The following is a 53,389-nucleotide window of genomic DNA, read 5'->3' as shown; positions in this document are numbered from 1 at the left end:
CTGCTGGTGACGGCCTGCGGCATCGCGCAGATCTTCGGCACGGTGCTGCTCATCGCCTCCTTCGCCGCGCGCGGCTTCGCGGTGGGCACCGCCTATTCCAAGACGGAGGCCATCCAGGCCAGCCTGATCACCGTGCTGGTGCTGGGCGAGGCGCTGTCGCCGCTGGCGTGGCAGGGGGTGCTGCTCAGCGCGGGCGGGGTGATGTTCCTTTCCCTGGCCTGGCGCGGGCTGTCGGGGCGGGAGCTGCTGCGCGCCTCCGTCCAGCCGGCGGCGCTGCGCGGCATGGGGGCGGGGTTCTGCTTCGCCCTGGCCGCCATCTGCGGGCGGGCGGCGAACGGGGCGCTGCCGGGGCCGGACCCGGTGCTGAAGGCGCTGTTCACCGTGGTGCTGATGAACGCCATCCAGACCCTGCTGCAAGGCGGCTGGCTGGCCTGGCGCGAGCCGCGCTCGGTGCCGCAGGTCTTCGCCACCTGGCGCTCCTCGGCGCAGGTGGGGGCGCTGTCGGCCTGCGGCTCGGCCTGCTGGTTCATCGGCTTCGCGCTCGCCCCCGTCGCGCTGGTGCGCGCGGTGGGGCAGGTGGAGATCCTGTTCACCCTGGCGTTCAGCCGCTTCTTCCTGCGCGAGCGCCTGCACGGCAAGGACGTGGCGGGCGCGCTGGCGGTGGCGGCGGGGGTGGTGCTGGTGCTGCTGGCCTCAGCCGGCTGACAGGGCGAAGCCCTCGTCCAGCCAGCCGGTGACGCCGCCCAGCATCAGCTTCACCGGCCGGCCGAGCCGCGCCAGCGCCAGCGCGGCACGGTCCGCCCCGTTGCAGTGCGGCCCGGCGCAATAGACCACGAACAGCGTGTCCTCCGGCCAGGCCGCCATGCGCGCGGCGGTGATGTCGCGGTGCGGCAGGCTCAGCGCGCCCGGCACGTGGCCGCGGGCGAAGGCGCCCGGACCGCGCACGTCCAGCAGCACGAAGCCGGGCGCGGCCTCCTGCATGGCCTGGTGGACGTCGGCGCAGTCGGTCTCCAGCGCCAGGCGGCGGGCGAAATGCGCCGCGGCCTCGGCGGAGGGGGCGGGGGGGATCAGGGTGACGGGCATGCGGAAAGTCTTGCCATGGCCGGGCCGGGCGTGGTGATGGGCAGGAATGCCACGCACCGCCGGAATCCTGCCAAACCCGGTCGTCGCGGTGCTGGCCTATGACGGGCTGTGCACCTTCGAGTTCGGCTGCGCGGTCGAGGTGTTCGGCCTGCCGCGGCCCGAGATGGGGCCCGGCTGGTACCGCATGGCCGTGGTGGCGGCCGAGGACGGGCCCCTGCGCGGCTTGGGCGGGCTGCGCGTGCAGGCCGATGCGGGGCTGGAGGTGCTGGCCCAGGCCGGCACGGTGGTGGTGCCCGGCTGGCGTGGCCTGGACGCGCCGGTGCCCGCTGCCCTCTGCGCCGCGCTGCGTGAAGCGGCGTCGCGCGGCGCGCGCATGGTCAGCCTTTGTTCGGGCGCCTTCGTCCTGGCGGCGGCCGGGCTGCTGGACGGCCGCCGCGCTACCACCCACTGGCGCTACGCCGAGGCTCTGCGCGACCGCCACCCGACGGTGCGGCTGGAGGCGGGCGCGCTCTACGTCGAGGACGGGCCGGTGCTGACCGCCGCCGGCAGCGCGGCGGCGCTGGATACGCTGCTGCACCTGGTGCGGCGGGATTTCGGCGCCCGGGCGGCCAATGCCGTGGCGCGCCGCCTGGTGGTGCCGCCGCACCGCGCCGGCGGGCAGGCGCAGTTCGTGGAGGGGCCGGTGCCGCCGGCGCCCGGCCGGCTGGCCGCCCTGCTGGACCGCGTGCGCGCCGAGCCGGCCCGCGACTGGACGGTGGAGGCGATGGCACGCGAGGCCGCGGCGAGCCCGCGCAGCCTGCACCGCCGCTTCCGCGCGGCGACCGGGATGACCCCCGCCGCCTGGGTCGAGGCCGCCCGGCTGGACCATGCCCGCGCCCTGCTGGAGGAGGCGCGGCTGCCGGTGCAGGCAGTGGCCGCTGCCGCCGGCTTCGGCGAGGCCGCACGGATGCGCGCCGCCTTCCGCGCCCGGCTGGGCACCAGCCCGGCCGCGTACCGTGAGCGCTTCAGGGTCACCTGAACAGCGCCTGCACCGCGGCGGGGTCCACTTCCTCCAGCGTGGCGGGGGTCCAGCGCGGGGCGCCGTCCTTGTCCACCAGCACGGAGCGCACGCCCTCGCGGAAATCCGGGTGGCCGTGCACCACGCCTTCCGTCAGGTGCAGCTCCTCCGCCAGGGCGCCGGGCAGGTCCAGCTTGGCTGCGCGCCGCAGCAGCTCCAGCGAGACGCAGAGCGAGGTGGGCGACATGCGGCGCAGGATGGCCAGCTGCGCCAGCGCCCATTCGCTGCCATCGGCCTCCAGCGCGTGCACGATGCCCAGCACGGTGGGCTGGCCGAAGCAGCGGTCAATGGCGCCGCGGTGCGGGGCGAAGCTGGCCTCGGGCGGGGTCTCGGCGAAGCGCTCCACCACCGCGGCGTCGCCCGTCTCCAACAGCGCGGCGCGCAGGGCGGGAAGCTTGTCGCGCGTGACGTAGTGGGTGGCGAAGCCGCAATGGACGTTGTCCGCCCCGCGCATCCGCGCCCCGGTCAGCGCCAGCCAGGTGCCGATGGCGCCGGGCAGCCGCGGCAGGATGTAGGAGGTGCCGACATCGGGGAACAGGGCGATGGCGGTCTCGGGCATCGCCAGCAGCGCGTGCTCGGTCACCACGCGCGGGCCGTTGTGGATGGCCAGCCCGATGCCGCCGCCCATGCACACGCCGTCGATCAGCGACACCCAGGGCTTGGGGAAGTCGGCGATGCCCTGGTTGACCGCGTATTCCTCCGAGAAGAAGGCGCGCACCGGGGCGCGGTCGCCGGCGATGGCGGCGTCGCGCACCGCGCGCACGTCGCCCCCGGCGCAGAAGGCCTTGCCGCCGGCGCCTTCCAGGATAGCCAGCTTCACCGCCGGGTCGCCGCTCCAGGCATCCAGCGCGGCCTGGAAGCCGCGGATCATCGCCAGGTCGAGCGCGTTCAGCGCCTTGGGGCGGTTCATCAGCAAGGTGCCGGCCTGTCCCTCGCGGGCCACGACCAGGGATTCATCCGACATGGGCAACGCTTCCTCGGTTGTCGGCTTTGTTTAACGGGCTTGCAGAGGGCGGCAAGCGTCGCACCTTTCACCAAGATTCCAAGGAGGAACCGCCATGTCGTTCATCTCGCGCCGCGCCGCCCTGCTGGCTGCGCCCGCCTTGCTGCTCTCGGCCCGCGCCTTCGCGCAGGGCTCGCCCGGCCAGCCGGCGCCCACGGCGCCCGCCGCCGCGCCGGCCCCCGCCGCGCCGCCCACCGGGCCGCATTCCGTCCCTGCCCTGCCCTATGCGCTGGACGCCAACGAGGCGGCGATCGACGCCCGCACCATGGAGCTGCACCACCGCTTCCACCACACGGCGCTGGTGAACACGCTCAACACCGCCCTGCGCGACCAGGCCGAGCTGTCCCGCCTGCCGCTGGACGAGCTGCTGATGAACCTGTCCCGCGTGCCGGAGAACATCCGCACCCCCATCCGCAACGGCGGCGGCGGCCACGCCAACCACGCCATGTTCTGGGAGATCCTGGGCGGGCGCGGCGGCGAGCCCGCGGGCCCGCTGATGGCGGCGATCAACCGCGACCTCGGCGGCAATTTCGGCGAGTTCCGCAACCGCTTCAACGCCGCCAGCATGGGCATCTTCGGCTCCGGCTGGGCCTTCGTGACGGTGGCGCCCTCCGGCCAGCTGGCCATCACCACGCGGCCCAACCAGGACAACCCGCTGATGCAGGGCGAGCGCGTGCTGTTCGGCAACGACCTGTGGGAGCACGCCTACTACCTGCGCTACCAGAATCGCCGCGCCGAATACGTGAACAACATCTGGAACGTGCTGAACTGGGAGAAGATCGCCGAGCGCTACACCATGGCGACCGAGGGCCGCCTGCGGGTCTGACTCGCCTCAGCGCGGGGTGGTGCGGCGGGACAGCGCCTCGGCATAGGGCGCGGCCCGCCCCTGCAGCACGGGGTCGTCGCTGAAGGCGACCCCGGGCTCCTGGTCGAGCTGCAGGAAGGAGATGGGGTCGCAGGCGCCGCCGGGCCCGGGCTCCACCGCCGTCACCACCAGCCGGCCCACCGTGGCGCGCGGCCGGTCGGCCGGCCAGGCCACCGTGGGGTCGGTCACGTCGTCGCCGGCCGCGGGGAATTGCAGCACCATGTCGAAGGCGACGGGGGCCTGCGCCACGCGGGCGCGCAGCTCGGCGGCCAGGAAGTCGGGCCCCAGGCGGGCGGCGTCGGCTTCCGTCAGCCGCTGCTCGCCGGCCGCCGGCTCGAACACCCAGCGGGCGTGGCGCACCTCGCCGTCGCGGCCCTGGAAGCGGAAGGCGTTGACCCCCCAGTAGGGCGTGGTGGCGAAGGAGGCCGGGGGCATGCGCTGGCCCAGCCAGGCCGCCTGCCGGGTGCTTTGGGGGTTGGCCGCCACGAAGGCCGCCACCGCTGCCGGGTCGGCCGGCTGGCCGTTCGGCCCGGCGCGGCGGGCGCGCAGCCCGGCCACCAGCATCTCCGGCGTCCTCGCCCCGAAGATGGGGGCGGAGATGTTGGCCATGTCCCACTGGTCGCCCGCCGCCGTCTCGAACCGGATGGCGAGCGAGCGGGTGGTGCGCGCGACGTCCGAGGCGCGGGGCGTGGCGCCCGCCACGCCGAAGCGGATCGTCGCCGGCACCGGCGCGCCGGCGAAGGTGGGGGCCACGGACAGCCGCGTGCCCTCGGCGGTCGGGGTGAACTCCCCGGCGGCGCAGACGCCCTTGGCGTGGGAGGGGCGGAAGGTGGTGATGCGCCCGCCCGCCCCCTCGAAGGCGTCCACCACCTCGGCCGGTTCCAGCGCCGCGGCGGGGGTGGCGAGCAGCAGCAGCAGGGGCAGCACGGCGGCACCGGGGCGGGTCATGGCGGCGTCCTCAGGGGGCGGAGGGCGCAGCGTGGCGCAGGAGGCGGCGGCTTGCCCAATGCTTTCTGCGTCCGGCAATCTTTCGCGGTTTGTTCTTGAGAATCCGCGCCCCAGGGGCCACATCCCGACCATGCCCGCCGATGCCGATTCCCTGCGCCGCAAGCTGGAGATCCTGGCCGACGCGGCGAAATACGACGCCTCCTGCGCCTCCTCCTCCGCGCCGAAGCGCGACAGCCGCAAGGGCGGGCTGGGCTCCACCGAGGGCATGGGCATCTGCCACGCCTACACGCCGGACGGGCGCTGCGTCTCGCTGCTGAAGATCCTGCTGACCAACGCCTGCATCTTCGACTGCGCCTACTGCATCAACCGCGCCTCCTCCAACGTCCCGCGCGCGCGCTTCACGGTGGAGGAGGTGGTCGGGCTGACGCTGGACTTCTACCGGCGCAACTACATCGAGGGGCTGTTCCTGTCCTCGGGCATCATCCGCTCGCCGGACTACACGATGGAGCAGCTGGTGCGGGTGGCGAAGTCGCTGCGGCTGGACCACGGCTTCAAGGGCTACATCCACCTCAAGACCATCCCCGACGCCGACCCGCTGCTGCTGGCCGAGGCCGGGCGCCACGCCGACCGCCTGAGCATCAACATCGAGCTGCCGCAGGAGGCCAGCCTGAAGGCCCTGGCGCCGGAAAAGGACTTCGCCGACATCCGCAAGGCGATGGCCGGGCTGCGGGTGCGCATCGAGGAAGCCAAGGCCGAGCGCAAGGCGCCGCGCTTCTCGCCCGCCGGGCAGAGCACGCAGATGATGGTGGGCGCGGACGGCGCCGACGACCGCACCATCCTGGGCACCGCCACCAACCTGTACGGCAACTACGGGCTGCGCCGCGTCTACTACAGCGCCTACTCGCCCATCCCCGACGCCTCGCGCGCGCTGCCGCCGGTGGCGCCGCCGCTGATCCGCGAGCACCGCCTGTACCAGTCGGACTGGCTGCTGCGCTTCTACGGCTTCTCGCTGGACGAGATCGTGCCGGCCGGGCCGGAGGCGATGCTGGACCTGGAGGCCGACCCCAAGCTGGCCTGGGCGCTGCGCAACCGCCACCTGTTCCCGGTGGACGTCAACGCCGCCGGCCGCGAGGCGCTGCTGCGGGTGCCCGGCCTGGGGGTGAAGACGGTGGAGCGCATCCTGTCCTCGCGCCGGCATGCCGCGCTGCGCTGGGACGATCTGGGCCGGCTGCGCCTGCCGCTGAAGAAGCTGCGCCCCTTCCTGGTGACGGCGGACGCCACCCCCGGCGCCTTGCTCGACCGCGCCGACCTGCGCCGGCTGGTGCTGCCGGCGGGCGGCATGGCGGCCCAGGCCAGGCCCCGGCAGATGGCGCTGTTGTGATCGGCGCCGCCCCCGCCCACCCCACCCGGCTGGACGCGTGGCGGGAAGCCGCGCGCCCCCTGCTGGCCGCCCGCGTGCCGCCCGAGGCGGTGGCCTGGGGCGCCGGCGCGCTGCTGGCCACCGACCCGGTGCCGCCGCCCACCGCCCCGCCGCCGCGCGTGCCCCCGGCCTTCCTGGCCCTGGCCGACACCGTGCTGCACCACCGCGACGGGGAGCGCCACGCCCTGCTCTACGCCGCGCTGTGGCGCGTGGCCCAGGGCGAGCGCGACCTGCTGGAGCGCGCGACCGACCCGCTGGTGGCACGGCTGGCCGCCATGGCCAAGGCGGTGCGGCGCGACGCCCACAAGATGCACGCCTTCGTGCGCTTCCGCTGCGTGGAGGATGGCGGGCGGGAGCACTACCTGGCCTGGTTCGAGCCGGAGCACCTGATCCTGGAGCGCGAGGCCGGCTTCTTCACCCGCCGCTTCGCCCAGCTGCGCTGGAGCATCCTGACCCCCGACGGCTCGGCGCACTGGGACGGCGCGGAGGTCGCCTTCGGCCCGCCTGGCCGCCGCGCCGACGTGCCGCCGGAGGACGCGCGCGAGGAGCTGTGGCGCGCCTACTACCGCTCCATTTTCAACCCCGCGCGGCTGAAGCCCGCCGCCATGCGCGCCGAGATGCCGGTGCGCTACTGGAAGAACTTGCCCGAGGCGCGCGACATCCCCCGACTGATGGCCGAGGCGCCGCGCCGGGTGGAGGAGATGGTGGCCCGCGGCGCCACCGCGCCCGCCCCCCGCCGCCAGCGCCTCATCCATTGGGCGCCGCCCGGCGTTGGGGAGGGCATGGACCTGTTCGACCATGCCCCCGCCGCCACCGACCGCGCCGCCGCCTGGGAGGCGCTGCGCCGCGAGGTGCTGGAGGATCGCGCCTCGCCCCTGGCTGCCCACGCCACCCAGGCGGTGTTCGGCGAGGGTCCGCTGGGCGCGCCGCTGATGTTCATCGGCGAGCAGCCGGGCGACGAGGAGGATCTGCAGGGCCGCCCCTTCGTCGGCCCCGCCGGCCGGCTGTTCAACGGCGCGCTGGAGAAGGCCGGCGTGCCGCGCGGCGAGGCCTACGTCACCAATGCGGTGAAGCACTTCAAGTTCACCCCCACCGGCCGCCGGCGCATCCACCAGAGCCCGGACGCGGGGGACATCGCCCACTACCGGCCCTTCCTGCAACGGGAGGTCGCCCTCGTGGACCCGCGGCTGGTGGTGACGCTGGGCGCCACCGCGCTGCGCGCGGTGATGGGCAAGGCGATGCCGGTGACCAAGGTTCGGGGCGAGGTGATGCAGGCCCCCGACGGGCGGCTGGTGTTCCCCACCGTCCACCCCTCCTACCTGCTGCGCCTGCCCGACCCCCAAAGCAAGGAGCGCGAGTACGACCGCTTCCTGCACGACCTGAAGGCGGCGCACCGCGAGGTGCTGTAGGGGCGCGGCCCCCGGCCGGGTCAGGAGCCCGGCCGGGGGCCCTTCGCAGCCGGGCCGGCGGGCTGCCCCGCCGCCCCGGCCCGGAGCCTCGCCTCAGAACCGGTAGCGGACGGAGGCGCCGATCACGAACGGGTTGATGTCGGCCCGCGCGCGGATGAGGTTGGAGTTCACGCTCACCTCCGGCTGCATCAGGATCCACTTCAGGTCGAAGTTCAGCAGCCAGTTGGGCGCCAGTTCGTAGTCGAAGCCGATGTTGGGGGCGACGCCGACGCTGTTCTCCACCCGCACGCGGGTCACCGGCGGGGTCCGGCTGCCGGAGTAGCCGTAGAAGAAGGTGGCGTTCAGGCCCAGGCCGACATAGGGGCTGAAGCGCGCCTGCGGCATCGGGTGGTACTGCACGGTCAGGGTCGGCGGCAGCGCCCAGACGCGGCCCAGCCGCACGTCGCCCAGCGCCGAGCCGTTGACGCGGATGTCGTGCTGGGTGGTGGCGGCGATCAGGTTCGCCGCCAGGTTCGGCGTGAAGAAATAGGAGAAGTCCAGCTGCGGCGAGGCGCTGTTGGACGCGTGCGGCGTGCCGCCGATCAGCGGGGTGTTGCCGCCGTTGGTCGGCAGCACGCCGATGGCGCCCAGGCCCACCACGATGTCCCCGGCGCGCTTGCCGCGCGGCGCGGCCTCCTGCGCGGCCGCCGCCACTGAACCCAGGGCCAGCAGGCCAGCCGCCAGCAGTACCAACTTCCTCATCTCTCTCGCGCCTTTCCGTTGATGTTCGTTGCGCGAGGCGATTCCTAGTCCGGGAGGGCGCGCGCCGCCTTGCGGGGGCGCAAGCGCCGGTTTGCGGCGGATCAAATGCCTGGGAATGTCACTCGGCGCGGATCTCGGCGGCGCGCACCACCTCCCGCCAGCGCGCCAGCTCCGCCACCTGGAAGCGGCGGTACTCGGCGGCGCTGGAGGCGACCACGTCGAAGCCGATGCCGGACAGGCGCTGCACGCTTTCCGGGTGGCGCAGGGATTCGATGCAGGCGGCCTCCAGCCGGGCCAGGATGGGCGCGGGGGTGGCGGCCGGCGCCATCACCGCCTGCCAGGAGGTGACGACGAAGTCTTCGATGCCGCATTCGGCCGCCGTCGGCACCTCGGGGATGGTGGGGTTGCGCGCGGCGCTGGTGACCATCAGCGCCCGCAGCCGCCCGGCGGCGATGTGCGGCGCCACGGTGCCGAGGTTCTGGAAGGTCATCTGCACGTCGCCGGCGATCAGCGCCGTCGCCGCCGCCGCGCCGCCCTGGTAGGGGATATGCTGGGCGTCGGCCCGCAGGCGCAGCTTCAGCAGCTCCATCGTCAGGTGCTCGGACGAGCCGACGCCGGAGGTGGAGTAGGAGGCGCGGGCGCCGTTGGCGGCCAGCCAGCCGCGGAAGCCGGCGAAGTCGCGCGCCGGCATGGCGGCGGGGTTGGCCACCAGCACGTTGGGCGTCGTCACCGCCAGGGTCACCGGGGCGAAGTCGCGCACCGGGTCGTAGGGCAGGTTGGGGCGCAGCGCGGCGTTGATGGCGAAGACGCCGATGGAGCCGGTCAGCAGCGTGTGCCCGTCCGGCTGGGCGCGGGCCAGCGCCTGGGCGGCCACCGCGCCGTTGGCGCCCGGCCGGTTCTCCGCCACCACCGGCTGGCCCAGCAGCCCAGCGGCGCGGGCGGCGACCACGCGGGCCACGATGTCCGACGGGCCGCCGGCCACGAAGGGCACCAGCATGGTGACGGGCCGCGAGGGGAAGTCCTGTGCCGGCGCCGGGCGCGCAAGGAGCAGGGCGGGCGCGGCCAGGACGGCGCGGCGGGTGAAGTTCATGCGGTTTCCTCCGGTCTTGCCGGGCATCCTGGCGCGGCGCCGGGCCGCTTGTCCAATGATGGCGGCGCGTTCATACCGGGCCGGTCCAGGGGGGTTCTCGCGCCGCATGTCCACCGACCTCGCCATCGCCCGCGCCGCCACGCTGCGCCCCATCGCCGAGGTCGCGGAGCGCGCCGGCATCCCGCCCGAGGTGCTGGAGCCCTACGGCAAGCACAAGGCCAAGGTCGGGCTGGACTTCGTGGCCCAGGCCCGCGCCGGACGCCCGCGCGGCAAGCTGGTGCTGGTGACGGGCATCAACCCCACCCCGGCCGGCGAGGGCAAGACCACCACCACCGTCGGCCTGGGCGACGCGCTGAACCGGCTGGGCCGGCGCGCCGTCATCTGCCTGCGCGAGCCCAGCCTGGGCCCCTGCTTCGGCGTGAAGGGCGGCGCGGCGGGCGGCGGCCACGCGCAGGTGGTGCCGATGGAGGACATCAACCTCCACTTCACCGGCGACTTCCACGCCATCACCGCGGCCAACAACCTGCTGGCGGCGATGCTGGACAACCACATCCACTGGGGCAACGCGCTGGGCATCGACCCGCGCCGCGTCTCCTGGCGCCGCGCGCTGGACATGAACGACCGCGCGCTGCGGCAGGTGGTGCAGTCGCTCGGCGGGCCGGGCAACGGTTTCCCGCGCGAGGACGGCTTCGACATCGTGGTGGCCAGCGAGGTGATGGCCGCCTTCTGCCTCGCCGCCGACCTCGACGACCTGCAAGCCCGCCTGGGCCGCATCATCGTGGCCGAGACGCGGGAGCGGAAGCCGGTGACGGCCGCCGACCTCAAGGCCGATGGCGCCATGGCGGTGCTGCTGCGCGACGCCTTCGCCCCCAACTTGGTGCAGACGCTGGAGGGCAGCCCGGCCCTGGTGCATGGCGGGCCCTTCGCCAACATCGCCCATGGCTGCAACTCGGTGGTGGCGACCACGCTGGGCCTGCACCTGAGCGACATCGTGGTGACGGAGGCCGGCTTCGGCGCCGACCTCGGCGCGGAGAAGTTCCTGGACATCAAGTGCCGCCTCGCCGGGCTGGCGCCGGAGGCCTGCGTCATCGTGGCCACCGTGCGCGCGCTGAAGATGCATGGCGGCGTGGCCAAGTCCGCCCTGGGCACGGAGGACGTGGCGGCGGTGCGGCGCGGCATCGCCAACCTGGCCCGCCACGCCGAGAACATCCGCAAGTTCGGCATCCCGCCCGTGGTGGCGCTGAACCGCTTCGACTCCGACACCCCCGCCGAAATCGCGGCGGTGACCGAGGCGATGGCGGCGATGGGCGTCGAGGCGCACCTGTGCACCCACTGGTGCGACGGCGGCGCGGGGGCCGAGGCGCTGGCCCAGGCCGTGCTGCGCCGGCTGGCGGCGGGTGAGGCGCATTTCCACCCGCTCTACCCCGATGCGCTGCCGCTGGCCGACAAGATCCGCACCGTGGCGCGCGAGGTGTACCGCGCCGCCGACATCGCCCTGCCCGCCGCGGTCGCGGCGAAGCTGGCGCGCTTCGAGGCGCTGGGCTTCGGCCATGTCCCGGTGTGCATCGCCAAGACGCAGTACTCCTTCTCCGCCGACCCCACGCTGCTGGGCGCCCCCACCGGCCACGTGCTGCCGGTGCGCGAGGTGCGGCTCTCGGCCGGCGCCGGCTTCGTGGTGGCGATCTGCGGCGAGGTGATGACCATGCCCGGCCTGCCGCGCCAGCCTGCCGCCGAATCCATCCGGCTGGACGCCCAGGGCCGCATCGAGGGGCTGTTCTGACGCCGGCCCGGCTTGCAAACCCGCCCCCCCTTCCCCGATTGTCTGTCCCGAGAGGAAGGCCGCCCGCCCCGGATTCGGCGGCCGAAGGTCATGCCGTGGAGCCTGCCCCGTTGAACCTGACCCGCCGCCGCGCCCTGCTGGCCGGGCTGCTGCTGCCCCCGGCCCTGGCCGGCTGCGGCGGGCCGGCCGTCGCGCAGCGCGGCGCGCTGTCCGCCTTCCCCGACCTCGCGGACCTCGCCGAGCGCGTGCTGCCCGCCGTGGTCGCCATCTCCGTGCAGTCCGAAGGGCCGCAACCGGTGCCGCCGGAGTTCCGCGGCACCCCGCTGGAGCGCTACTTCCGCGGCCGGCGCGAGCGCAGCCAGGGCGCCGGAAGTGGTTTCGTCATCGACCCGGCTGGATTCATCGTCACCAACAATCACGTCGTGGGCAATGCCAGCCGTGTGACGGTGTCGCTGCCGAACGGGCAGGAGATGCAGGCGCGCGTGGTGGGCTCGGACGAGCTGATGGACCTGGCGCTGCTGCGCGTGGAGCCGCGCGGCCCGATGGCGGCGGTGGGCTGGGGCAGCAGCGCGGCCATGCGCATCGGCTCCTGGGTGCTGGCGGCGGGCAATCCCTTCGGGCTGGGCGGCTCGGTCACCGCGGGCATCGTCTCGGCGCGCGGGCGCGACATCGGGGCGGGCCCGTTCGACGACTTCATCCAGACCGACGCCGCCATCAACCCGGGCAACAGCGGCGGGCCGCTGTTCAACCTCCAGGGCGAGGTGATCGGCATCAACACCGCCATCTACTCCCCCTCCGGCGCCAATGCCGGCATCGGCTTCGCCACCCCCTCCGACCTCGCGCGGCCGGTGGTCGAGGGGCTGCGGCGCGAGGGGCGGGTGGAGCGCGGCTGGCTGGGCGTGCAGGTGCAGGACCTGGTGGCCGACGACCCGCGCGCCGGCCGCCGCGCCGTGCTCATCGCCGGGGTCGAGCGCAACGGGCCGGCGGCGCGCGCCGGGCTGCGCGCGGGCGACGTGGTGCTGTCCATCAACGGGGAGCGCACGGAGACCTCGCGCATCCTCGTGCGCTCCATCGCCGCGGTGCCGCCGGGGCAGACCGTGCGGCTGGGCGTGCTGCGCGAGGGGCGGACCCAGGAATTGCCGGTGCAGGTGGGGCGCCGCCCCCCTGGCCCGGCCTGAGGCAAGGAAGAACACCCAATGATGCGCATCCTGCTCGTCGAGGACGACGTGGAGGTGGCCCGCTTCGTGAAGAAGGGCCTCCAGGAGGCCGGGCACACGGTCGAGCACGCCGCCAACGGCCGCGACGGCCTGTTCCTGGCCGCGAGCGAGTCCTTCGACATGCTGGTGCTGGACCGCATGCTGCCCGGCGGCGTGGACGGCGTGCGGCTGGTCGAGACGCTGCGCGGCCAGGGCAACCGCACGCCGGTGCTGTTCCTTTCCGCGCTTTCCGCCGTGGACGAGCGCGTGAAGGGGCTGAAGGCCGGCGGCGACGACTACCTGTCCAAGCCCTTCGCCTTCGCCGAGCTGCTGGCGCGCGTCGAGGCGCTGGGCCGCCGCCCCTCCTCCGAGGCGCCGGTCACCAAGCTCAAGGTCGCCGACCTGGAGCTGGACCTCTTGAGCCGCACCGTCACGCGCTCGGGCAAGAAGATCGACGTGCAGCCGCGCGAGTTCCGCCTGCTGGAGCACCTGATGCGCCACGCCGGCCAGGTGGTGACGCGCACCATGCTGCTGGAGAAGGTGTGGGACTACCACTTCGACCCGCAGACCAACGTCATCGACGTGCATGTGAGCCGGCTGCGGCAGAAGCTGGACAAGGGCTTCGACAAGCCGCTGATCCACACCGTGCGCAACGCCGGCTACATGATCCGGGCGGAGGGCTGAATCCAGCCCCCCCGCCCCGCCCCGCCGCGGCTGCTGCAATCGGCGGGCTTCCGCTTCGCCCTGCTGTTCATGGGCATCTTCTCCATCGCCGCCGCCTTCCTGGTGGCGGTGCTGTGGTGGGCCACGGCCGGCGCGCTGGACCGGCAGACCGTGGCCGCCATCCGCGCCGACGCCACCGCCCTGTCCGACCGCCACCGCGACGCCGGGGTGGCCGGGCTGATCGAATCCATCGAGGACCGGCTGGCGCAGGACGTGGAGGCGGAGACCATCTACCTGCTGCTGGCCCCCGACGGCGCCAAGCTGGCCGGCAACCTGGACCGCTTCCCGCCCTCGCTGGGCGGCGACGGCGCGTGGTTCCGCACCCGCATCGCCCATGACGGCGCCACGGCGGAAGCCCGGGTGCACCGCCGCGACCTGCCCGGCGGCCTGCGCCTGCTGGTGGGCCGCGACGAGAGCGAGCGCGTGCAGCTTCGCCTGCTGCTGACGGAAGGCGTGGTGTGGTCGCTGGGCGCCATCATCGTGTTCGGGGTGCTGGGGGCGGCGCTGATCCGCAAGGCGCTGCGCGCGCGCATGGGCCCGGCGATGCGCACCGCGCAGGACATCGCCGGCGGCGACCTGTCGCGCCGCGTGCCCCTCTCGCCCCGCGACGACGAGTTCGACCGGCTGGGCGCCAGCATGAACGAGATGCTGGAGCGCATCTCGGCCCTGATGGCCGGCGTGCGCTCGGCCGGGGACGCCATCGCGCATGACCTGCGCACGCCCATCGCGCGCGCCCGCGGCAAGCTGGAGGAATCCCTGGCCACCGCCCGCACGGAGGAAGGGCTGCGCGCCGCCATCGAGGGCGGCATCGCCGACCTCGACAACATCTCGCGCATCTTCCAGGCCCTGCTGCGCATCGCCGAGGCCGAGGCCGGGGCGCGGCGCGCCGCCTTCGCCCCCTTCGACCTGCCCGAGGTGCTGCGCGACGCCGCCGAGTTCTACGAGGCGATGGCCGAGGACGCCGGCCAGACCCTGGTGACCGACCTGCCGGAGCGGCTGACCCTGGTGGGCGACCGCGACCTGCTGCTGCAGGCGGTGGCCAACCTGCTGGACAACGCCATGAAGTTCACCCCCGCGGGCGGCGCCATCACCCTGTCCGCCCGCGCCGGCCCGGCCTGGGCCGAGGTGGCGGTGGCCGACAGCGGGCCGGGCATGGCCGCCGCCGACCGCGACAAGGCGATGGAGCGCTTCTTCCGCGCCGATTCCTCGCGCAACACCCCCGGCTCGGGGCTGGGGCTGTCCCTGGTGCGGGCGGTGGCGCAGCTGCACCGGGGCGAGGTGGCGCTGGAGGACGCGATGCCCGGGGCCGACCCGCCGGGGCTGAAGGTGGCGCTTCGCATCCCCTTGTCCTGACTGAAAAATCCTTCACGCCCGGCCCACCGGAACACAGCCCCCCGCCTGCCATGCTGCGCCGCATGAGGCTCCTGCATGCCCTGCCGGTGGCGGCCCTGCTGACCATCCATGCCGGCCACGCCGAGCCGGCGGAAGCCAGCCTGCGCGTCACCACCGACAGCGCCGAATACTGCGAGACGCTGGCAACGCGGCTGGCCGGCATGCCCACCGCCGCCGCCCCGCTGCCGCAGGCCCTGGGCCAGGAAGGCCGGCGCCTGTGCGCCACCGGGCACCTGCGCACCGGCATCGCCAAGCTGCGCCGCGCCATCCGCCTGGCCAACGAGGCGCGGGCGGGCGCCTGACGGGCGGCGGCCGCCCGCCCTATCCTTCCGCGTGATGCCGCCCTTCCTGTCCCTCGCGCTGTCCGGCACCGCGGCCACCGCCGCGGGCGTCGGGCTGGCGCGCTTCGCCTTCGTGCCGCTGTTCCCCGCCCTGGTGAAGGAGGGCTGGGTGTCGGGCGGCGAGGCGGGGCTGCTGGGGGCGGCGGCGCTGGCGGGCTACCTGCTGGGCGTGGCGGCGGCGCCGCGCCTGGCGGGGGCGCTGGGCACGCGCGCGGCGCTGCGGCTGGGCATGGCGCTGGTCGCGCTGTCCCTGGCGCTGTGCGCCTGGCGCGGCGGGGTGGGGTGGCTGCTGCCCTGGCGGCTGCTGGCGGGGCTGGCCGGCGGGGTGCTGATGTCGCTGGCCGGGCCGGCGGTGCAGCGGGCGGTGCCGGCCGGGCGCTCCGGTGCCGCCTCGGGGCTGGTGATCGCCGGGGTGGGCGGCGGCATCGCCCTGGGGGCGCTCGCGCTGCCGCCGCTGCTGGCCGGCGGGGCGGCGCTGGGCTGGGCCGGGCTGGCCGCCCTGGCCGCCGCCCTGGCCGCCTTCGCCTGGGGGCGCTTCCCGGCCGAGGCGGTGGCCCCGCCGCGCGGCGGGGCGCCGCCCGCGCCGCGGCTGCTGCTGGCCTACGCGCTGTCGGGTGCGGGGATGGTGGCGCCGATGGTCTACCTGAGCGACCTGGCGGCGCGCGGCGCCGGGGGCGGGGTGGGCTGGGGCGCGCTGGTCTGGGCGCTGTTCGGCCTGGGAGCGCTGGCCGGCACCGTGCTGGGCGGCCGCGCCACCGACCGATGGGGCGGGCGACGCTGCGTGCTGCTGTGGCTGGGCGTGCAGGGGCTGGCGCTGGGCGCGGCGCTGCTGCCGGGCGCGGCGCCGCTGGCGGCGCTGCTGGGCGGCTTCGCCGGGGTGGGGATTTCCGCCGTCACCCTGGCCTGGGCGCGGGAGGCGGCGGGGCCGGCGGCCGGCGCGCTGTGGGTGCGCGCCACCCTGGCCTACGCCGCGGCGCAGGCCGCCACCGGCTTCGCCCTGGCTTGGCTGTTCGAGGCGGCGGGCGAGCGCCACGCGCCGGTGTTCCTGGCCGGGCTGGCGCTGTCCCTGCTGGCGCTCATTCCGGCCATGTCCCGTCGGCCTTGAGCACCTCGCCCGCCAGGTAGAGGCTGCCGCAGACCAGGATGCGCCCCGGCGCTTCCTCCTGGCGCAGCCGCGCCAGGGCGGAGGCGACGTCCGGCCCCGGCCGCGCCCGGCCACCGGAGGCGGCGACGATGTCCTCCACCTCCATCGCCAGGTGCTGGCCGGGCTCGCGCACCGCGGTCACGCTGGCGGCCAGGGGCAGCAGCGGGCGCAGGAAGCCGGCGGCGGTCTTGCCCTTCTTCATGCCGACCACGAGGTGGAGGGGCGCGTCGCGCCAGCCGGCCAGCGCCTCGGCCAGGGCCAGGCCGGCGCCCTCGTTGTGGCCGCCATCCAGCCACAGCTCCCACGGGGCGGGCGGGGCCAGATGGCCACGGAGGCGTTGCAGGCGCGCCGGCCAGCGGGCGGCGGCCACGCCGGCGGCGATGGCGGCGTCGGTCAGCCAGGGGGGGTTCCAGGCGCGCAGGGCGGCGATGGCGATGCCGGCATTGTCGCGCTGGTGCGGCCCCGGCAGGCCGTAGGCGGGCAGCGCCACCGCGCCGCGGGCGTCGCGGAAGCCGGCCCCGTCCACCTGCCACGCCTCGCCGCGCGCCAGCAGCGGCGCGCCCTGCGCGGCGGCGACCTCGCGCAGCACCGCCAGCGCCTGCGGGTGCTGCGCCCCGGTGGCGCAGGGCACGCCGGGCTTGATGATGCCCGCTTTCTCGAAGGCGATCTTCGCCAGCGTGTCGCCCAGGAACTCCATGTGGTCCATGGAGATGGAGGTGATGGCGGTCGCCGCCGGCCGCGCCACCACGTTGGTGGCGTCGAAGCGGCCGCCCAGCCCGACCTCCAGCACCAGCAGGTCGGCCGGGGTGCGGGCGAACAGCAGCAGCGCGACGGCGGTGGTGACCTCGAACACGGTGATGGCGGCGCCGGCGTTCACCGCCTCCACCTCCTCCAGCGCCGCGGCCAGCGCGTCCTCGGGCACCAGCGTGCCGGCGAGGCGGATGCGCTCGTGGAAGCGCACCAGGTGGGGCGAGGAATAGACGTGGACGCGCCGCCCCGCGGCCTCGGCGATGGCGCGGAGCGTGGCGCAGGTGGAGCCCTTGCCGTTGGTGCCGGCCACGTGGACCACCGGCGGCAAGGCGCGCTCCGGGTGGCCCAGCCTGGCCAGCAGCGCCTCCAGCCGGCCCAGCGAGAGGTCGATCAGCACCGGGTGCAGCGCGTGCAGCCGCGCGATGATGGCCTCCGACCGACCGGACATCAGGCGGCGGCCGGCTCCTGCCGCAGCAGGCGGATCAGGCGGGCCAGCGTCGCCTTCATCTCGCCGCGCGGCACCACCATGTCGAGGATGCCGTGCTCCAGCAGGTATTCGGCGCGCTGGAAGCCCTCGGGCAGCTTCTCGCGCACCGTCTGCTCGATGACGCGCGCCCCGGCGAAGCCGATCAGCGCGCCGGGCTCGGCCACCTGCACGTCGCCCAGCATGGCGAAGGAGGCGGTGACGCCGCCGGTGGTGGGGTCGGTCAGCACCACGATGAAGGGCAGTCCGGCATCCTTCACCATCTGCGTGGCGATCACGGTGCGCGGCATCTGCATCAGGCTCAGCGCGCCTTCCTGCATGCGCGCGCCGCCGCTGCTGGCGAAGACCACCAGCGGCGCGTCCTGCAGCACGGCCAGGCGCGCGGCGGCCACCAGCGCCTCGCCCACGCCCACGCCCATGGAGCCGCCCATGAAGGCGAACTCGAAGGCCGCGGCGACGGCGCGCTGGCCGCCGACGGCGCCGTGGCCGACCAGCACCGCATCGTCCATGCCGGACTTGGCCTGGGCATCCTTCAGGCGCTCGCTGTAGCGGCGCTGGTCGCGGAATTTCAGCGGGTCCGCGGGTGCCTTGGGCAGCTCGATGCGCTGCCAGCCCTCATCCAGCGTGGCGTCCAGCCGCGCCTTGGCGCCGATGCGCATGTGGTGGCCGCAATGGGTGCACACGCGCAGGTTCCGCTCCAGGTCGGTGTGGAAGATCATCTGCTCGCAGGCGGGGCACTTGTGCCACAGGTTCTCCGGCACCTCGCGCGTGCCGCCGAACAGCGTCTTGATCTTGGGCAGCGCCCACTCGGAAATCCAATTCATCGTGGCCTCAGGCGCCGGGCGCCGCCGCCGCCGGCCTGGCTCGCGCGGGGCCGGCGGGGTGCTGGTGAACGAGCTGCCCCGGGGAGCCGGGGCCAGGGGGCGGAATGGCGCGGCGGGTCGCCAGGGTCAAGCCGGGCCGGGTCAGCCGCGCTCGATCAGCAGCAGGCCATCCAGCGCGGGCGAGGCGCCCCAGTCCACCGTCTGGCTGGCGAGGATGGTGAAGTTCAGCCGGTGCGCGAAGTGCCGGAACACGTCGAGGTCGCCGAAGTTCCGCCAGTGCTCGTTGTCCTGGCAGGCGCCCAGCGGGTTGGCGCGGTTGTTGGACAGGTGCAGCAGCGCCCGCCCGCCCGGCCGCAGCACCCGCCGGAACTCCCGCAGGTAGTCCAGCACGTCCAGCATCTCGAAATGGACCATGGCGTCGTAGCAGAAGATGGCGGAATAGGCGCCATCCGGGCATTCCGGCAGCGCGTTGCCGGGGGTCAGCACGAAGCGCACCTTGTCCTGCCCGGCGAAGCGCGCCCGGCAGGCGGCGATGTTGGTGGCGTTGACGTCCACCAGGGTCAGCGTGCCGCAGGCCTCCAGGCATTGCGCGGCGTGGCGGCCGCGCCCGCAGGCCAGCTCGATGGTGTCGGACAGGTCGAGCTGGTCGAACAGCGGGCGGAAGGGCCAGTCGGGCCGCCAGAACCAGTCGGTGATGCTCTCGACGTCGTCGTAGTAGGCGCTTTCGGTCCAGTTGCCCGCGATCGCGTCCCGGAACTCCACGCGGCGTTCGCTCATGTGCTGATGCCTCCGGCGCGGGCGGAGCCCCCGTGCCGCGCAGGGCGGCACGCTAGCGCCGGGCGCACCCCCTGTCATCCGGGCGCCTCCGCGCTTCGCCCGGCCCGCCATCCCGTGTTAGGCTGGGCGCACGATGCCACGCGCCGCGCTCGCCGAGCGTCCCCGCGCGGCCGCTGCGCGGCGGGTGCCCCCCACCCCGCCGCCCCCCCCGAGCGGGCCTGCGCCCCGCCCCGCCCGCCGCACGCCCGGCCGGCGGCTCGCGGTGCTGGCCGTGCTGCTGGCCATCTGGGGCGCGCTGGGGCTGGGCGCCCTGCTGCTGTTCCTCACCTGGGACCTGCCGCGGGCCGACGCCGCGCTGGCCGCCCAGCGCCGCCCCTCGGTGACGCTGCAGATGGCCGATGGCGGGCTGCTGGCCACCCAGGGCGACCTGTATGGCGAGACGCTGCGCCTGCGCGACCTGCCCGCCCACCTGCCCGCCGCCCTGCTGGCCATCGAGGACCGCCGCTTCCGCGAGCACCGGGGCGTGGACCCGCTGGGCATCGCCCGCGCCCTGTGGCGCAACCTCAGCGAGGGCGAGGTGGTGCAGGGCGGCTCCACCCTGACGCAGCAGCTGGCGAAGAACCTGTTCCTGTCCCGCGAGCGCTCGTTCCGCCGCAAGGTGCAGGAGGCCATCCTGGCGCTGTGGCTGGAAGGGCGCTTCACCAAGGACCAGCTGCTGGAGATCTACCTCAACCGCGCCTACCTGGGCGCCGGCGCCTGGGGGGTGGACGCGGCGGCGCGGGTGTATTTCGGCACCTCCGCCCGACGGCTGAACCTGTGGCAGAGCGCGGTGATCGCCGGGCTGCCGCAGGCGCCGTCCCGCCACAACCCGCGCTCCAACCCCGAGGGCGCGATGGCGCGCGCCCGCGACGTGCTGCGCGCCATGGCCGAGACCGGCGCCATCACCCCCGCCCAGCGCGACGCCGCCATCGCCGAGATGGCCATCCCGCCGCGCCCCTCCCGCCAGGGCGGCTGGTTCGCCGACTGGATCTTCGAGGACGTGCCGACCAAGTTCCCCGACTCGCGCGACCTGGTCATCCGCACCACGCTGGACCGCCGCTGGCAGGAGGCGGTGGAATCCCGCCTCGCCGCGCTGCTGGACCGCGAGGGGGCGGGGGCGCGCGTCGGCCAGGGCGCGGTGCTGGTGCTGGACGCCCAGACCGGGGCGGTGCGCGCCATGGCCGGCGGGCGGGACTTCCGGCGCTCGCCCTTCAACCGCGCCACCGACGCGCGGCGCCAGCCGGGCTCCACCTTCAAGGCCTTCGCCTACCTGGCGGCGCTGGAGCACGGGCTGGGGCCGGGCGACGCGGTGGCGGACACGCCGGTCACGCTGGGGCGGTGGTCGCCCTCCAACGGGGGCTGGCGGGCGCGCGGCTCCATCACGCTGGAGGACGCCTTCGCCCATTCGGTGAACACTGCGGCGGTGCGGGTGATGCAGGCCGGCGGCGGGCCGCGCGCGGTGGCCGAGGCCGCCGGGCGGCTGGGGGTGGAGGGGCGCTTCGGCCGCGACGCCTCCGTGGTGCTGGGCACCGGCGAGGCGACGCTGCTGGACATGACGGCCGCCTACGCCGCCCTGGCCAATGGCGGCCGGCGGGTGACGCCCTTCGGCATGGCGCGCATCGAGGGGGTGAACCTGGCGATGCCCGACATGCCCCAGGTGGTGCAGCCCGCCCACGCGGCGGCGATGCGCCAGATGATGCTGGCCGCGGTGCAGCGCGGCTCCGGCCGGGCCGCCGCGGTGCCGGGGCTGGTGGTGGGCGGCAAGACCGGCACCACGCAGGACTACCGCGACGCGTGGTTCCTGGGCTTCGTGCAGACCGGCGGGCAGACCCTGGCCATCGGCGTCTGGCTGGGCAACGACGACAACGCCGGCATGGAGGAGGTGAAGGGCGGCACCCTGCCCGCCCGGCTGTTCCGCGAGGTGGTCGAAGCGGCGCGAGCGGGGGGATGATGGCGGCGCGGGCGGGGGGATGAGAGCGGCGCGGGCGGGGGGGTAACTTCCGGGCGGCCCTTGTCCTATCTCTGGGCGACAACATCTCCGTTGCGCCAGGGACATGAACATGGACACGATCATCGGCGACGCCGGCCAGGACCCCATCAAGGACGGCGACCAGCGCTCCTTCATGAAGGACGTGGTGGAGGCCTCGCGCGAGGTCCCGGTCCTGGTGGATTTCTGGGCCACCTGGTGCGGGCCCTGCAAGACGCTGACGCCGACGCTGGAGAAGGTGGTGCGCGCCGCCCAGGGCCGCGTGCGCCTGGTCAAGATCGACATCGACAAGAACCAGCAGCTGGTGGCGCAGCTCTCGCAGATGGGGCTGCCGCTGCAGTCTGTGCCCACCGTGGTGGCCTTCGTGAAGGGCCAGATCGCCGACCTGTTCCAGGGCGCCCTGCCCGAGGGCGAGGTGCGCAAGTTCATCGAGGCGGTGCTGAAGATGGATGGCGGCCAGCTGCCCGGCGCCGACCTGCTGGCCGAGGGCAAGGCCCTGCTGGAAGGCGGCGACGCCCAGGGTGCCCTGGAGATCTTCGCCGCCCTGGCCCAGCAGGAGCCGGAGAACGCCGAGGCCCTGGCCAGGCTGGCCCGCTGCCTGATGCTGCTGGAGGAGGAGGAGCAGGCGGCGCAGATGCTCGACAGCCTTTCCGACAAGCTGAAGGCCCACCCCGAGGTGGCCGCCGTGCGCGCGGCGCTGGAGCTGGCCAAGGCCGGGCGCGAGGCCCAGGGCAAGCTGGGCGAGATGAAGGCGCGCATCGCCGCCGACCCGGACGACCACGCGGCGCGCATCGAGCTGGCGGTGGCGCTGAACGCCGCCGGGGAGCGGCAGGCGGCGGCGGACGAGCTGCTGGCCTCCATCCGCCGCGACGATTCCTGGAACGAGGGCGCGGCGCGCCGGCAGCTGCTGCAGCTGTTCGAGGCCTGGGGCATCATGGACGCCGACACGGTGAAGGCGCGGCGCAAGCTCTCGGCCGTCATCAACCGGTGAGGCGCGCGGCGCCAGGATCCGGCGGCGGCCGGCGCCCGCGCGGGCCGGCGCCCGCGGCCGGGCGGCGGGGGCCGGGCGCGTGAAGCCCTGGCACCCCCTGCCCGACCAGCTGCCGGCGGAGATCGCGGTGTTCCCGCTTTCCGGCGCGCTGCTGCTGCCCGGTGGGCGGCTGCCGCTCAACATCTTCGAGCCGCGCTACCTGGCGATGGTGCTGGACAGCCTGGCCGAAGGGCGCATGTTCGGCATGATCCAGGGCGACCCGTCCCGCCCGCGCCGCGCCGATGGCGGCAGCGCCATCTTCGGCGTCGGCTGCCTCGGCCGGCTGTCCTCCTTCGCCGAGATGGAGGACGGGCGGCTGCTCATCACCCTGACCGGCGTGGCGCGCTTCCAGGTGATGGAGGAGCTGCCGATGCGCCGGGGCTACCGCCGCGTGCGCGCCGACTACGGCCCCTTCCTGGCGGACCTGGAGCCGGAGACGCTGCCGGTGCCGCGCGCCGACATCCTGCAGGCGGTGCGCCCCTTCTTCGCCGCCAAGGGGCTGGAGGTGAACCACGAGGCCATCGAGGCGCTGTCCGGCCACGCGCTGGTGACGACGCTGGCGATGGTCTGCCCCTTCACCGTGGCCGAGAAGCAGGCGCTGCTGGAGGCCAACACCCTGCCCGAGCGCGCCTCCGCCCTGCTGGCGCTGCTGCGCATGGGCGCGCTGGGCGGCGAGCTGCCGCCCGACGCGCGGCCGAGCTAGCGCGGCGGCGCAGATTCACGCCGCGGGCCGTTTCCGCCGCGCGGCAATCTGCTCTAGAACCATGCCCATGGCCGACACCCCCGCCCCCGTGGACCCGAAGCTGCTGGAAATCCTGGTCTGCCCGGTCACCAAGGGCCCGCTGCGCTACGACCGCGAGCGCGGCGAGCTGGTGAGCGACGGCGCCGGCCTGGCCTATCCGGTGCGCGATGGCATCCCCATCATGCTGCCCGACCAGGCGCGCAAGCTGGACTGAGATGGCCCCCGCCGTCACCGCGCTGCGCTATCGCCGCGAGGCGCGCGTGCTGGAGGTGGAGTTCGCCGACGGCGCGCGCTTCGACCTGCCCGCGGAGCTGCTGCGCGTCGAATCGCCCTCCGCCGAGGTGCAGGGCCACGGGCCGGGGCAGAAGGTGATCGTCGCCGGGCGGCGGGAAGTGGGCATCCTGCGCATCGAGCCGGTGGGCCACTACGCGGTGCGCATCGCCTTCGACGACCTGCACGACAGCGGCATCTACACCTGGGCGTGGCTGCGCCGGCTGGGCGAGGAGCAGGCCCAGGCATGGGCTGACTACGAAGCGGCCCTGGCTTTGAAGGGCCTGTCAAGGGATCCGCGCAAGTCCCGCTGAAACCACGATTCGCGGCGCGGCGTTGAAGGGGGCATGACGCGCTTCCTCCCTGCCCTCGGACTGCTGCTGCTGCCCGGCCTGGCCCTGGCGGCGCGCGGCGACGTGCGAAGCTTCACCTCCACCCCCGACTGGACGGCCGAGGTGCAGGTGATCGCCGCCCCGCCCGCACCCTGGCGGGTGCGCCCGGCCGAGGCGGCGCGCGCCGCGCCGGCGCGCAGCCAGGTTTCGGCGCGCTGAGGATGCGGCGCCGCGGCTTCCTGCTGGGCCTGCTGCTGGCGCCGGTGGGCGCGGCGCAGGCGGCGATGGGCGATGCCTCCGGGCTTTCCGCGGGCGCGGAGAGCGCGGCGGAACCGGTGCAGTACGGCTACGGCCCGCCGCCCCGGCGCGGCCGCCGCCGCGGCCCGCGCTGCCGGCTGGTGCGCCAGCCGGTGCCGGTGCGCGACCGCTGGGGCCGCGTGGTGGGCGAGCGCTGGGTGACGCGCGAGGTCTGCCGCTGGTAGCCCGGGCGTGACCCCGCGGCACCAGGTCGGCAGCTTGCCGCCACGGCGTTCCCCGCGCCTCAGGTCCTGCCCTATCCCCGCAACGCCAGCCCCATGGCCTGCCGCGCGAACAGCCGCTTGAGCGGGCCGATGCGGTCCACCGCGGCGATGCCCAGGCGGCGCGCCAGCCGCACCGGGCCGACATCGTTGCCGAACAGCTTCTCCAGCAGGTGGGTGGCGCCGATCATCAGCATGGCATCGGGCCGCCGCTCGGCCTGGTAGCGGCGCAGCACCTCGGGGTGGCCGGGGTCGGCGCCGCGGCGGATGGCCTCGCCCAGCAGGCGGGACAGCGCGGCGGCGTCGCGGAAGCCGATGTTCAGCCCCTGCCCGGCGATGGGGTGCATGCCGTGCGCCGCGTCCCCCACCAGCGCCAGCCGCGTGGCGACGTAGCGCTGGGCGTGCAGCGCGGTCAGCGGGTAGTGCCAGCGGCGGCCGATGGGCTCGATGGCGCCCAGCCGGTCGCCCAGGCGGCGGCGCAGCTCGCGCGCGAAGGCCGCGTCGTCCAGCGCCAGCAGGCGGCGGGCGGCGGCGCGCCCTTCCGTCCAGACGAAGGCGGAGGCGTGCGGCAGGGCGGAGGCGCCGAACGCGCCGGCCTCGGCCAGGGGAAGCTGGGCGAAGGGGCCGGCGGGCAGGAACAGCTCCAGCGCCTGCTGGTGGTGCGGGCGCTCATGCGCGAAGGCGCCCACCAGCCCGTCCTGGCCGTAGTCGTGGCGCAGCACGCGGATGCCGGCCTGCTCGCGCAGGGGGGATTGGCGGCCCTCGGCGCCGACCACCAGCTTGGCCAGCAGGGTGCGGCCATCGGCCAGCCGCAGGGTGACGCCGGTGTCCGCGCGCTCCACCTCCGCCGTCATCGGCGCCAGCAGCGTCACGGAGGGCAGCTCGGGCAGGCGGCGGTTCAGCGCCACGCGCAGGGCGCGCGCCTCCACCATCCAGCCGAAGGGTTCCTCGCCCACCTCCTCCGCGCGGAAGTCGAGGTCGAGGGCGGAGGGGCGCTCGCCCACGCGGCCGTCCGCCACCTTGATGGCGCGGATGGGGCCGGGGGTGATGGGCAGGTGCTCCCACAGCCCCGCCGCCTCCAGCACGCGGCGCGAGGCCAGCGCGATGGCGTAGGCGCGGCCATCGAAGGCCGGCAGCTCCATCGGCGGCAGGGCGGCGTGGTCCAGCACGGTGACGGCGATGCCTTGCGCGCCCAGGGCGCAGGCCAGGGTGGCGCCCACCGGCCCGGCGCCGATGATCGCGATGTCGGTGTGCAGCGGGGCAGTCATGGAGAGGGGTTTAGCGCGGATGCGGGGCCGCGTTCAGGGGGCGGGCGGAAAACGCCGTCGCTGCCCAGGAAACGTGCAATCACCGGATGCCGGCGTGATTTCACGCTTTTCCCCGGCTGGCGGCTGGCCATCGCCGCATGCCACCCCTGGATGCGGCGCCGGGGCTCACCCGGTCGCGCAGCGACGGGAGAGGTCAAGGCTGATGAAGCTCGTGATGGCGGTCATCAAGCCCTTCAAGCTGGACGAGGTGCGCGACGCGCTCACCCCGCTCGGCGTGCAGGGGCTGACGGTGACGGAGGTGAAGGGGTTCGGCCGGCAGAAGGGCCAGACGGAGATCTACCGCGGCGCGGAGTACCAGGTGAGCTTCCTGCCGAAGCTCAAGATCGAGGTCGTGGTGGCGGACGAGCTGGCCGACGCCGTGGTCGAGGCGATCGGCGCGGCGGCGCGCACCGGCAAGATCGGCGACGGCAAGGTCTTCGTGCTGGACGTGGAGCGCGCCATGCGCATCCGCACCGGCGAGGCCGATGGCGCGGCGCTTTGACAAACATCCACACGGGAAAGACGAACGCATGAAGACGACGATGCGCGCGGCCCTCGCGGCCGCGCCGCTGGCCGCGCTGGCCCTGCCGGCGGCGGCCCAGGAGGCCACGGTGAACTCGGGCGACACCGCCTGGATGCTCACCTCCACCGCGCTGGTGCTGCTGATGACGGTGCCGGGGCTGGCGCTGTTCTACGCCGGCATGGTGCGCAAGAAGAACGTGCTGGCCACGCTGGCGCAGTCCTTCACCATCTGCGCCCTGTCCTCCGTGATCTGGGTGGTGGCCGGCTACTCGCTGGCCTTCGGCGAGGGCAACGCCTGGATCGGCGACCTGTCGAAGTTCCTGCTTGCCGGCGTGGCCGAGCGCTGGGACCAGCCCTTCACCCTGGGCACGGGCGACGCGGCGGTGGCCTTCACCATCCCCGAGACGGTCTTCCTGATGTTCCAGATGACCTTCGCCATCATCACCCCCGCGCTGATCACCGGCGCCTTCGCCGACCGCATGAAGTTCTCCGCCATGCTGGCCTTCACGCTGCTGTGGTCGCTGCTGGTCTACGCCCCGGTGGCCCATTGGGTGTGGCACCCGAATGGCTGGATCTTCGCGCTCGGCGCGCTGGACTTCGCCGGCGGCACGGTGGTGCACATCAATGCCGGCGTGGCCGGCCTGGTCGCCGCCCTCGTGCTGGGCAAGCGCCTGGGCTACGGGCATGACAACATGGCGCCCTACAACCTGACCTACGCCGTGATCGGCGCCGGGCTGCTGTGGGTGGGCTGGTTCGGCTTCAACGCCGGTTCCGCCGGCGCCGCCGGCGGCCGCGCCGGCATGGCGATGCTGGTGACGCAGGTCGCCGCCGCCGCCGCCGTGCTGGCCTGGCTGGCCGCCGAGTGGATGACCAAGGGCAAGCCCTCCGTGCTGGGCGCCATCTCCGGCGCGGTGGCCGGGCTGGTCGCCATCACCCCGGCGGCGGGCTTCGTGCTGCCCGGCCCGGCGCTGATCATCGGCGTGGCCGCCGGCCTGTCCGGCTTCTGGGGCGCCACGGCGCTGAAGCACTGGCTGGGCTACGACGACAGCCTGGACGCCTTCGGCGTGCACGGCGTCTGCGGCATCCTGGGCGCGCTGCTGACCGGCGTGTTCGCCTACGGCCCGCTTTCGGCCACCACCGCCTCGCCGGACGGCTACGCGGGCTCGCTGGACCAGCTGCTGATCCAGGTCTACGCGGTCGTCGCGGTGTTCGCCTTCACCGCCATCGCCACCTTCATCATCCTCAAGGTGGTGGACGCCATCATCGGCCTGCGGGTGAGCGAGGAGGAGGAGCGCGAGGGGCTGGACGTGACCCAGCACGGCGAGCGCATCGCCTGACGCCGCGCGCCCCGGCGCACGCGGGAGGGCCGGGGGGCGACCCCCGGCCCTTCTTCATTCCGGGCTTGACCCGCCGCCGCCGCGTCACCTTCTCTTTCCCCATGGCCGAGCTGACGCTGGTGAAGCAGGGCAACGAGGACCGGCTGTGGGCCGTGCTCGCCCACCTGGGCAAGCAGACCCGCGTGGCGGAAGTCTACCGCTCCCACGCCCAGGCGCTGGAGGACCGGGACTGGCGGGCGCGCGAGGTCCGCGCCTACGAGGACTTCCTGCGCCGCACCCGGCAGGAGGTGCCGCGCTACTCGGTGGCGCCCATCCGCCGCTCCGACCTGCCGCGCCGCTGGACGCCGCTGCCGGCGCTGGGCTTCCTGCGCGGCCAGTGGGCCTGAGGCCGCGGCGCGCGCGTCAGCCCAGCGCCGCCTCCGCCCCGGCGGCGATGGCCAGCAGCCGGGCATCCGCCATCGCCGGGGCCATCAGCATCAGCCCCGCCGGCGCCTCGCCCGGCGCATGGACGGGCAGCGAGATGGCGCAGATGTCCAGGAAGTTGGCGATGGCGGTGTTGCGCAGCAGCAGCAGGTTCAGGCGGCCATACTCGCCCTCCTCCTCCACCTCGGCCAGGGCGGGGGGCGGGATGGGCACGGTGGGGCAGATGACGGCGTCGAAAGGCGCCATGCGGGCGGCGCAGTCGGCCTGCACCTCGCGCCGGGCGCGCTGGACCTCCAGGTACTCCACGGCGGTGATGGCGGCGCCGCGGCGGATCCGGCCCAGGATGCGCGGGTCGTACTCGGCTTCCGCCGCCTCGATGGTGGCGGCGTGCAGCGCCATGGCCTCGGCGGCGGTCAGGCCGCCCTTGGCGTTGATGCCGGGCAGGCGCTCCAGCGCCGGCAGCGTCAGGTCGAACAGCCGGGCGCCGGCCGCCTCCAGCCGGGCCAGGGCGCGGGCGTAGGGGCGCGCCACCTCGCCCACCAGCCCGTCCTCCACCACCGTGTGCAGCACGCCCAGCCGCAGCCCGGCGAGTTCCGCCGGGACGAGGGGCGGCGCTTCCTCCAGCCCGGAGGCGAAGGCGTCCAGCACCTGGCAATCGCGCACGGAGCGCGCCAGCGGCCCGACCGAATCGAGCGAGGCGGCGAGCGGATAGGCCCCCTCCAGCGGCACCCGCGCGGCGGTGGGCTTGAAGCCCACGATGCCGCACAGCGCGGCGGGGATGCGGCAGGAGCCGCCGGTGTCGGTGCCCAGCCCGCCGAAGCCCATGCCATCCGCCGCCGCCACCGCCGCGCCGGAGGAGGAGCCGCCGGGCAGGCGGCCGGTCGCGCGGTCCCACGGGCTCAGCGGCGTGCCGAAATGCGGGTTCACGCCCAGGCCGCTGAAGGCGAACTCGCTCATGTTGGTGCGGCCCAGCACCACGAAGCCCTGGCGCAGCAGGCGTTGCACGGCCGGCGCGGTGCGGCGCGCCGGATCGCCGCGCAGCGCCTTGGAGCCGGCGCGGGTGACCTGCCCGGCCTCGTCGAACAGGTCCTTCACCGTGACGGGGATGCCGGCGAAGCGCGAGGGGGCGCGGCCGGCCTTTCGCAGCGCGTCCATCGCCAGGGCGCAATCCCGCGCCGACTTGGCGTGCAGGGTGGTGAAGGCGCGCGGCCCCTCGCCCTCGGCGGCGCGGGCCAGCGCCTCCTCCACCAGGGCGGCGGCGGTGGCCTCGCCGCGCTCCAGCAGCAGGGCGGCGTCGTTCAGCGTGGGGAAGGCGTGGCGCATCGGGGGCAGACTCCGGGCTCGGTCGGGCGGATGATGGGCGCTGGCGGCCCGCGGCGGAACCCGGGCGGCGGTGAGGAGGATGGGAGGATGGCGATGGACGCGGCGCGGCCGGTGCTGCTGACCGGGGCGGCAGGGGCGCTGGGGCGCGGCCTGGCGCGGGGACTGGCGGAGGCCGGGGTGCCGCTGGTGCTGACGGACATCGCCCCCTTCCCCGGCCCCCTGCCGCCGGGCGCCCGCTTCGAAGCGGCGGATCTGGCGGATGGCGCGGCGGTGGCGCGGCTGGCGGCCGGCTGCCGGGCCATCCTGCACTTCGGCGGCGTCAGCGTGGAGCGCCCGTTCGAGGAAGTGCTGGGGCCCAACATCGCCGGCCTGTTCCACGTCTACGAGGCGGCGCGGCGCGCGGGCGCGCGGGTGCTGTTCGCCTCCAGCAACCACGCCATCGGTTTCCACGAGCGCAGCGCGCGCCTGGACGCCGCCTGCGAGCTGCGCCCGGACGGCTTCTACGGGCTCAGCAAGGCCTATGGCGAGCTGATGGGCCGCCTCTACTGGGACAAGCACGGGGTGGAGAGCCTGGTGGTGCGCATCGGCTCCTGCTTCCCGCGGCCGGTGGACGCGCGGATGCTGTCCACCTGGCTCTCGGCGGCGGACCTGCTGCGGCTGTGCCAGGCGATGCTGGCCGCGCCGGAGCTGGGCTATGCGCGGGTCTGGGGCGCCTCGGACAACCCGGCGAGCTTCTGGGGCGCCGATGATCGCCAGCGCCTGGGCTGGGCGCCGCGGGACACGGCGGAGGCGTTCCGCGCCGAAGTCGGCCACCTGCGCAGCGACGACCCGGTGGCGGAGCGCTTCCAGGGCGGCGCCTTCTGCGCCCAGGGCTGGAGCCGGGGCTGAGCGGGCGCTCAGTCCAGCCGGGCGCCTCCGGCCACCCAGGCGAGGATCTTGCCGCGCTCCTCGTCGGTGATGTCGGTCAGGTTGCCGGGCGGCATCGCCTCGCTGGCCACCTGCTGGCGCATCGGCTGGGCCCAGCGGCGGATCTGCTGCGCCGTCTCCATCACCACGCCCTTGGGCGGGGCGCCGATTCCGTCGAAGGAAGGGTTGGCGGCGTGGCAGGTGGCGCAGCGGGCGGCGACGATGGCCTGCACCTCCGCGAAGGGCGGCGCCTCCACCCCGGCGAAGCGCGGGTCGGGCCGCGGGGCCACCAGCCAGGCCAGCGCGCCCAGCGCCACCGCGCCGCCCACCGGCAGCGCCCAGTTCGAGCGCCCCGAATGGCGCAGCACGAAGAACTGCCGGATCAGCGCGCCCGCGACGACGAGCAGGATCAGCGACACCCAGTTCCACCGCCCCTGCGTCAGCATCGGGTAGTGCGGCGAGAGCATCATCAGCAGCACCGGCAGGGTGACGTAGGTGTTGTGGACGGAGCGCTGCTTGCCGGCCAGCCCGTCCTTCGGGTCGGGCTCCTGCCCGGCCTCGATGGCCTTCACCATGCGGCGCTGGCCGGGGATGATGACGTGCGCGACGTTGGCGGCCATGGCGGTGCCCATGGTGACGCCGATCACCAGGAAGGCGCCGCGCCCGCTGAACAGTTGCGTCGCCACCACGCCCAGCACCGAGACCCAGAGGAAGGCGAGCGCGGTGATGAGACCTTCGCGTCCCCACAGCCGCTTGCAGAGCTGGTCATAGACCACCCAGCCGGCGACGATGATGGCGATGGAGGCCGCCACGGCGGTCCAGACGCTGATGTCGGCGACCTCGGGGTCGATCAGGTAGGTCTCGGCCCTTCCCCAGTAGAGCAGGGCGAACAGGGCAAAGCCGCTGATCCAGGTCCAGTAGGCCTCCCACTTGAACCAGTGCAGCGTGGCGGGCATCGCCGGCGGCGCGCCCTTGAACTTCTTCTTGTAGTAGAAGCCGCCGCCATGCAGCGACCATTGCTCGCCGCGCACCAGCGGGTCTCCGTCCTTCGGCGCCTCCAGGCTGTTGTCCAGCGCGATGAAGTAGAAGGACGCGCCGATCCAGGCGATGGCGGTGATGACGTGCAGCCAGCGCAGCAGCAGGCTGGCCCATTCCCACAAGTAGGCGGCGTCCATGGGCGCGTCAGCTCCCGCGGTAGGTGGTGAAGGAGAAGGGGGAGACCAGCAGCGGCACGTGGTAGTGCCCCTCCTCGGCCATGCCGAAGGCCAGGGTCACGGCGTCCAGGAAGGGCGGCTCGGCCAGCGGGACGCCGCGCGCGCGGAAGTAGGCCGCGGCCTGGAAGACCAGTTCGTAGCGGCCGCCGCGGAAGGCGTCGCCGGCCAGCAGCGGGGCGTCGGTGCGGCCATCGGCGTTGGTGCGGCCCTGCGTGACGAGCACCCGCGCCGCGCCGTCCAGCCGGAACAGGGCGTATTCCATGCCGGCGCCGGGCGTGCCGGCGGCGGTGTCGAGGACGTGGGTGGACAGGCGGCCCATGCGTGGTTCCCGGTGTGCTGGGGCGCAAACTGCCGCCGCGCCGCCCCGCCCGCAAGCTTCGCAACGCCCCCGATCTGCCTGCGCAACGGCCCGCCTGCCCGGCCGATGGGCAGCATGCGCGCGGCGCGGATTGATTTCGGGCGGGCCGCGCCGCACAACCGCCCCATCGCAGGAGGCCCCCCATGCCCGACACCGTCGCCCCCAACCTCGTCGCCGCCGTCAGCGAGGCGCGCCACTGGGACCGCATGATGGCGATGGCGGCGATCGGCGCCTTCACCGACCCCGACGGCCACACCGGCGTGAACCGCCCCTGCCTGAGCGCGCTGGACCGCGAGGCGCGGCGCCTGCTCATCTCCTACGCCGCCGAGGCCGGGCTGGCGGTGAGCGTGGACGCGCTGGGCAACCTGTTCCTGCGCCACGAGGGCACGGACGCCACGCTGCCCCCCGTGCTGACCGGCAGCCACATGGACAGCCAGCCCAATGGCGGCCGCTTCGACGGCATCTGGGGCGTGATGGCGGGGCTGGAGGCCGTGCAGGCCATCCGCGAGTCCGGCGCCCGCACCAAGCGCGCCATCGAGGTGGTGGCCTGGACCAACGAGGAAGGCGGCCGCTTCGCGCCCGGCTGCATGGGCTCCATGGCCTATGCCGGCTTCGCCAGGCCCGACACCTGGGATGCGGTGACCGACCTGCAGGGCATCACCGTCGCGGATGCGCTGCGCGAGCAGCACGCCGCCGAGGCCGACCTGCCCCGCCGCCCGCTGGGCGTGGTGGAGGGCGCGGCCCCGCACGCCTACCTGGAAGCCCATATCGAGCAGGGCCCCATCCTGGAGATGGAGGGCGACGAGATCGGCATCGTCACCGGCATCCAGGGCTCGCGCTGGTTCCTGGTGGAGATCCAGGGCCGCACCGACCATGCCGGCACCTCGCCGCTGCGCATCCGCAAGGACGCGATGCAGGACGCCGTGCGCGCCATCACCGCCCTGAACACCCTGATGCACGACCCCGAGGACGTGCTGCGCTTCACCGTGGCCTCCATGGAGGTGTTTCCCAACACCTCCAACACCGTGGCCGACCGGGTGCGCTTCACCATTGATTTCCGCCACCCGGACAATGAGGTGCTCCAGGCGCGCGGCAACGCCATCGCCGGCGTCATCCAGGCGGCGCTGAAGACCTGCCGCTTCACCCTGACCGAGCGCTTCCACGCCGTGCCGGTGGAGTTCCAGCCCGAGGTGCCGGCCGCCGTCGAGCGCGCGGCCAAGGCCCAGGGGCTGCGCGCGCGCCGCATGCCGTCGGGCGCCTTCCACGACGCGCAGTTCATGGTGCCGCTCTGCCCCACCGGGATGCTGTTCGTGCCCTGCCGCAACGGCGTCTCCCACCACCCGGCGGAGCATTCCACCTCCGCGCAGCTCGCCGCCGGCACCCGGGTGCTGGCGCAGGCCCTCCTCGAACTGGCGAATTCCTGAATGTCCGACCAGCTCTCCCTGCCCAAGAACCGCATCCGCACCCTGCTGCTGGAGAATGTGAGCGAGACCGCCACCGCCCTGCTGGCGGAGGACGGCTACACCAACGTCAGCCGCGAGAAGAAGGCGCTGGAAGGCCCGGCCCTGCACGAGGCGCTGAAGGGCGTGCACATGCTGGGCATCCGCTCCCGCACCGAGGTGACGGCGGAGGCGCTGGAGCACGCCGACCGGCTGATGAGCATCGGCTGCTTCTGCATCGGCACCAACCAGGTGGACCTCGCCGCGGCGCGCGACCGCGGCATCCCGGTGTTCAACGCCCCCTTCTCCAACACGCGCTCCGTGGCCGAGCTGACGCTGGGCGAGATCGTGATGCTGCTGCGCGGCATCTTCCCCAAGTCGGTCGCCGCCCATGCCGGCGGCTGGGACAAGAGCGCCGACGGCTACCGCGAGGTGCGCGGGCGCACGCTGGGCATCGTCGGCTACGGCAACATCGGCTCCCAGCTTTCGGTGCTGGCGGAATCCTTCGGGATGCGGGTGCTCTACTACGACCACTCGGCCAAGCTGCCGCTGGGCAACGCCTCGCGCTGCGCCACCCTGAACGAGCTGCTGACCTGGTCCGACATCGTGACGCTCCACGTGCCCGAGACGCCCGAGACCCAGGGCATGATCGGCGCCGCGCAGGTCGCCGCCATGAAGCCCGGCGCCTTCCTGGTGAACAACGCCCGCGGCACCCTGGTGGACATGGAGGCGCTGGCCGCCGCCCTGCGCTCCGGCCACCTGGCCGGCGCCGCGCTGGACGTCTTCCCCGAGGAGCCCAAGCGCAACGGCGACCCCTTCGTCACCCCCGTGCAGGGCATCCCCAACGTCATCCTGACGCCCCACATCGGCGGCAGCACGGAGGAGGCGCAGTCGCGCATCGGCGAGGAGGTGGCGCGCAAGCTGGCCGACTACAGCGACACCGGCTCCACCGTGGGCGCGGTGAACTTCCCGCAGGTGGCGCTGCCGGCGCGCCCCACCGGCACGCGCTTCATGCACGTGCACCGCAACGCGCCCGGCGTGCTGGGCAACGTGAACCAGGTCTTCGCCAAGCGCGGCGTGAACATCGCCGGCCAGTACCTGCAGACGGATGGCGAGATCGGCTACGTGGTGGTGGATGCCGGCGCGACGCGCGAGGCCGAGGCCATCATCGCCGAGCTGCGCGCCCTGCCCCACACCATCCGCGCCCGCCTGCTCTACGAGCGCGGCTGACCCCGGCCGCGCCGGTGCCGCCAGCGGTCCTGCAAGGGGCCCAGCAGCAGCGTCGGCGCCGCCAGCAGCGTCAGCAGCCCCAGCACCGCCGCCGCCCCGCGCGCCCCGGCGGCGAAGGCGGCCGCCGCCGCCCCGGCCAGGGCGCCGACCAGCAGCAGCGACAGCGCGAACAGCCCCAGCACCAGGCGGTGCCGCGGCGAAAGCCATTCCGGCGGGCCCGGCGGCAGCTCCCGCCGCTCGCCGGTGCGCGTCGCCTCCCAGGTCCGTGAAGGGTCGAGGCCGAAGGGCAGCTGCCCCGTCAGCGGCGCACCACGACGCGGAACACCCGCGGGTCCAGCCCCTGCCGGCGCAGCCGCCGCGCCCGCCACCACAAGGAGACGAAGGCCACCACCCCGGCCGCCACCACCACCGGCAGCAGCAGGGCGGCGAAGAACACCGCCACCGCGGCCAGCACCAGCCCGCCGGTGGCCAGCAGCACCAGCACGGCGATGCCGCCGGTGCGCGCCAGCAGCAGGTCCAGCCGCGACGGGCGCGGCGGGTCGCGGAACTCGCCCTCCGGCGTCATGTCCAGGACGGGCCTCTGGCGGGGGTCGCTCATGCGCGGCATGTTGCCCGTGACCACCGCCGCTTCAAGGGGAAAACCGTCCCATGCCTCTGCTGGGCTGCATCGCCGACGACTTCACCGGCGCGACCGACCTCGCCTCCATGCTGGTCCGCAACGGGATGCGCACCGTGCAGGTCATCGGCGTGCCGGACGGGCCGCTGCCGGAGGCCGACGCGGTGGTGGTGGCGCTGAAGTCGCGCACCATCCCCCCCGCCGAGGCGGTGGCGCAGTCGCTGGCGGCCTGCGAGGCGTTGCTGGCCGCGGGCGCCCGGCAGGTGCTGCACAAGTACTGCTCCACCTTCGACAGCACCGATGCCGGCAACATCGGCCCGGTGGCGGAGGCGCTGCTGGACCGCCTCCAGGGCTCGGTGGCCATCGCCTGCCCGGCCTTCCCCACCAATGGCCGCACGGTGTTCCAGGGCCACCTGTTCGTCGGCCAGGCGCTGCTGAGCGAGAGCGGCATGCAGGACCACCCGCTGACGCCGATGACCGACCCCAACCTGGTGCGCGTGCTGGCGCGGCAGAGCGCCGGCAGCGTCGGCCTGCTGCCCTTCGCGGTGGTGGAGGCGGGCGAGGCCGCCATCCGGCGCGAGCTGGCCAGGCTGAGCGAGTGGGGCAAGCGGCTGGTGGTGGCCGACGCGGTGACCGACGCGCACCTGGTAGCGCTGGGCGCGGCCTGCGCGCAGCACCCGCTCATCACCGGCGGCAGCGGCATCGCCATGGGGCTGCCAGCGAACTTCCGCCGCGCCGGCCTGCTGGAGGAGCGCGCGGACGCCGGTGCGCTGCCCGCCGCGGCCGGCGCCTGCGCGGTGGTGGCGGGCTCGTGCTCGCGCGCCACGCTCGGGCAGCTCGGCTTCGCGCGGGGCGAGGTGCCGACGCTGGAGCTGGACGCGCTGGCCACCCCGGACGCCGCCGCGCTGGTGGCGCAGGCAACGGCCTGGATGGAGGACAAGCTGTCCGACGCGCGGCCCGTCGTCATCGCCGGCTCCGCCGCGCCGGAGCGGGTGCAGGCCTTGCAGGCGCGGCTGGGGCGCGAGGCGGCGGGGGCGCTGGTGGAGGAGGCGATGGCCGGCATCGCCGAGGCACTGGTGGCGCGCGGCGTGCGCCGCCTGCTGGTGGCGGGCGGCGAGACCTCCGGGGCGGTGGTGCAGCGGCTGGGCGTGCGGTCCTTGCGCATCGGCGCGGAGATCGACCCCGGCGTGCCCTGGTGCTGGACCGACGCCCAGGGCGGCATGCGCCTGGCGCTCAAGAGCGGCAATTTCGGCGGCCGCGACATGTTCGTGCGGGCCTTCGAGCATGGATGAGGCGGCGCAGCGCGCGCTGCTGGTGGAGCTCGGCGCCTCGCTGTTCGCGCGCGGCTACAGCGTGGGCAGCGCGGGCAACATCTGCGTGCGCCTGCCCGACGGGTTCCTGATGACGCCCACCAATTCCTCGCTGGGGCGGCTGGAGGCGGCGCGCCTGAGCAAGCTGGACGCGGCGTGGAACCACGTCTCGGGCGACCGGCCGAGCAAGGAGGTGTTCCTGCACCGCGCCGTGCTGGAGGCGCGGCCGGAGGCGGGGGCGGTGGTGCACCTGCACTCCACCTGCGCCACCGCCATCTCCTGCCTCGCCGCGCCGGGCGAGGACGCGCCGATCCCGCCGCTGACGCCCTATTTCGTGATGCGCGTGGGCCGGCGCCTGCCGGTGGTGCCGTATCACCGCCCCGGCGACGCGGCGATGGAGCCCGCGGTGCGCGCGGCGGCGCTGGGCGCCAGGGCGATGCTGCTGGCCAACCACGGCCCGGTGGTGAGCGCGGCGACGCTGGCGGACGCGGTGGCGGCGGCGGAGGAGCTGGAGGAAGCGGCGAAGCTGGCGCTGATGCTGCGCGGCGCCGGGGCGCGGGTGCTGAGCCCGGCGCAGGTGGACGACCTGCTGGCCACCTTCGGATAAGGAAAGGGCGCCGCCCCCTTTGCGGGGGGCGACGCCCGGATGGGCTCACGCCGCGGCGTGGCTCAGGTGGCCGGCGTCTCGCCCGCGGCAGGAGCGGCGGGGGCGGCGGCAGCCTGCGCGGCGGCGGCCTTCTTGGCGGCGCGGGTGGCGGCCGCCTTCTTCGCGCGCTCGACCAGCGCCGGGTCCTTCTTCGGCGCGGCGGCCTTGCGGGCGGGCGCGGCCTTCTTCGCGGGCGCGGCGGCCTTGCGGGCAGTCGGCTTCTTGGCGGCGGCGGCCTTCTTCGGCGCGGCCTTCTTCGCGGGCGCGGCGGCCTTGCGGGCGGCCGGCTTCTTGGCGGCGGCGGCCTTCTTCGGCGCGGCCTTCTTGGCGGGCGCGGCCTTCTTTGCCGGCGCGGCCTTGCGCGCGGTGCTCGCCTTCTTCGCGGGCGCCGCCTTCTTCGCGGGCGCGGCCTTGCGTGCGGTGGTCGCCTTCTTGGCCGGCGCCGCCTTCTTCGCGGGCGCCGCCTTCTTGGCCGGCGCGGCCTTCTTCGCGGGCGCCGCCTTCTTGGCGCCGCCGGCGACGCGGCTGCGCGCGGAGGTGGCGGCGGGCTTCTTCGCCGTGCTGGTGCGGCGCGTGGTGCTCATCGCCATCGCCATGGCGCGCGGCGCGGTCTCGGTGGTGTCGGTCATCACTGGGTCTCCCTGGCGCGCGTCGCGCGCGTGGTGTGCGGCGCGGGGCCGCGTCGGGTGGTGAGGGGATGGGTGGAAGGAGCGCCCGCACGTCGAGCGCGGCGGCGTTCCGCCAGCCGCGTGGTCCGTCGCGATGCGTGATCCGGTCCGAGAGGCAAGGATCGTCCTTCCTGCTGCGCGTTCGCCTCGACGCTTCGTCGTCCACCTTCGCGCTGCCGCGTGTTGCTGGACGAATCGACGTGCGCTGCGCACACGCGGAACGCTATCTGAATCGGCGAGTTGCGTGTCAAACACATTCTGCATCCACGCGCGCATTTTCGTCGCGCGTGAATCAAAAAGGCCGCGCGAGTCACCTCGCGCGGCCTGCGTGACGCGACGCTGAATCAGCCGCGCTGCGCGAGGGGAGTCACCTTGCGCTGCTCGACGCCGGTGTAGAGCGAGAGCGGGCGGATCAGCCGGTTGTCCTTGCCCTGCTCGATCACGTGCGCCGCCCAGCCGGTGATGCGCGAGCACACGAAGATCGGCGTGAACAGCGGGATGTCGAAGCCCATCAGGTAGTAGGCGGGCCCGGCCGGGAAATCGAGGTTCGGGTGGATGTTCTTGCGCGTGAGCATGATGTCCGCCAGCACGGCGGAGGTGCGCATCCAGCGCTCGTCGCCCACCACGCGGGCCATCACCTCGGCGTACTTCTTCATGGTGGGCACGCGGGAGTCGCCGTTCTTGTAGACGCGGTGGCCGAAGCCCATCACCAGCGCCTTGTGGTCGAACTTGCCTTCCAGCCACTCCGCCGCCGCCTCGGGCGAAGGGATCTCCTTGAGCATGTGCATCACCGCCTCGTTGGCGCCGCCGTGCAGCGGGCCCTTGAGTGCTGCGATGCCGCCGGTGATGGCGCCGTGCATGTCCGCCATGGTGGAGGTGATGGTGCGCGCGGTGAAGGTGGAGGCGTTGAAGGTGTGCTCGGCGTAGAGGATCATGCTCACGTCGAAGGCCTTGATGACCTCCGGCTGCGGCACCTTGCCGAACACCATGTGGAAGAAGTTCTCGCAGAAGGGCAGCGAGGCGTCGGGGGCGATGGGCTCCTGCCCCTTGCTCAGCCGGTGCGCGGCGGCCACGGCGACGGGGATCTTCGCCAGCAGGCGCATCGCCTTGCGCCGCTGCGCCGCCTCGCCCACGTCGGCGGTGTCCGGGTCCTCCATGCCCATGAAGGACACGGCGGTGCGGATGGCGTCCATCGGGTGGGCGTCGCGCGGGAACTCCCGCAGCACCCGCAGCAGGGCCGGGCTCAGCGCGCGGTTGGCCTTCTCCTCGGCCTGGAAGGCGGAAAGCTGCGCCTTCGTCGGCAGCTCGCCGTTCCACAGCAGGAAGGCGGTCTCGTCGAAGCTGGCCTCCTCGCACAGATCCTGCACGGCGTAGCCGCGATAGGTCAGCGAGTTGGTTTCGGGCATCACCTTGGAGATGGTGGACTCGTCGGCATAGACGCCGACCAGGCCCTTGCGGACCTCGATCTGTTCGCTCATCGGCTTTCCTCTCCTCGTGGGGGTCGGGCCGGGCGCGGCGGGCGCCCGGCCTTTGCGGCTTCGGGGACGATCCACCGCCAAGGGCGGATCGCCCCCGGCCGGGGCCTCAGAAGATGCCCGGCTTGCTCTCGGCCAGGGCGCCGCGCGGCATCGCCACGTTCAGCACCGCCAGCTCGCCGGCCGGGATGCGCGCCAGGTCCTGCACGTCGGCCAGGAAGCGCGCGCTCTCGCGGGCGGAGATGAGGCCGTCGGTCAGCATGCGGAACTTGCCGATGTACTGCTCCCGCGCGAAGGGGCGGGCGCCGCGCGGGTGGGCATTGGCCACGCCCAGCTCGTCCACGATGGTGCTGCCGTCCTTCATCAGGATCTCCACCCGGCCGCCGAAGCTCAGCGTCTCCGGGTCGCGGGAGTGGTACTTCTCCGTCCAGGCCGGGTCCTCGCGCGTCTCGATCTTGTGCCACAGGCGCACCGTGTCGGCGCGCTGGGCGCGCTTGGGGGCGTAGCTGTCCACGTGGTGCCAGCGCCCGTCCTGCAGGGCGACGGCGAAGATGTACATGATGGAGTGGTCCAGCGTCTCGCGGCTGGCCTTGGGGTCCATCTTCTGCGGGTCGTTGGCGCCGGTGCCGATCACGTAGTGGGTGTGGTGGCTGGTGTGGATGGTGATCTTCTCGATCGCCTCGAAGTCGGTGACCTGCTCCTTCATGCGGAAGGCGAGGTCGATCAGCGCCTGGGACTGGTACTCCGCCGAGTGCTCCTTGGTGTAGCTGTCCAGGATGGCGCGCTTGGCCTCGCCGGGGCCGGGCAGCGGCACCTGGTAGTAGGTGGGGTCGTAGACGGTCTTGCGGCCCTGGCTGTCGGCCTGGGTGCGGCCCGACAGCACCCAGGCGATCACGCTGTCCTCGCCCTCGTAGATCGGGCTCGGCGCGCCCTCGCCGCGCATGCAGCGGTCCACCGCCTCGATGGCCAGCTTGCCGGCATGGGCCGGGGCGTAGGCCTTCCAGGAGGAGATCTCGCCCTTGCGGGACTGGCGGAAGGAGACGGAGGTGTGCAGCGCCTGCTGGATGGACTGGAACACCACCTCCTGCTTCAGCCCCAGCAGGGTGCCGATGCCGGCCGCCGCGGCGGGGCAGAGGTGGGCGATGTGGTCCACCTTGTGCTCGTGCAGGCAGATGGCGCGCACCAGGTTGATGTGCAGCTCATACCCCGTGGCGATGCCGCGGATCAGGTCCTTGCCCGAGCGCCCCATCGCCTGGCCGACCGCCAGGATGGGCGGGATGTTGTCGCCGGGGTGGGAGTAGTCGGCCGCCAGGAAGGTGTCGTGGTAGTCCAGCTCGCGCACCGCGGTGCCGTTGGCCCAGGCCGCCCATTCGGGCGAGACGGTGGTGCCGGAGGGCAGGCCGAACACCGTGGCGCCGCCCGCCTTCTTGCCGTGGCCCAGCGCCATGCCGCGCGCCGAGACGACCGGGCGGCGGTTGACCGAGGCGATGGCGACGGAGGCGTTGTCGATGATCCGGTTGATGATCATCTCCGTCACCTCGCGCGGCACCGCCACCTTGTCGGTGGCGACGCCGGCCATCTTCCAGGCCAGCTGGTCCTCGCGCTTCAGCAGCGCCTTCGAGGGGTGGACCTTCACGTCGTGCATCTGCATGGGGCTATCCTCTCCCGCTTCGGATGATGGGCCTTTTTCGGCCCGCTTCGCCGCTTCGTCCATTCCGAAGCCGCCGGGTTTTCCATAGCGGTTTCGTATCGCATGATACGCGCCATGGTGGATTTCCGCTCGCTGCGCCGGATGGGCCACTTCCTCGCGGTGGCGGAGGAAGGGCATTTCGGCCGTGCCGCCGCGCGGCTGGGCCTGTCGCAGCCGCCGCTGACGGCGCAGATCCAGGCGCTGGAGGCCGAGCTGGGCGTGCGCCTGCTGGAGCGCGGCCGCGGCGGCACCCGCCCGACGCGCGAGGGCGAGGCGCTGATCCCCATCCTGCGGCGCATCGTGGAGGACGCGAAGCGCGCCGAGGCCCTGGCGTTGGAGCTGCGCGCCGGCCGCCACGCGCCGATGGCGATGGCCTGCGTCACCTCCGCCCTGTTCGGCTTCCTGCCGCCTCTGGCCCGTGCCCTGCGCGCCCTGCGCCCCGACGCCGCGCTGGGCGTGCAGGAGATGGACACCACCGACAGCCTGGAAGCCCTGCGAAGGGGCGAGGTGGACTTCGCCCTGGTGCGGCTGGACGCCGCGCACCCGCCCTTCGGCGTGCAGCCGCTGGGCGCCGACCGGCTGCTGGCCGCCCTGCCCGAGGGGCACCGGCTGGCCGCCGGCGACGGCGCGCTGGAGCTGGCGAAGCTGGCGGAGGAGCCGCTGGTGGCGCTGCCGCGCTCCATCTCGCCGGCCTATTTCGACCGCCAGGTGCAGGCCTGCCGCGACGCGGGGTTCGAGCCCCGCGCGATGCGCGAGGCCGGTTCCGCCATGGCGCAGCTGGCCTTCGTGGCGGCGGGCTTCGGGGTGGCGCTGGTGTCCTCCGGCATCGCGCAGCTGCGCCCGCCCGGCGTCGCCTTCCGCGAGCTGGCGGGGCGGGTGACCGCGGTGGGCGTGGCGCTGGCCTGGAACACGGAACGCGAGACGGACGCCGCGCGGCTGGCGCGCGAGGCGGCGGATTTGGCCTTCGGGACGGGGATGGGGTGATGGACGACGAACGGGTGATCCGCGGCGAGCTGGTGCTGCCGGACGGCGTGCTGGCGGATGGCTGGCTGCTGGCGCGCGGCGGGCGCATCGCCGCCATCGGCCAGGGCGCGCCGCCCGCGGGGCGGGAGGTGGCCGACCACCGGGGCATGCTGGTGTTCCCTGGCCTGGTGGACGGGCACATGCACACCTCCAGCTCCACCGGCTGGCCGGGCATCGAGGGCGCCTCGCGCTCCGCCGCCGCCGGGGGCGTCACCACCTGCGTGGACATGCCCTATGACGTGCCGCGCCCGGTGACGGATGCCGCCATCCTCGCCGACAAGATCGAGCACGTGGAGCGGCTGAGCCACGTGGACATGGCGCTCTACGGCACCATCCGGAAGGATGGGAACACGGAGGACATCGCCGGCCTCATCGAGGGCGGGGTGTGCTCCTTCAAGCTCTCCACCTACGAATACGACGCCGTGCGCTTCCCGCGCATCGACCACCCGACCATGCTGCGCGCCTTCGCCGCCATCGCGCCCTCCAACCTCATGGTCGCCATCCACAACGAGGACCAGGAGCTGGTGGAGCGCCTCACCGCCCAGGCCAAGGCGGCGGGCGAGACGCACCCGATCATGCACGCCCGCACCCGCCCGCCGATCACCGAGAGCATGGCGGACCTGGAAATCTTCGAGATGGCGCTGGAGACGGGCTGCCACGTCCACATCGCCCATTCCTCGCTGGCGCGCGGCTTCGAGCTGGCGGCGATGTTCCGCGCCATGGGCGCGCGCACCACCGGCGAGGCCTGCATCCAGTACCTGTGCATGACGGAGGAGGACCTCGTCCGCCTGCAGGGCTTCGGCAAGTGCAACCCGCCCTTCCGCACCGCCGCGGAGGTGGAGCGCATGTGGGGCGCGGTGCGCGCCGGCAGCGTGGCCTATGTCTCCACCGACCATGCGCCCTGGCCCCGGCCGCGCAAGGAATACGCGGGCGACATCTTCGCCGTCGGCGCCGGGCTGACGGGCATGCAGAGCTTCGCGCCGCTGATGTTCACCCTGCTGGAGCAGCGCGGCCTGCCGGTGGAGACGATGGCGAGCCTCTGCGCCGAGCGCCCGGCGCGCTTCCACGGCCTGTTCCCGAAGAAGGGTGCCATCCGGGTGGGCGCCGATGCCGACCTGTGCGTGATGCAGCGCGGCAGCTTCGCCTTCGACGCCACCGCCATCCAGGACCGCGAGGATGCGCGCTGGTCGCCCTATGACGGCATGGCGATGACGGCGCGCGTGGCCGCCACCTTCCTGCGCGGCGACTGCGTGTGGGATGGGGCGCAGGTGCTGGCGACGCCCGGCACCGGGCGCTTCGTGCCGCGCCAGCACCGCGAGGGGTTCCTGGGCTGATGGCGCGCGTGCTGACGCTGGCCGGCGCCCAGACCGGCCCCATCCAGCGCGCCGACACCCGCGCCCACACGTTGGACCGCCTGATCGCCCTGCTGGAGCAGGCGGCGCGCTCCGGCGCGCAGCTCGTCGTCTTCCCCGAACTGGCGCTGACCACCTTCTTCCCGCGCTGGCTGCTCTCCGATGCCGAGCGCGACGCCTTCTTCGAGCGCGCCATGCCCAACCCCGGCTGCCAGGCGCTGTTCGACCGCGCGCGGGAACTCCGCGTCGGCTTCTACCTCGGCTTCGCGGAACTCACGCCGGAGGGGCGGCGCTTCAACACCGCCATCACCGTCGGCCCCGATGGCGCCGTGCTGGGCACCTACCGCAAGGTCCACCTGCCCGGCTCGGTCGAGCCGCGTGCGGGCGATCGCTTCCACCAGCTGGAGAAGCGCTACTTCGACTACGGCGACCTCGGCTTCCCCGCCTTCCGCGGCCCCGCCGAGTGGCACCGCGCGGTGATGGGCATGCTGGTCTGCAACGACCGCCGCTGGCCCGAGGCGTGGCGCTGCTATGGCCTGCAAGGGGTGGAGCTGATGCTGATGGGCTACAACTCCGCCGCCTACGACCCCAATGGCGGCACGACGGAGAACGAGGCCCTGCGCACCTTCCACTCCACCCTGGCGGTGCAGGCCAATGCCTACATGAACGCCACCTGGGCGGTGAGCGTGGCCAAGGCGGGCCTGGAGGACGGGGCGGGGCTGATCGGCGGCTCGGTCATCGTGGACCCCAACGGGGTGGTCGCCGCGCAGGCGCGCACGCTGGAGGACGAGGTGATCCTGGCCGAATGCGACCTCGACCTCTGCCGCCAGGGCAAGGAGAAGATGTTCCACTTCGCCTCCCACCGCCGGCCGCAGCACTACGCGCGCATCACGCAGCAGGTGGGCGCCGAGCCGCCGCCGTGACTTGACGCCCCCCGCCCGCGGCGCAGGATGGCGCAAAGGGTGGAGGGAACGGCGATGCTCAGGCTCGACGGCAAGGTGGCGCTCGTCACCGGGGCCGGCTCGGTCGGCCCCGGCTGGGGCAATGGCAAGGCAACGGCGGTGCTGCTGGCCCGCCAGGGCGCCCGCGTCTTCTGCCTCGACATCAACCCCGCCGCCGTGGCCGAGACGGTCGCCATCATCACCGGCGAGGGCCACGAGGCCCAGGCCCATGCCTGCGACGTGACCCGCAGCGACGAGGTTCGCGAGGCGGTGGAAGCCTGCGTGGCGCGCTTCGGCGGGCTGGACATCCTGGTCAACAATGTCGGCGGCTCGGCTCCCGGCGGCGCCGCCTCCATGCCCGAGGAGGCGTGGGACGCGCAGATGGACATGAACCTGCGCTCGGTGTTCCTGGGCTGCAAGCACGCCCTGCCGCACCTGCTGGCCCGCGCGCCCAGCGCCATCGTCAACCTCGCCAGCATCGCCTGCCTGCGGATGAGCGAGGACCGGCCGCACGTCGCCTACAGCGCCTCCAAGCACGGGGTCATCGCGCTGTCGAAGTCGGTGGCGATGGAGCATGCGCGGGCCGGGGTGCGCTGCAACACCGTCATCCCCGGGCTGATGCACACGCCGCTGGTCGAGCACCGCCTGGTCCGCCAGCTCGGCGCCAATGACGCCGCGGCGCTGATCGCCAAGCGCGACGCCCAGGTGCCGATGGGGAAGATGGGCGATGGCTGGGACGTGGCCCATGCCGTGCTGTTCCTCGCCAGCGGCGAGGCCAGGCACATCACCGGCACGGAATTGCTGGTGGATGGTGGAATCTCAGCGAGGATGCCCTGATGCGACGCCGCAGCCTTCTGCTCGCCTCCCTGGCCACCCCTGCCCTGGCGCAGGACCGGCCGGTGACGATCATCGTGCCCTCGCCCGCCGGCGGCGGCACCGACTTCAACGCCCGCCTGGTGGCCGAGCCGCTGGGCCGGCTGATCGGCGCCACCGTGGTGGTGGAGAACCGGCCCGGCGGCAATGATGTGGTGGGGCTGCAGGCCGTGCTCTCGGCCCGCGCCGACGGCACCACGCTGCTGTGCGGCTATGCCGGCACGGTGGCCGGGCGCGCGGCGGTGGGCGGGCTGGGCGCCATCGTGCCGATGCGCGACTTCGTGCCGCTGGGCCTGATCTCCGACACGCCGCAGCTTGTCGTCGTGCACCCCACCGTCCCGGCCGCCACCCTGCCGGAATTCGTGGCGCAGGCGAAGGCGCGGCCGGGCGAGCTGGCCTATGCCTCGGCCGGCAACGGCTCCATGCACCACCTCTCGGCCGAGTACCTGAAGCTGCGCACGGGGATGGACCTGCTGCACATCCCCTATCGCGGCACCGGCGAGACGATGCGCGACCTCATCGCCGGGCGGGTGCAGTTCTACACCAACTCGCCGCCGCCCCTGGTGCCGCTGGTGCGCGACGGCCGGCTGCGGGCGCTGTGCGTCACCAGCGACCGGCGCCACCCCGGCCTGCCCGACATCCCCGCCGCCAGCGAGCAGGGCTTCGGCGGGTTGCCGCTGAATGTCTGGTTCTCCCTCTTCGCCCCGCGCGGCGTGCCGGAGCCGGTGGCGCGGCGCCTGTCGGAGGCGCTGCACGCCGTGGTGTCGGACGCCGCCCTGGCCGCCCGCGCGCTGGAGGCCGGCGCCATCCTTGCCCCCTCCAGCGCCGAGGCGCTGGGCGAGCGGCTGCGGCGGGAGACGGAATCCTGGGCGGAGGTGGCGCGCCGCGCCGGCATCACCGGATAGGGCGCCGACCGCGGCCGGGATGGCCGCGCTTCCCATCCGGCCGGGCCGGCAGGCTGCGGCCCGGCGTCACGCGCCGGGCGCCTCCTGCCACCCGGCGCGCAGGGCCGCGCCCATGCGCAGCGCCTGCACCGTGGCGGCGACGTCGTGCACGCGCACCATGTGGGCGCCCATCGCCGCCGCCTCCAGCGCCAGGGCGACGCTGCCCATGACGCGCTGCCCGGCCTCGGCCACGCCGGTCACCTTGCCGACGAAGCCCTTGCGGCTGGCGCCCACCAGGATCGCGCAGCCCAGGTTGGCCAGGATGGGCAGGCGGGCCACCAGGTCCAGGTTGTCCTGCACGCGCTTGCCGAAGCCGATGCCGGGGTCCACCGCGATGCGGGAGCGCGCGACGCCCAGCGCCTCCAGACTGGCGACGCGGCCTTCCAGCCAGCGCGCCACCTCCCGCGCCGCGTCGTCGTAGTGGATGCCCTGCTGCATGGTGCGGGGGTCGGCGGTGCGCGCATGCATCAGGATGACGGGGCAGCGCGCCTGCGCCAGCAGGCGGACCGTGTCGCGGTCGTGGCGGGCGGCGCTGACGTCGTTCACGATTTCCGCCCCTGCCTCCAGCCCGGCCGCCATGGTGCGGGCGTTGCGGGTGTCGAGGCTGACCGGGCCGGACTTCGCCAGTTCCCGCACCACGGGCAGGATTCGGGCGATCTCCTCCTCCGCCGGCACCGGCTCCGAGCCGGGGCGGGTGCTCTCGCCGCCGATGTCGAGGATGTCGGCGCCCTCCTCCAGCAGGCGCAGGCCGCGGGCGATGGCGGCCGCGTGGCCGGCGCCCAGCCCGTCGCCGCTGAAGCTGTCGGGGGTGCAGTTGACGATGCCCATGACCAGCGGGCGCGCGCGCGGCGGCACCAGGCCGGCGAAGGGCGGCGGGGCGCGGGTCAGGGCGGGCGGGGCGTCCTCCAGCGGGCGCCAGGCGCCGTCCTCGCCGCGCAGCAGGGTGAAGGCGGCCGCGCCGCCCTGCAACGGCGCGGCGCGGCCGTCGCGGATGGCGGCGAGGGCGGCGGGGCCGTGCAGCAGGCCCAGCGGCTCCAGGAACTCCATGGGCTTCCCCCAACAAAAAAGGCGCCTCGCGGCGCCTTTCCTGTTAGCCCGCCGGCTGCGGGCTGTATCCCCCCGCATCGGGCCGGGGGTTGCGCCCGCTGCTGGGCACCGAACCGCGGCCGGCATTCGCCGGCTCGTCCGGGCGGTTGCGCACCACCGGCTCGCCCCGCAGCACCTGGCGGATCTCGTCGCCGCTCAGGGTCTCGTACTCCAGCAGGCCCTTGGCCAGCCGCTCCAGCTCCTCCCGGTTCTCCGTGAGGATGCGCTTGGCGCGGGAATAGGCGCCGTCGATGATGCCGCGGATCTCGGCGTCGATCAGGCGGGCCGTCTCCTCCGACAGGTTCTTGGACTGGGTGACGGAATGGCCCAGGAAGACCTCCTGGCTGTTCTCGCCATAGGCGACCATGCCCAGCTTGTCGCTCATGCCCCATTCGGTGACCATCATGCGGGCCTGGTTGGTGGCCATCTTGATGTCGCCCGAGGCGCCGTTGCTCACCTTGTCGGAGCCGAAGACAATCTCCTCGGCCACGCGGCCGCCCATCGCCATCGCCAGCTCGGCGTGCATCTTGGACTTGTGCTTGGAGTAGCGGTCGCCGGCCGGCAGGCTCATCACCAGGCCCAGCGCGCGCCCGCGCGGGATGATGGTGGCCTTGTGAACCGGGTCGCACTCCTCCTCCTTCATGGCGACCAGGGCGTGGCCGGCCTCGTGGTAGGCGGTCATGCGCTTCTCGTCGTCGCTCATCACCAGGGAGCGGCGCTCGGCGCCCATCATCACCTTGTCCTTGGCGGCCTCGAACTCCGCCATGCCCACGGTGCGCCGGCCGGAGCGCGCGGCCAGCAGCGCGGCCTCGTTCACCAGGTTGGCGAGGTCGGCGCCCGAGAAGCCGGGGGTGCCGCGGGCGATGGTCTTGGGGTCCACGTCGGAGGCCAGCGGAACCTTGCGCATGTGGACGCGCAGGATCTTCTCGCGGCCCACCACGTCGGGGTTGGGCACCACCACCTGCCGGTCGAAGCGGCCGGGGCGCAGCAGCGCGGGGTCCAGCACGTCGGGCCGGTTGGTGGCGGCGATGATGATGACGCCCTCGTTGGACTCGAAGCCGTCCATCTCCACCAGCATCTGGTTCAGCGTCTGCTCGCGCTCGTCATTGCCGCCGCCCAGCCCGGCGCCGCGGTGGCGGCCCACCGCGTCGATCTCGTCGATGAAGATCAGGCAGGGGGCGTTCTTCTTGCCCTGCTCGAACATGTCGCGCACGCGCGAGGCGCCGACGCCCACGAACATCTCCACGAAGTCGGAGCCGGAGATGGTGAAGAAGGGCACGTTGGCCTCGCCCGCGATGGAGCGCGCCAGCAGCGTCTTGCCGGTGCCCGGCGGGCCCACCAGCAGCACGCCCTTGGGGATCTTGCCGCCCAGGCGCTGGAACTTCTGCGGGTCGCGCAGGAAGTCCACAATCTCCTCCAGCTCCTGCTTGGCCTCGTCGATGCCGGCCACGTCCTCGAAGGTGACGCGGCCGTGCTTCTCCGTCAGCAGCTTGGCGCGGCTCTTGCCGAAGCCCATGGCCCGGCCGCCGCCGCCCTGCATCTGGCGCATGAAGAAGATCCACACGCCGATCAGCAGCAGCATGGGGAACCAGGAGATGAGGATCTGGAACAGCGGGTTGACCTCGCTCTCCTCCGGCCGCGCCACCACGCGGATGCCCTTCTCCGTCAGGCGGCCCACCAGCGATGGGTCCTCCGGCGTGAAGGTGGAGAAGGAGCGGCCATCGGCCAGCTGGCCGGAGACGGTGCGCCCCTGGATCACCACGTCGCGCACGTGGCCCGCGTTCACCTCGTTCAGGAAGTCGCTGTAGGCCACCTGCATGGAGGCGCGCCCGCCCTGCCCCGCGGGCTGGAACAGGTTGAACAGCGCCACCAGCAGCAGCGCCACGATCACCCACAGGGCCAGGTTGCGGCCGAAATTGCTCACGTCGCGCGTCCCTCTTTCCCGGCCATCCTGCCGGCATGAGATGAAGATAGGGTGTCCGCCGCGCTTTGGCACGGGGGAAGCGGCGGAACGAAACAAAGCGTCAGCGGCCCGGATGCCGGGCCCAGGCCCTTCAGATGGGAAGCCCGCGCGCCCGGCGCAATCCGCGCCTCCGGCCGCAGCCGGCCGTCGCGGCGCAGCACCGCCCCGCCCAGGCTGCCATGGCCGCGCGCCAGCAGCGCCGCGACGGCGGCGGGCGCCGGCGGGTGGCGCCCGCCCCCCACCGCCCGCACCAGGCGGCCCAGCGCCAGCCGCGCCAGCGCATCCGCGCCCAGCGCCGCGAGGTCCAGCCACGCGGTGCCGTCCGCTTCCAAGGCGGCCGCTGCCGCCAGCCGCTCGGCCAGCGCGGCTTCCAGCCGCTGGCGGCGCCGGGCGAAGGGGGCGGCGTCCAGCCGCGGCGGGGCCTGGCGCAGCCGGGCGCGCAGGAAGCGCCGGTCGGCGTTGGCTGGGTCGTCCAGCCAGCGCAGCCCGGCGGCGGCGCAGGTGGCGCGCAGCCGGGCGCGCGGCACGCCCAGCAGCGGGCGCAGCACCAGCGCCTCCGCCGCCGGGATCAGGGCGGACATGCCACCCAGGCCGATGGCGCCGCTGCCGGCCAGGGCGCGCATCAGGATGGTCTCGGCCTGGTCCTCGGCGTGATGGGCCAGCAGCAGGTGCAGGGCGCCGGCGGCGGCGCAGGCGCCCAGAAGGGCGGCGCGGCGGGCGGCGCGGGCGCGTTCCTGGGTGCGCGGGCCGGGCGCCAGCCCCAGCGGCAGCAGCCGCGCCGGGATGCCGCGCGCGGCAAGCTGCGCCACGGTCGCCGCGGCCTCGGCGGCGGATTCCGCGCGCAGCCCGTGGTCGCACACCAGGGCCGTCACCCGGCCCGGCGCCCAGCCATGCGCCAGCCACATCAGCGCCAGCGAATCGGGGCCGCCGGAGCAGCCCACCATCAGGGCGGGGCCGAAGGGCCCCAGCGGCGCCATCAGCGCCGCAAACTCCGCCGCGCCGAGCGGGGTCAGCCGCAGCGGCCCTGCCGGCGCAGCGCCTCGGCGCGCTCGGCCACCGGGCCGGACAGGCGGGGGAATTGGGAGCGCAGCTCGCCCAGCGTCTCGCAGGCCTCGCGGCGGCTGTTCAGGCCCAGGAAGGCCCCGGCCAGCCCGGTCATCGCCTCCGGCGCGCGGGGGCCGGTGCGGGCGCGGGTGTAGGCCTCGTTGTAGGCGATGGCGGCGTTGCCGAAGTCGCGCCGGCCAGCCAGCGCGTCGCCCAGCAGCAGCTGCGCGTTGACGTTGCCGGCGCCGCCGCGCGTGCCGATCGCCTCGCGCGCCGCGGCCTCGGCGGCGGCGTAGTCGCGCCGGGCCAGGGCGGCCTGGCCCTCGCGCAGCGCCAGCTCGGGGGTGCGGGGGGGCGGGGCGCCGGTGCTGGTGGTGGGCGGGCCGGCCGGCGGCGCGGCGGTGGCGGCGCCGCCGCGGGGCGGGGTGCCGCCCTCGGCGCGCGACAGGCGGAACTCGATGTCGCCTTGCAGCTTCTCCAGCTCGGCGCGCAGGCGGGCGTTCTGGTTCTCCAGCACGTCGGCGCGGCCGCGCTGGCGGCTCACCTCCTCCTCCAGGCGCTGCACGCGCTCCAGCAGCTGGCCGGTCAGCTCGCCGCCGCCGCCCCCGCGGGAGGCGACGGGCGGCGCGACGGGGCCGCCGCCGCGGCGCATCTGCTCCATCTCCTGCCGCAGCTGGAGGATCTGGTTCTGCAGCGCGATGCCCTCGCGCGTCTCCATCTGCGCGCGGGCCGCGCCGGGCAGCAGCAGCGCCGCCAGCAGCAGGCCCGTCGCGGCCGCGCCGCGCAGGGATGGGCCGGAAGGTCGAGGAGAAGGAACCATCAGGAAGCCCCCGCGGAAGCGCGAAGCGGTGTCGCGGGGCGCCTCAGCGCACCGCGGTGACGGCGCGGCGGTTGCGCGCCCAGGCGTCCTCGGAGGAGCCCAGCGCGTCCGGGCGGTCCTTGCCGTAGGAGATGGTCTGGATGCGCGCGCCCGAGACGCCGGAGGCCACCAGAATGTCGCGCGCGGCGTTGGCGCGGCGCTGGCCCAGGGCCAGGTTGTACTCGCGGGTGCCGCGCTCGTCGGCGTGGCCCTCCACCATCACCTGCACCTGGGCGTTGGTCTGCATCCAGCGCGCCTGGCGCTCCAGCACCGGGCGCTGGTCGCCGCGGATGGAGGAGCGGTCGGTGTCGAAGAACACCCGGTCGCCCACGTTCGCCACCAGATCCTCCTGCGAGCCGGGGCGGATCGCACCGCCGCTGGCCTGGCTGGCGCCGCCGGCGCCGGTGGCGGCCGCGTTCTCGTCCGAGTTGGAGCAGGCGGCGAGCAGGCCCGCGGCCATCAGCGCGGCGAGCAGGGGCTTGGTGGCGGCCATCGGGGGTTCTCTCCTCAGCGGACGGGCGCCGGGCGCCCGCCCATGGTGCGTTGCAACAAAAGCTTGCGTGGATGGGTAGCCCCGCGCGTGGCCGGATTCAAGGCCGCAGCTTCCCGCCCCGCGCAAGGCTGGTCAGCCGAGCAACGAGGACCAGCTGGGGTCGGTTGCGTCGGTCGGCGTGGGGATCGGGCGCTCGTTGAACCCCGCGATGTCGATGGAGGCGAGGCGGGCGGAGTAGCCCTCGCCCCGCGCGCCGCGCGCCTGGCTTTCGCGGTGGAACATCAGCACGCGGCCATTGGGGGCGAAGGTCGGCGCCTCCATGGACCAGCCCTCGCTGAGGATGCGCTCGCCCGAGCCGTCGGGGCGCATCACGCCGATGGCGAACTGCCCGCGGGCGATGCGCGTGAAGGCGATGAGGTCGCCGCGCGGCGACCACACCGGCGTGGCGTAGCGCCCGTTGCCGAAGGAGATGCGCCGCGCCCCGCCGCCGCCGGCATCCATGACGTAGAGCTGCTGGTCGCCGCCGCGGTCGGAGTTGAACACGATCTGCCCGCCATCGGGCGAGAAGCAGGGCGAGACGTCCAGCCCGCCGCCGGAGGTGAGCTGGCGTTCCCGCCGCGAGCCCAGGTCCACGAGGTAGATGTTCGCATCCCCCCCGCGCATGGCCGACAGCACCACGGAGCGCCCATCGGGCGAGAAGCGCGGCGACAGCGTCATGCCGCCGAAGGAGCCCAGCACCTCCGAGTGGCCGGACTGCAGATTGAACAGGTACACCCGCGGCTCGTTGCGCTCATAGGACATGAAGGCGATCTGCTGCGCGTTGGGGTGGAAGCGCGGCGTCAGCGCCTGGAAGCGGCCGTCGGTGAGGAAGCGGTGGTTCTCGCCATCCTGGTCCATCAGCGCCAGCCGGCGCACCCGGCGGTCGCGCGGGCCGGTCTCGCTCACGTAGGCGACGCGGGTGTTGAAGTAGCCGTCCTCGCCCAGCATCCGCTTGTAGATGTCGTCGGAGATGATGTGCGCGATCTGCCGCCAGTTGGCCTGGGTGGTGTTGTAGGCGGTGCCCAGCGCCTGCTGCTCGGGCAGCACGTCCCACAGGCGGAACTCGACGCGGAAGGCGCCGCCGCTCTCCACCACGCGGCCGGTGACCAGGGCGGTGGCGCCGATCACGCGCCAGTCCTGGAAGCGCGGGGTGGCGGCCGCGGCCTCGGCGTTCTGGATGAAGGCCGCGCGCTCGACGGGGCGGAACAGGCCGCTGCTGCGCAGGTTGTTGGCGATGACGCGGCTGATCTGCGCCCCCAGCGCCCCGCCGGCCATGTCGGGGATGGCGATGGGGATGGGGTCGGTGCGGGCGCGGGTGATGTCGATCACGGTGCCCTGCCCCAGCGCGGGCAGCGGCGCGGCGAGGATGCCGGCCGCGGCCAGCAGGTGGCGGCGGCGGAGGGAAAGGTCGGTCACGTCGGGGCGGCTCCCGCAAATCTGGTCGGCATGGAACTGCGCTGCCCCGGGGCGGGGGTCAAGGGAGGGTTCAGCGCAGCCCCAGGTCGCTCGGCCGGAAGCGGAACACGGCGTCGCGCAGCGCGGCCAGACGCTCGCGCGGCAAGGGCAGCGGGTTGCAGCGCGGGTCCAGCAGGGCGCGGCGCGCGGCCTCGTACACCATGCGGGCGCGCGGGTCGCCGGGCACGGCGCCGTTGGGGCGCACCACGCGCACCACGCCGCCGGCATCCACCTCCACCCGCAGCTCCACCGTGATCTGGTTCAGGCCGGGCGCGCCGGCGTCCACGCTCCAGCACTCGCTGATCTTGTCGGCCAGGCCGGCGCGCTCGCCGGCCGTCAGGCTGGCGGTGCCCTGCGGCGCCCCGCCGCCCTGCTGCGGCGCGCCGGGGGCCGGGTTGGGCCGCGCGGTGGGCGGCTGGGATTGCTGCTGGGCGGCGCGCAGGCGCTCCAGCGTGTTCAGCACCGACTGCGAGCGCTCCTGCGGGTTGCGGGTGGGCGGCGTCTGGCCGGTGCCGGGCTGCTGGGCGGGCTCGGGCGGCGGCGGCACCGGCGGCGGGGGCAGCGGCAGGGGCGGCGCCGGGCGCGGCGGGGCCGGGGTGGCGGGCTGCGGCGGGAGACGGAATCCTGGGCGGAGGTGGCGCGCCGCGCCGGCATCACCGGATAGGGCGCCGACCGCGGCCGGGAGGGCCGCGCTTCCCATCCGGCCGGGCCGGCAGGCTGCGGCCCGGCGTCACGCGCCGGGCGCCTCCTGCCACCCGGCGCGCAGGGCCGCGCCCATGCGCAGCGCCTGCACCGTGGCGGCGACGTCGTGCACGCGCACCATGTGGGCGCCCATCGCCGCCGCCTCCAGCGCCAGGGCGACGCTGCACATGACGCGCTGCCCGGCCTCGGCCACGCCGGTCACCTTG

General features: G+C 74.3%; 55 protein-coding genes (1 of these 55 cut by a window edge). 31 read left to right on the top strand and 24 right to left on the bottom strand.

Going from position 1 to position 53,389, the window contains the following annotated elements; genetic code table 11:
* Nucleotides 1-705, top strand: partial view of an EamA family transporter gene (locus tag ACI6QG_RS09385; protein WP_407024335.1) — the 3' portion only. 210 nt of this gene lie to the left of the window's left edge; 705 of the gene's 915 nt are visible here — the last part of the coding sequence; its start codon lies off the left edge, out of view; the stop codon is at nt 703-705.
* On the opposite strand, the gene ACI6QG_RS09380 is transcribed toward ACI6QG_RS09385, so the two are convergent.
* Entirely contained in the window at nt 694-1,083 is a 390-nt protein-coding gene (locus ACI6QG_RS09380) for a rhodanese-like domain-containing protein (RefSeq protein ID WP_407024334.1), read from the bottom strand. The two genes, ACI6QG_RS09385 and ACI6QG_RS09380, sit on opposite strands and share 12 nt — an antisense overlap.
* A 46-nt stretch (nt 1,084-1,129) precedes the next feature.
* On the opposite strand from ACI6QG_RS09380, the gene ftrA reads away from it, so the two are divergent.
* Nucleotides 1,130-2,101 carry a transcriptional regulator FtrA gene (ftrA, locus tag ACI6QG_RS09375; RefSeq protein ID WP_407024333.1) on the top strand — a complete coding sequence of 324 codons (972 nt, stop codon included), beginning with the start codon at nt 1,130-1,132 and terminating at the stop codon, nt 2,099-2,101.
* Here ftrA and ACI6QG_RS09370 read toward each other — a convergent pair.
* A complete protein-coding gene (locus ACI6QG_RS09370; RefSeq protein ID WP_407024332.1) occupies nt 2,094-3,104 on the bottom strand; it encodes an enoyl-CoA hydratase/isomerase family protein in 1,011 nt (336 codons plus the stop codon). The genes ftrA and ACI6QG_RS09370 overlap by 8 nt on opposite strands.
* A gap of 94 nt (nt 3,105-3,198) precedes the next feature.
* Here ACI6QG_RS09370 and ACI6QG_RS09365 point away from each other — a divergent pair, with 94 nt between their 5' ends.
* Nucleotides 3,199-3,969, top strand: coding sequence for a superoxide dismutase (locus ACI6QG_RS09365; RefSeq protein ID WP_407024331.1), 771 nt, complete (start codon nt 3,199-3,201; stop codon nt 3,967-3,969).
* Nucleotides 3,970-3,975: 6 nt separating this feature from the next.
* On the opposite strand, the gene ACI6QG_RS09360 is transcribed toward ACI6QG_RS09365, so the two are convergent.
* Nucleotides 3,976-4,956, bottom strand: coding sequence for a catalase family peroxidase (locus ACI6QG_RS09360; RefSeq protein WP_407024330.1), 981 nt, complete (start codon nt 4,954-4,956; stop codon nt 3,976-3,978).
* Nucleotides 4,957-5,086: 130 nt separating this feature from the next.
* Between ACI6QG_RS09360 and ACI6QG_RS09355 the strand changes: the two genes are divergently transcribed.
* Entirely contained in the window at nt 5,087-6,337 is a 1,251-nt protein-coding gene (locus ACI6QG_RS09355; RefSeq protein ID WP_407024329.1) for a putative DNA modification/repair radical SAM protein, read from the top strand.
* On the top strand, nt 6,334-7,785 hold the full coding sequence (locus tag ACI6QG_RS09350; RefSeq protein ID WP_407024328.1) for a UdgX family uracil-DNA binding protein: 1,452 nt from the start codon (nt 6,334-6,336) through the stop codon (nt 7,783-7,785). The genes ACI6QG_RS09355 and ACI6QG_RS09350 overlap by 4 nt, the downstream gene beginning before the upstream one ends.
* A gap of 93 nt (nt 7,786-7,878) precedes the next feature.
* Here ACI6QG_RS09350 and ACI6QG_RS09345 read toward each other — a convergent pair whose 3' ends face one another.
* Nucleotides 7,879-8,526: an OmpW/AlkL family protein gene (locus ACI6QG_RS09345; RefSeq protein WP_407024327.1), complete on the bottom strand. Its 648-nt coding sequence runs from the start codon at nt 8,524-8,526 to the stop codon at nt 7,879-7,881.
* A gap of 118 nt (nt 8,527-8,644) precedes the next feature.
* Nucleotides 8,645-9,616, bottom strand: coding sequence for a Bug family tripartite tricarboxylate transporter substrate binding protein (locus tag ACI6QG_RS09340; protein ID WP_407024326.1), 972 nt, complete (start codon nt 9,614-9,616; stop codon nt 8,645-8,647).
* A 106-nt stretch (nt 9,617-9,722) separates the two neighbouring features.
* Here ACI6QG_RS09340 and ACI6QG_RS09335 point away from each other — a divergent pair, with 106 nt between their 5' ends.
* From ACI6QG_RS09335 to ACI6QG_RS09310, 6 genes are all read left to right on the top strand, one after another.
* The gene (locus ACI6QG_RS09335; protein WP_407024325.1) at nt 9,723-11,396 is read left to right on the top strand and encodes a formate--tetrahydrofolate ligase; all 1,674 of its coding nucleotides are present in this window, start codon (nt 9,723-9,725) and stop codon (nt 11,394-11,396) included.
* A 110-nt stretch (nt 11,397-11,506) separates the two neighbouring features.
* Nucleotides 11,507-12,574, top strand: coding sequence for a S1C family serine protease (locus tag ACI6QG_RS09330; RefSeq protein WP_407024324.1), 1,068 nt, complete (start codon nt 11,507-11,509; stop codon nt 12,572-12,574).
* A gap of 21 nt (nt 12,575-12,595) precedes the next feature.
* Complete coding sequence (locus ACI6QG_RS09325) at nt 12,596-13,276, top strand: winged helix-turn-helix domain-containing protein (RefSeq protein WP_407024371.1); 681 nt, start codon at nt 12,596-12,598, stop codon at nt 13,274-13,276.
* Nucleotides 13,277-13,345: 69 nt separating this feature from the next.
* Nucleotides 13,346-14,668 (top strand): sensor histidine kinase, encoded by a 1,323-nt coding sequence (locus ACI6QG_RS09320; protein ID WP_407024323.1) that lies wholly within the window; start codon nt 13,346-13,348, stop codon nt 14,666-14,668.
* A gap of 62 nt (nt 14,669-14,730) precedes the next feature.
* On the top strand, nt 14,731-15,009 hold the full coding sequence (locus ACI6QG_RS09315; RefSeq protein WP_407024322.1) for a hypothetical protein: 279 nt from the start codon (nt 14,731-14,733) through the stop codon (nt 15,007-15,009).
* A 34-nt stretch (nt 15,010-15,043) separates the two neighbouring features.
* The gene (locus ACI6QG_RS09310) at nt 15,044-16,153 is read left to right on the top strand and encodes a YbfB/YjiJ family MFS transporter (RefSeq protein WP_407024321.1); all 1,110 of its coding nucleotides are present in this window, start codon (nt 15,044-15,046) and stop codon (nt 16,151-16,153) included.
* Here ACI6QG_RS09310 and ACI6QG_RS09305 read toward each other — a convergent pair.
* The 3 genes from ACI6QG_RS09305 to ACI6QG_RS09295 all read right to left on the bottom strand — a co-directional run bounded on the left by ACI6QG_RS09305 (nt 16,125) and on the right by ACI6QG_RS09295 (nt 19,027).
* Nucleotides 16,125-17,390: a bifunctional folylpolyglutamate synthase/dihydrofolate synthase gene (locus tag ACI6QG_RS09305; RefSeq protein WP_407024320.1), complete on the bottom strand. Its 1,266-nt coding sequence runs from the start codon at nt 17,388-17,390 to the stop codon at nt 16,125-16,127. The genes ACI6QG_RS09310 and ACI6QG_RS09305 overlap by 29 nt on opposite strands.
* Complete coding sequence (gene accD, locus ACI6QG_RS09300; RefSeq protein ID WP_407024319.1) at nt 17,390-18,250, bottom strand: acetyl-CoA carboxylase, carboxyltransferase subunit beta; 861 nt, start codon at nt 18,248-18,250, stop codon at nt 17,390-17,392. Before accD ends, ACI6QG_RS09305 begins: the two co-directional genes overlap by 1 nt.
* A gap of 141 nt (nt 18,251-18,391) precedes the next feature.
* Nucleotides 18,392-19,027, bottom strand: a complete 636-nt coding sequence (locus ACI6QG_RS09295; RefSeq protein ID WP_407024318.1) for a class I SAM-dependent methyltransferase — start codon at nt 19,025-19,027, stop codon at nt 18,392-18,394.
* A 262-nt stretch (nt 19,028-19,289) separates the two neighbouring features.
* On the opposite strand from ACI6QG_RS09295, the gene ACI6QG_RS09290 reads away from it, so the two are divergent.
* The 7 genes from ACI6QG_RS09290 (at nt 19,290) to ACI6QG_RS09260 (ending at nt 23,909) form a co-directional block, all read left to right on the top strand.
* A complete protein-coding gene (locus ACI6QG_RS09290; protein WP_407024317.1) occupies nt 19,290-21,017 on the top strand; it encodes a transglycosylase domain-containing protein in 1,728 nt (575 codons plus the stop codon).
* A gap of 109 nt (nt 21,018-21,126) precedes the next feature.
* Nucleotides 21,127-22,044 carry a tetratricopeptide repeat protein gene (locus ACI6QG_RS09285; RefSeq protein ID WP_407024316.1) on the top strand — a complete coding sequence of 306 codons (918 nt, stop codon included), beginning with the start codon at nt 21,127-21,129 and terminating at the stop codon, nt 22,042-22,044.
* Nucleotides 22,045-22,123: 79 nt separating this feature from the next.
* Nucleotides 22,124-22,786 carry an LON peptidase substrate-binding domain-containing protein gene (locus tag ACI6QG_RS09280; RefSeq protein ID WP_407024315.1) on the top strand — a complete coding sequence of 221 codons (663 nt, stop codon included), beginning with the start codon at nt 22,124-22,126 and terminating at the stop codon, nt 22,784-22,786.
* 67 nt (nt 22,787-22,853) lie between these two features.
* The gene (locus tag ACI6QG_RS09275; RefSeq protein WP_407024314.1) at nt 22,854-23,039 is read left to right on the top strand and encodes a Trm112 family protein; all 186 of its coding nucleotides are present in this window, start codon (nt 22,854-22,856) and stop codon (nt 23,037-23,039) included.
* Between the two features lies 1 nt (nt 23,040).
* Complete coding sequence (locus ACI6QG_RS09270) at nt 23,041-23,409, top strand: gamma-butyrobetaine hydroxylase family protein (RefSeq protein ID WP_407024313.1); 369 nt, start codon at nt 23,041-23,043, stop codon at nt 23,407-23,409.
* Between the two features lie 33 nt (nt 23,410-23,442).
* On the top strand, nt 23,443-23,646 hold the full coding sequence (locus tag ACI6QG_RS09265; RefSeq protein WP_407024312.1) for a hypothetical protein: 204 nt from the start codon (nt 23,443-23,445) through the stop codon (nt 23,644-23,646).
* A 2-nt stretch (nt 23,647-23,648) separates the two neighbouring features.
* Nucleotides 23,649-23,909 (top strand): hypothetical protein, encoded by a 261-nt coding sequence (locus tag ACI6QG_RS09260; protein ID WP_407024311.1) that lies wholly within the window; start codon nt 23,649-23,651, stop codon nt 23,907-23,909.
* A 71-nt stretch (nt 23,910-23,980) separates the two neighbouring features.
* On the opposite strand, the gene ACI6QG_RS09255 is transcribed toward ACI6QG_RS09260, so the two are convergent.
* Nucleotides 23,981-25,213, bottom strand: coding sequence for a UbiH/UbiF/VisC/COQ6 family ubiquinone biosynthesis hydroxylase (locus ACI6QG_RS09255; protein WP_407024310.1), 1,233 nt, complete (start codon nt 25,211-25,213; stop codon nt 23,981-23,983).
* A gap of 202 nt (nt 25,214-25,415) precedes the next feature.
* Between ACI6QG_RS09255 and ACI6QG_RS09250 the strand changes: the two genes are divergently transcribed.
* The 3 genes from ACI6QG_RS09250 to ACI6QG_RS09240 all read left to right on the top strand — a co-directional run bounded on the left by ACI6QG_RS09250 (nt 25,416) and on the right by ACI6QG_RS09240 (nt 27,497).
* Nucleotides 25,416-25,754, top strand: a complete 339-nt coding sequence (locus ACI6QG_RS09250; RefSeq protein ID WP_407024309.1) for a P-II family nitrogen regulator — start codon at nt 25,416-25,418, stop codon at nt 25,752-25,754.
* A gap of 28 nt (nt 25,755-25,782) precedes the next feature.
* Nucleotides 25,783-27,111, top strand: a complete 1,329-nt coding sequence (locus ACI6QG_RS09245; protein ID WP_407024308.1) for an ammonium transporter — start codon at nt 25,783-25,785, stop codon at nt 27,109-27,111.
* A gap of 65 nt (nt 27,112-27,176) precedes the next feature.
* Nucleotides 27,177-27,497, top strand: a complete 321-nt coding sequence (locus ACI6QG_RS09240) for a hypothetical protein (protein ID WP_407024307.1) — start codon at nt 27,177-27,179, stop codon at nt 27,495-27,497.
* Nucleotides 27,498-27,513: 16 nt separating this feature from the next.
* Here the strand turns inward: ACI6QG_RS09240 and ACI6QG_RS09235 are convergent, their stop codons facing one another.
* Nucleotides 27,514-28,857 (bottom strand): amidase, encoded by a 1,344-nt coding sequence (locus ACI6QG_RS09235; RefSeq protein WP_407024306.1) that lies wholly within the window; start codon nt 28,855-28,857, stop codon nt 27,514-27,516.
* Nucleotides 28,858-28,944: 87 nt separating this feature from the next.
* Between ACI6QG_RS09235 and ACI6QG_RS09230 the strand changes: the two genes are divergently transcribed.
* Nucleotides 28,945-29,745 carry an NAD-dependent epimerase/dehydratase family protein gene (locus ACI6QG_RS09230; RefSeq protein ID WP_407024305.1) on the top strand — a complete coding sequence of 267 codons (801 nt, stop codon included), beginning with the start codon at nt 28,945-28,947 and terminating at the stop codon, nt 29,743-29,745.
* An 8-nt stretch (nt 29,746-29,753) separates the two neighbouring features.
* Here ACI6QG_RS09230 and ACI6QG_RS09225 read toward each other — a convergent pair whose 3' ends face one another.
* Both ACI6QG_RS09225 and uraH read right to left on the bottom strand, forming a co-directional pair.
* Nucleotides 29,754-30,938 (bottom strand): urate hydroxylase PuuD, encoded by a 1,185-nt coding sequence (locus ACI6QG_RS09225; protein WP_407024304.1) that lies wholly within the window; start codon nt 30,936-30,938, stop codon nt 29,754-29,756.
* Nucleotides 30,939-30,945: 7 nt separating this feature from the next.
* Nucleotides 30,946-31,296: a hydroxyisourate hydrolase gene (gene uraH, locus ACI6QG_RS09220; protein ID WP_407024303.1), complete on the bottom strand. Its 351-nt coding sequence runs from the start codon at nt 31,294-31,296 to the stop codon at nt 30,946-30,948.
* Between the two features lie 182 nt (nt 31,297-31,478).
* Here uraH and ACI6QG_RS09215 point away from each other — a divergent pair, with 182 nt between their 5' ends.
* Entirely contained in the window at nt 31,479-32,759 is a 1,281-nt protein-coding gene (locus tag ACI6QG_RS09215) for a M20 family metallo-hydrolase (RefSeq protein WP_407024302.1), read from the top strand.
* On the top strand, nt 32,760-34,004 hold the full coding sequence (gene serA, locus ACI6QG_RS09210; protein ID WP_407024301.1) for a phosphoglycerate dehydrogenase: 1,245 nt from the start codon (nt 32,760-32,762) through the stop codon (nt 34,002-34,004).
* Here the strand turns inward: serA and ACI6QG_RS09205 are convergent.
* Complete coding sequence (locus ACI6QG_RS09205) at nt 33,989-34,186, bottom strand: hypothetical protein (RefSeq protein ID WP_407024300.1); 198 nt, start codon at nt 34,184-34,186, stop codon at nt 33,989-33,991. The two genes, serA and ACI6QG_RS09205, sit on opposite strands and share 16 nt — an antisense overlap.
* Before the next feature lie 116 nt (nt 34,187-34,302).
* A complete protein-coding gene (locus tag ACI6QG_RS09200) occupies nt 34,303-34,602 on the bottom strand; it encodes a hypothetical protein (protein ID WP_407024299.1) in 300 nt (99 codons plus the stop codon).
* Nucleotides 34,603-34,652: 50 nt separating this feature from the next.
* Between ACI6QG_RS09200 and otnK the strand changes: the two genes are divergently transcribed.
* Together otnK and otnC are read left to right on the top strand one after the other, a co-directional pair.
* On the top strand, nt 34,653-35,912 hold the full coding sequence (gene otnK, locus ACI6QG_RS09195; protein WP_407024298.1) for a 3-oxo-tetronate kinase: 1,260 nt from the start codon (nt 34,653-34,655) through the stop codon (nt 35,910-35,912).
* The gene (otnC, locus tag ACI6QG_RS09190; protein WP_407024297.1) at nt 35,905-36,537 is read left to right on the top strand and encodes a 3-oxo-tetronate 4-phosphate decarboxylase; all 633 of its coding nucleotides are present in this window, start codon (nt 35,905-35,907) and stop codon (nt 36,535-36,537) included. Before otnK ends, otnC begins: the two co-directional genes overlap by 8 nt.
* Before the next feature lie 62 nt (nt 36,538-36,599).
* On the opposite strand, the gene ACI6QG_RS09185 is transcribed toward otnC, so the two are convergent.
* The 3 genes from ACI6QG_RS09185 to ACI6QG_RS09175 form a co-directional block, all read right to left on the bottom strand.
* Nucleotides 36,600-37,508 (bottom strand): hypothetical protein, encoded by a 909-nt coding sequence (locus ACI6QG_RS09185; RefSeq protein ID WP_407024296.1) that lies wholly within the window; start codon nt 37,506-37,508, stop codon nt 36,600-36,602.
* Nucleotides 37,509-37,588: 80 nt separating this feature from the next.
* Nucleotides 37,589-38,722, bottom strand: a complete 1,134-nt coding sequence (locus tag ACI6QG_RS09180) for a bifunctional 2-methylcitrate synthase/citrate synthase (protein ID WP_407024295.1) — start codon at nt 38,720-38,722, stop codon at nt 37,589-37,591.
* Between the two features lie 106 nt (nt 38,723-38,828).
* Complete coding sequence (locus ACI6QG_RS09175; RefSeq protein WP_407024294.1) at nt 38,829-40,370, bottom strand: MmgE/PrpD family protein; 1,542 nt, start codon at nt 40,368-40,370, stop codon at nt 38,829-38,831.
* 114 nt (nt 40,371-40,484) lie between these two features.
* Here ACI6QG_RS09175 and ACI6QG_RS09170 point away from each other — a divergent pair, with 114 nt between their 5' ends.
* From ACI6QG_RS09170 to ACI6QG_RS09150, 5 genes are read left to right on the top strand one after another with little or no spacing between them, the layout of a single operon-like run.
* Nucleotides 40,485-41,393 carry a LysR family transcriptional regulator gene (locus ACI6QG_RS09170; protein WP_407024293.1) on the top strand — a complete coding sequence of 303 codons (909 nt, stop codon included), beginning with the start codon at nt 40,485-40,487 and terminating at the stop codon, nt 41,391-41,393.
* Nucleotides 41,393-42,766, top strand: a complete 1,374-nt coding sequence (locus ACI6QG_RS09165; protein ID WP_407024292.1) for a dihydroorotase — start codon at nt 41,393-41,395, stop codon at nt 42,764-42,766. The genes ACI6QG_RS09170 and ACI6QG_RS09165 overlap by 1 nt, the downstream gene beginning before the upstream one ends.
* Nucleotides 42,766-43,707, top strand: coding sequence for an N-carbamoyl-D-amino-acid hydrolase (locus ACI6QG_RS09160; RefSeq protein ID WP_407024291.1), 942 nt, complete (start codon nt 42,766-42,768; stop codon nt 43,705-43,707). The genes ACI6QG_RS09165 and ACI6QG_RS09160 overlap by 1 nt, the downstream gene beginning before the upstream one ends.
* A 54-nt stretch (nt 43,708-43,761) precedes the next feature.
* Nucleotides 43,762-44,562, top strand: coding sequence for an SDR family NAD(P)-dependent oxidoreductase (locus tag ACI6QG_RS09155; protein ID WP_407024290.1), 801 nt, complete (start codon nt 43,762-43,764; stop codon nt 44,560-44,562).
* Nucleotides 44,562-45,503: a Bug family tripartite tricarboxylate transporter substrate binding protein gene (locus ACI6QG_RS09150; RefSeq protein ID WP_407024289.1), complete on the top strand. Its 942-nt coding sequence runs from the start codon at nt 44,562-44,564 to the stop codon at nt 45,501-45,503. Before ACI6QG_RS09155 ends, ACI6QG_RS09150 begins: the two co-directional genes overlap by 1 nt.
* Before the next feature lie 66 nt (nt 45,504-45,569).
* On the opposite strand, the gene folP is transcribed toward ACI6QG_RS09150, so the two are convergent.
* The 7 genes from folP to ACI6QG_RS09115 form a co-directional block, all read right to left on the bottom strand.
* Nucleotides 45,570-46,589 (bottom strand): dihydropteroate synthase, encoded by a 1,020-nt coding sequence (gene folP, locus ACI6QG_RS09145; RefSeq protein WP_407024288.1) that lies wholly within the window; start codon nt 46,587-46,589, stop codon nt 45,570-45,572.
* A 43-nt stretch (nt 46,590-46,632) separates the two neighbouring features.
* Nucleotides 46,633-48,552, bottom strand: coding sequence for an ATP-dependent zinc metalloprotease FtsH (ftsH, locus tag ACI6QG_RS09140; RefSeq protein WP_407024287.1), 1,920 nt, complete (start codon nt 48,550-48,552; stop codon nt 46,633-46,635).
* Entirely contained in the window at nt 48,549-49,568 is a 1,020-nt protein-coding gene (gene tilS / locus ACI6QG_RS09135; RefSeq protein ID WP_407024286.1) for a tRNA lysidine(34) synthetase TilS, read from the bottom strand. Before tilS ends, ftsH begins: the two co-directional genes overlap by 4 nt.
* A gap of 32 nt (nt 49,569-49,600) precedes the next feature.
* On the bottom strand, nt 49,601-50,455 hold the full coding sequence (locus ACI6QG_RS09130; RefSeq protein WP_407024285.1) for a tol-pal system YbgF family protein: 855 nt from the start codon (nt 50,453-50,455) through the stop codon (nt 49,601-49,603).
* 43 nt (nt 50,456-50,498) lie between these two features.
* The gene (pal, locus tag ACI6QG_RS09125; RefSeq protein ID WP_407024284.1) at nt 50,499-50,987 is read right to left on the bottom strand and encodes a peptidoglycan-associated lipoprotein Pal; all 489 of its coding nucleotides are present in this window, start codon (nt 50,985-50,987) and stop codon (nt 50,499-50,501) included.
* Between the two features lie 132 nt (nt 50,988-51,119).
* Complete coding sequence (gene tolB / locus ACI6QG_RS09120; RefSeq protein ID WP_407024283.1) at nt 51,120-52,442, bottom strand: Tol-Pal system beta propeller repeat protein TolB; 1,323 nt, start codon at nt 52,440-52,442, stop codon at nt 51,120-51,122.
* A gap of 70 nt (nt 52,443-52,512) precedes the next feature.
* Nucleotides 52,513-53,028 (bottom strand): cell envelope integrity TolA family protein, encoded by a 516-nt coding sequence (locus ACI6QG_RS09115; RefSeq protein WP_407024282.1) that lies wholly within the window; start codon nt 53,026-53,028, stop codon nt 52,513-52,515.
* Nucleotides 53,029-53,389: the final 361 nt, after the last annotated feature.

This window comes from Sabulicella flocculans, assembly GCF_045449635.1.
GTDB lineage: Bacteria > Pseudomonadota > Alphaproteobacteria > Acetobacterales > Acetobacteraceae > Roseococcus.
Note: the sequence above shows the minus strand (reverse complement) of the source record. Positions and strands in the feature narration are given on the sequence as shown.

Excerpts from the sequence above, each read along its gene's own strand:
- ACI6QG_RS09345 (WP_407024327.1), bottom strand. The coding sequence starts at position 8,526 with ATGAGGAAGTTGGTACTGCTGGCGGCTGGCCTGCTGGCCCTGGGTTCA.
- otnK (WP_407024298.1), top strand. The coding sequence starts at position 34,653 with ATGCCTCTGCTGGGCTGCATCGCCGACGACTTCACCGGCGCGACCGAC.
- folP (WP_407024288.1), bottom strand. The coding sequence starts at position 46,589 with ATGGAGTTCCTGGAGCCGCTGGGCCTGCTGCACGGCCCCGCCGCCCTC.
- ACI6QG_RS09250 (WP_407024309.1), top strand. The coding sequence starts at position 25,416 with ATGAAGCTCGTGATGGCGGTCATCAAGCCCTTCAAGCTGGACGAGGTG.
- ftrA (WP_407024333.1), top strand. The coding sequence starts at position 1,130 with ATGCCACGCACCGCCGGAATCCTGCCAAACCCGGTCGTCGCGGTGCTG.
- tilS (WP_407024286.1), bottom strand. The coding sequence starts at position 49,568 with ATGGCGCCGCTGGGGCCCTTCGGCCCCGCCCTGATGGTGGGCTGCTCC.
- pal (WP_407024284.1), bottom strand. The coding sequence starts at position 50,987 with ATGGCCGCCACCAAGCCCCTGCTCGCCGCGCTGATGGCCGCGGGCCTG.
- ACI6QG_RS09325 (WP_407024371.1), top strand. The coding sequence starts at position 12,596 with ATGCGCATCCTGCTCGTCGAGGACGACGTGGAGGTGGCCCGCTTCGTG.
- ACI6QG_RS09235 (WP_407024306.1), bottom strand. The coding sequence starts at position 28,857 with ATGCGCCACGCCTTCCCCACGCTGAACGACGCCGCCCTGCTGCTGGAG.
- ACI6QG_RS09260 (WP_407024311.1), top strand. The coding sequence starts at position 23,649 with ATGCGGCGCCGCGGCTTCCTGCTGGGCCTGCTGCTGGCGCCGGTGGGC.
- ACI6QG_RS09215 (WP_407024302.1), top strand. The coding sequence starts at position 31,479 with ATGCCCGACACCGTCGCCCCCAACCTCGTCGCCGCCGTCAGCGAGGCG.
- ACI6QG_RS09320 (WP_407024323.1), top strand. The coding sequence starts at position 13,346 with ATGGGCATCTTCTCCATCGCCGCCGCCTTCCTGGTGGCGGTGCTGTGG.
- ACI6QG_RS09285 (WP_407024316.1), top strand. The coding sequence starts at position 21,127 with ATGGACACGATCATCGGCGACGCCGGCCAGGACCCCATCAAGGACGGC.
- accD (WP_407024319.1), bottom strand. The coding sequence starts at position 18,250 with ATGAATTGGATTTCCGAGTGGGCGCTGCCCAAGATCAAGACGCTGTTC.
- ACI6QG_RS09365 (WP_407024331.1), top strand. The coding sequence starts at position 3,199 with ATGTCGTTCATCTCGCGCCGCGCCGCCCTGCTGGCTGCGCCCGCCTTG.
- ACI6QG_RS09315 (WP_407024322.1), top strand. The coding sequence starts at position 14,731 with ATGAGGCTCCTGCATGCCCTGCCGGTGGCGGCCCTGCTGACCATCCAT.
- ACI6QG_RS09270 (WP_407024313.1), top strand. The coding sequence starts at position 23,041 with ATGGCCCCCGCCGTCACCGCGCTGCGCTATCGCCGCGAGGCGCGCGTG.
- ACI6QG_RS09305 (WP_407024320.1), bottom strand. The coding sequence starts at position 17,390 with ATGTCCGGTCGGTCGGAGGCCATCATCGCGCGGCTGCACGCGCTGCAC.
- ACI6QG_RS09200 (WP_407024299.1), bottom strand. The coding sequence starts at position 34,602 with ATGAGCGACCCCCGCCAGAGGCCCGTCCTGGACATGACGCCGGAGGGC.
- serA (WP_407024301.1), top strand. The coding sequence starts at position 32,760 with ATGTCCGACCAGCTCTCCCTGCCCAAGAACCGCATCCGCACCCTGCTG.
- ACI6QG_RS09155 (WP_407024290.1), top strand. The coding sequence starts at position 43,762 with ATGCTCAGGCTCGACGGCAAGGTGGCGCTCGTCACCGGGGCCGGCTCG.
- ACI6QG_RS09130 (WP_407024285.1), bottom strand. The coding sequence starts at position 50,455 with ATGGTTCCTTCTCCTCGACCTTCCGGCCCATCCCTGCGCGGCGCGGCC.
- ACI6QG_RS09265 (WP_407024312.1), top strand. The coding sequence starts at position 23,443 with ATGACGCGCTTCCTCCCTGCCCTCGGACTGCTGCTGCTGCCCGGCCTG.
- otnC (WP_407024297.1), top strand. The coding sequence starts at position 35,905 with ATGGATGAGGCGGCGCAGCGCGCGCTGCTGGTGGAGCTCGGCGCCTCG.
- ACI6QG_RS09185 (WP_407024296.1), bottom strand. The coding sequence starts at position 37,508 with ATGCAGAATGTGTTTGACACGCAACTCGCCGATTCAGATAGCGTTCCG.
- ACI6QG_RS09160 (WP_407024291.1), top strand. The coding sequence starts at position 42,766 with ATGGCGCGCGTGCTGACGCTGGCCGGCGCCCAGACCGGCCCCATCCAG.
- ACI6QG_RS09340 (WP_407024326.1), bottom strand. The coding sequence starts at position 9,616 with ATGAACTTCACCCGCCGCGCCGTCCTGGCCGCGCCCGCCCTGCTCCTT.
- ACI6QG_RS09370 (WP_407024332.1), bottom strand. The coding sequence starts at position 3,104 with ATGTCGGATGAATCCCTGGTCGTGGCCCGCGAGGGACAGGCCGGCACC.
- ACI6QG_RS09360 (WP_407024330.1), bottom strand. The coding sequence starts at position 4,956 with ATGACCCGCCCCGGTGCCGCCGTGCTGCCCCTGCTGCTGCTGCTCGCC.
- ACI6QG_RS09275 (WP_407024314.1), top strand. The coding sequence starts at position 22,854 with ATGGCCGACACCCCCGCCCCCGTGGACCCGAAGCTGCTGGAAATCCTG.
- ACI6QG_RS09380 (WP_407024334.1), bottom strand. The coding sequence starts at position 1,083 with ATGCCCGTCACCCTGATCCCCCCCGCCCCCTCCGCCGAGGCCGCGGCG.
- ACI6QG_RS09295 (WP_407024318.1), bottom strand. The coding sequence starts at position 19,027 with ATGAGCGAACGCCGCGTGGAGTTCCGGGACGCGATCGCGGGCAACTGG.
- ACI6QG_RS09230 (WP_407024305.1), top strand. The coding sequence starts at position 28,945 with ATGGCGATGGACGCGGCGCGGCCGGTGCTGCTGACCGGGGCGGCAGGG.
- ACI6QG_RS09335 (WP_407024325.1), top strand. The coding sequence starts at position 9,723 with ATGTCCACCGACCTCGCCATCGCCCGCGCCGCCACGCTGCGCCCCATC.
- ACI6QG_RS09310 (WP_407024321.1), top strand. The coding sequence starts at position 15,044 with ATGCCGCCCTTCCTGTCCCTCGCGCTGTCCGGCACCGCGGCCACCGCC.
- ACI6QG_RS09170 (WP_407024293.1), top strand. The coding sequence starts at position 40,485 with ATGGTGGATTTCCGCTCGCTGCGCCGGATGGGCCACTTCCTCGCGGTG.
- uraH (WP_407024303.1), bottom strand. The coding sequence starts at position 31,296 with ATGGGCCGCCTGTCCACCCACGTCCTCGACACCGCCGCCGGCACGCCC.
- ACI6QG_RS09255 (WP_407024310.1), bottom strand. The coding sequence starts at position 25,213 with ATGACTGCCCCGCTGCACACCGACATCGCGATCATCGGCGCCGGGCCG.
- ACI6QG_RS09245 (WP_407024308.1), top strand. The coding sequence starts at position 25,783 with ATGAAGACGACGATGCGCGCGGCCCTCGCGGCCGCGCCGCTGGCCGCG.
- ACI6QG_RS09355 (WP_407024329.1), top strand. The coding sequence starts at position 5,087 with ATGCCCGCCGATGCCGATTCCCTGCGCCGCAAGCTGGAGATCCTGGCC.
- ACI6QG_RS09150 (WP_407024289.1), top strand. The coding sequence starts at position 44,562 with ATGCGACGCCGCAGCCTTCTGCTCGCCTCCCTGGCCACCCCTGCCCTG.
- ACI6QG_RS09180 (WP_407024295.1), bottom strand. The coding sequence starts at position 38,722 with ATGAGCGAACAGATCGAGGTCCGCAAGGGCCTGGTCGGCGTCTATGCC.
- ACI6QG_RS09225 (WP_407024304.1), bottom strand. The coding sequence starts at position 30,938 with ATGGACGCCGCCTACTTGTGGGAATGGGCCAGCCTGCTGCTGCGCTGG.
- ACI6QG_RS09165 (WP_407024292.1), top strand. The coding sequence starts at position 41,393 with ATGGACGACGAACGGGTGATCCGCGGCGAGCTGGTGCTGCCGGACGGC.
- ACI6QG_RS09175 (WP_407024294.1), bottom strand. The coding sequence starts at position 40,370 with ATGCAGATGCACGACGTGAAGGTCCACCCCTCGAAGGCGCTGCTGAAG.